43 protein-coding genes (1 of these 43 running past the window's edge) are annotated in these 57671 nt (G+C 69.5%); 28 read left to right on the top strand and 15 right to left on the bottom strand.

All coding sequences use genetic code 11. The features are described 5' to 3' along the window. The 5 genes from J7495_RS05685 to J7495_RS05665 form a co-directional block, all read left to right on the top strand. Positions 1–181: the final stretch of a response regulator gene (locus J7495_RS05685; RefSeq protein WP_294055243.1), read on the top strand. Its footprint begins 188 nt before the window's first position; 181 of the gene's 369 nt are visible here — the last part of the coding sequence; the start codon falls outside the window, past its left edge; the stop codon is at positions 179–181. An 11-nt stretch (positions 182–192) separates the two neighbouring features. Continuing rightward, the gene (locus tag J7495_RS05680; RefSeq protein WP_294055241.1) at positions 193–837 is read left to right on the top strand and encodes a response regulator; all 645 of its coding nucleotides are present in this window, start codon (positions 193–195) and stop codon (positions 835–837) included. Positions 838–1087: 250 nt separating this feature from the next. After that, entirely contained in the window at positions 1088–1708 is a 621-nt protein-coding gene (locus J7495_RS05675) for a response regulator (RefSeq protein ID WP_294055239.1), read from the top strand. A 154-nt stretch (positions 1709–1862) separates the two neighbouring features. Then, a complete protein-coding gene (locus tag J7495_RS05670) occupies positions 1863–2726 on the top strand; it encodes an aldose 1-epimerase family protein (RefSeq protein WP_294055237.1) in 864 nt (287 codons plus the stop codon). 34 nt (positions 2727–2760) lie between these two features. Beyond that, positions 2761–4347 (top strand): peptide chain release factor 3, encoded by a 1587-nt coding sequence (locus J7495_RS05665; RefSeq protein WP_294055235.1) that lies wholly within the window; start codon positions 2761–2763, stop codon positions 4345–4347. An 80-nt stretch (positions 4348–4427) separates the two neighbouring features. On the opposite strand, the gene J7495_RS05660 is transcribed toward J7495_RS05665, so the two are convergent. Beyond that, on the bottom strand, positions 4428–5690 hold the full coding sequence (locus tag J7495_RS05660) for an MFS transporter (RefSeq protein ID WP_294055233.1): 1263 nt from the start codon (positions 5688–5690) through the stop codon (positions 4428–4430). A 144-nt stretch (positions 5691–5834) separates the two neighbouring features. After that, complete coding sequence (locus J7495_RS05655; RefSeq protein ID WP_294055231.1) at positions 5835–8156, bottom strand: TonB-dependent receptor; 2322 nt, start codon at positions 8154–8156, stop codon at positions 5835–5837. 144 nt (positions 8157–8300) lie between these two features. Between J7495_RS05655 and J7495_RS05650 the strand changes: the two genes are divergently transcribed. Next, positions 8301–8966: a TetR/AcrR family transcriptional regulator gene (locus J7495_RS05650; protein ID WP_294055229.1), complete on the top strand. Its 666-nt coding sequence runs from the start codon at positions 8301–8303 to the stop codon at positions 8964–8966. Positions 8967–8985: 19 nt separating this feature from the next. Here J7495_RS05650 and J7495_RS05645 read toward each other — a convergent pair whose 3' ends face one another. Beyond that, positions 8986–9507, bottom strand: a complete 522-nt coding sequence (locus tag J7495_RS05645; RefSeq protein WP_294055228.1) for a YceD family protein — start codon at positions 9505–9507, stop codon at positions 8986–8988. Continuing rightward, positions 9504–10016: a ubiquinol-cytochrome C chaperone family protein gene (locus tag J7495_RS05640; RefSeq protein WP_294055226.1), complete on the bottom strand. Its 513-nt coding sequence runs from the start codon at positions 10014–10016 to the stop codon at positions 9504–9506. The genes J7495_RS05645 and J7495_RS05640 overlap by 4 nt, the downstream gene beginning before the upstream one ends. Before the next feature lie 113 nt (positions 10017–10129). On the opposite strand from J7495_RS05640, the gene bamE reads away from it, so the two are divergent. Then, positions 10130–10606 carry an outer membrane protein assembly factor BamE gene (gene bamE / locus J7495_RS05635; RefSeq protein WP_294055224.1) on the top strand — a complete coding sequence of 159 codons (477 nt, stop codon included), beginning with the start codon at positions 10130–10132 and terminating at the stop codon, positions 10604–10606. A 151-nt stretch (positions 10607–10757) separates the two neighbouring features. Then, positions 10758–11279, top strand: coding sequence for an RcnB family protein (locus J7495_RS05630; RefSeq protein ID WP_294055222.1), 522 nt, complete (start codon positions 10758–10760; stop codon positions 11277–11279). 180 nt (positions 11280–11459) lie between these two features. Here J7495_RS05630 and pbpC read toward each other — a convergent pair whose 3' ends face one another. Together pbpC and J7495_RS05620 are read right to left on the bottom strand one after the other, a co-directional pair. Then, on the bottom strand, positions 11460–13550 hold the full coding sequence (gene pbpC, locus J7495_RS05625) for a penicillin-binding protein 1C (RefSeq protein WP_294055476.1): 2091 nt from the start codon (positions 13548–13550) through the stop codon (positions 11460–11462). A 234-nt stretch (positions 13551–13784) separates the two neighbouring features. Continuing rightward, a complete protein-coding gene (locus J7495_RS05620) occupies positions 13785–19595 on the bottom strand; it encodes an MG2 domain-containing protein (protein ID WP_294055221.1) in 5811 nt (1936 codons plus the stop codon). Positions 19596–19773: 178 nt separating this feature from the next. Between J7495_RS05620 and J7495_RS05615 the strand changes: the two genes are divergently transcribed. The 5 genes from J7495_RS05615 to J7495_RS05595 all read left to right on the top strand — a co-directional run bounded on the left by J7495_RS05615 (position 19774) and on the right by J7495_RS05595 (position 25778). Further along, entirely contained in the window at positions 19774–21168 is a 1395-nt protein-coding gene (locus tag J7495_RS05615; RefSeq protein WP_294055219.1) for a glycosyl transferase family protein, read from the top strand. Next, positions 21165–22160: a hypothetical protein gene (locus tag J7495_RS05610; RefSeq protein ID WP_294055217.1), complete on the top strand. Its 996-nt coding sequence runs from the start codon at positions 21165–21167 to the stop codon at positions 22158–22160. Before J7495_RS05615 ends, J7495_RS05610 begins: the two co-directional genes overlap by 4 nt. Positions 22161–22357: 197 nt before the next feature. Next, positions 22358–23272 carry a sulfite exporter TauE/SafE family protein gene (locus J7495_RS05605; RefSeq protein ID WP_294055215.1) on the top strand — a complete coding sequence of 305 codons (915 nt, stop codon included), beginning with the start codon at positions 22358–22360 and terminating at the stop codon, positions 23270–23272. Continuing rightward, the gene (locus tag J7495_RS05600; RefSeq protein ID WP_294055213.1) at positions 23269–24033 is read left to right on the top strand and encodes a TIGR02186 family protein; all 765 of its coding nucleotides are present in this window, start codon (positions 23269–23271) and stop codon (positions 24031–24033) included. Before J7495_RS05605 ends, J7495_RS05600 begins: the two co-directional genes overlap by 4 nt. A 125-nt stretch (positions 24034–24158) precedes the next feature. Continuing rightward, complete coding sequence (locus J7495_RS05595) at positions 24159–25778, top strand: DUF87 domain-containing protein (RefSeq protein WP_294055474.1); 1620 nt, start codon at positions 24159–24161, stop codon at positions 25776–25778. 255 nt (positions 25779–26033) lie between these two features. Here the strand turns inward: J7495_RS05595 and J7495_RS05590 are convergent, their stop codons facing one another. Continuing rightward, positions 26034–27521, bottom strand: coding sequence for a M23 family metallopeptidase (locus J7495_RS05590; protein ID WP_294055211.1), 1488 nt, complete (start codon positions 27519–27521; stop codon positions 26034–26036). Positions 27522–27746: 225 nt separating this feature from the next. Here J7495_RS05590 and J7495_RS05585 point away from each other — a divergent pair, with 225 nt between their 5' ends. The 4 genes from J7495_RS05585 (at position 27747) to J7495_RS05570 (ending at position 31763) form a co-directional block, all read left to right on the top strand. Then, positions 27747–30227 carry a helicase-related protein gene (locus tag J7495_RS05585; protein WP_294055210.1) on the top strand — a complete coding sequence of 827 codons (2481 nt, stop codon included), beginning with the start codon at positions 27747–27749 and terminating at the stop codon, positions 30225–30227. A gap of 7 nt (positions 30228–30234) precedes the next feature. Continuing rightward, positions 30235–30525, top strand: a complete 291-nt coding sequence (locus J7495_RS05580; RefSeq protein WP_294055472.1) for a S4 domain-containing protein — start codon at positions 30235–30237, stop codon at positions 30523–30525. A 43-nt stretch (positions 30526–30568) separates the two neighbouring features. After that, entirely contained in the window at positions 30569–30907 is a 339-nt protein-coding gene (gene fdxA / locus J7495_RS05575) for a ferredoxin FdxA (RefSeq protein WP_294055208.1), read from the top strand. Positions 30908–31229: 322 nt separating this feature from the next. Beyond that, positions 31230–31763 carry a CarD family transcriptional regulator gene (locus J7495_RS05570; RefSeq protein ID WP_294055206.1) on the top strand — a complete coding sequence of 178 codons (534 nt, stop codon included), beginning with the start codon at positions 31230–31232 and terminating at the stop codon, positions 31761–31763. A gap of 190 nt (positions 31764–31953) precedes the next feature. Here J7495_RS05570 and J7495_RS05565 read toward each other — a convergent pair whose 3' ends face one another. After that, on the bottom strand, positions 31954–34023 hold the full coding sequence (locus tag J7495_RS05565; protein WP_294055204.1) for an AsmA family protein: 2070 nt from the start codon (positions 34021–34023) through the stop codon (positions 31954–31956). A gap of 291 nt (positions 34024–34314) precedes the next feature. Here J7495_RS05565 and rpmI point away from each other — a divergent pair, with 291 nt between their 5' ends. The 7 genes from rpmI to J7495_RS05530 all read left to right on the top strand — a co-directional run bounded on the left by rpmI (position 34315) and on the right by J7495_RS05530 (position 43092). Continuing rightward, positions 34315–34518 carry a 50S ribosomal protein L35 gene (rpmI, locus tag J7495_RS05560; RefSeq protein ID WP_294055202.1) on the top strand — a complete coding sequence of 68 codons (204 nt, stop codon included), beginning with the start codon at positions 34315–34317 and terminating at the stop codon, positions 34516–34518. A 13-nt stretch (positions 34519–34531) separates the two neighbouring features. After that, positions 34532–34897 (top strand): 50S ribosomal protein L20, encoded by a 366-nt coding sequence (gene rplT / locus J7495_RS05555; RefSeq protein WP_294055200.1) that lies wholly within the window; start codon positions 34532–34534, stop codon positions 34895–34897. A 126-nt stretch (positions 34898–35023) separates the two neighbouring features. Then, positions 35024–36868: an acyltransferase family protein gene (locus tag J7495_RS05550; protein WP_294055198.1), complete on the top strand. Its 1845-nt coding sequence runs from the start codon at positions 35024–35026 to the stop codon at positions 36866–36868. A gap of 52 nt (positions 36869–36920) precedes the next feature. Then, a complete protein-coding gene (pheS, locus tag J7495_RS05545; RefSeq protein WP_294055196.1) occupies positions 36921–38003 on the top strand; it encodes a phenylalanine--tRNA ligase subunit alpha in 1083 nt (360 codons plus the stop codon). After that, entirely contained in the window at positions 38000–40381 is a 2382-nt protein-coding gene (gene pheT / locus J7495_RS05540; protein ID WP_294055194.1) for a phenylalanine--tRNA ligase subunit beta, read from the top strand. Before pheS ends, pheT begins: the two co-directional genes overlap by 4 nt. 140 nt (positions 40382–40521) lie before the next feature. Continuing rightward, complete coding sequence (locus J7495_RS05535) at positions 40522–41265, top strand: SDR family NAD(P)-dependent oxidoreductase (RefSeq protein ID WP_294055193.1); 744 nt, start codon at positions 40522–40524, stop codon at positions 41263–41265. Between the two features lie 438 nt (positions 41266–41703). Continuing rightward, positions 41704–43092 (top strand): aminotransferase class V-fold PLP-dependent enzyme, encoded by a 1389-nt coding sequence (locus tag J7495_RS05530; RefSeq protein WP_294055191.1) that lies wholly within the window; start codon positions 41704–41706, stop codon positions 43090–43092. On the opposite strand, the gene J7495_RS05525 is transcribed toward J7495_RS05530, so the two are convergent. From J7495_RS05525 to J7495_RS05510, 4 genes are read right to left on the bottom strand one after another with little or no spacing between them, the layout of a single operon-like run. Next, positions 43089–43922 carry a sulfotransferase domain-containing protein gene (locus J7495_RS05525; RefSeq protein WP_294055189.1) on the bottom strand — a complete coding sequence of 278 codons (834 nt, stop codon included), beginning with the start codon at positions 43920–43922 and terminating at the stop codon, positions 43089–43091. The two genes, J7495_RS05530 and J7495_RS05525, sit on opposite strands and share 4 nt — an antisense overlap. Positions 43923–43933: 11 nt before the next feature. Next, on the bottom strand, positions 43934–44866 hold the full coding sequence (locus J7495_RS05520; RefSeq protein ID WP_294055187.1) for a hypothetical protein: 933 nt from the start codon (positions 44864–44866) through the stop codon (positions 43934–43936). Further along, positions 44859–46742, bottom strand: a complete 1884-nt coding sequence (locus tag J7495_RS05515) for an asparagine synthetase B family protein (protein ID WP_294055186.1) — start codon at positions 46740–46742, stop codon at positions 44859–44861. Before J7495_RS05515 ends, J7495_RS05520 begins: the two co-directional genes overlap by 8 nt. A 27-nt stretch (positions 46743–46769) precedes the next feature. After that, positions 46770–46943, bottom strand: a complete 174-nt coding sequence (locus J7495_RS05510) for a hypothetical protein (protein ID WP_294055184.1) — start codon at positions 46941–46943, stop codon at positions 46770–46772. A gap of 193 nt (positions 46944–47136) precedes the next feature. On the opposite strand from J7495_RS05510, the gene J7495_RS05505 reads away from it, so the two are divergent. The 4 genes from J7495_RS05505 to J7495_RS05490 all read left to right on the top strand — a co-directional run bounded on the left by J7495_RS05505 (position 47137) and on the right by J7495_RS05490 (position 51622). Next, positions 47137–48288 (top strand): acetyl-CoA C-acetyltransferase, encoded by a 1152-nt coding sequence (locus tag J7495_RS05505; protein WP_294055182.1) that lies wholly within the window; start codon positions 47137–47139, stop codon positions 48286–48288. A gap of 170 nt (positions 48289–48458) precedes the next feature. Then, positions 48459–49553, top strand: coding sequence for a CaiB/BaiF CoA-transferase family protein (locus tag J7495_RS05500; RefSeq protein WP_294055181.1), 1095 nt, complete (start codon positions 48459–48461; stop codon positions 49551–49553). An 11-nt stretch (positions 49554–49564) separates the two neighbouring features. Next, positions 49565–50344, top strand: coding sequence for an SDR family NAD(P)-dependent oxidoreductase (locus tag J7495_RS05495; protein ID WP_294055179.1), 780 nt, complete (start codon positions 49565–49567; stop codon positions 50342–50344). A gap of 114 nt (positions 50345–50458) precedes the next feature. Next, positions 50459–51622 (top strand): acyl-CoA dehydrogenase family protein, encoded by a 1164-nt coding sequence (locus J7495_RS05490; RefSeq protein WP_294055177.1) that lies wholly within the window; start codon positions 50459–50461, stop codon positions 51620–51622. A 123-nt stretch (positions 51623–51745) separates the two neighbouring features. Here J7495_RS05490 and J7495_RS05485 read toward each other — a convergent pair whose 3' ends face one another. The 3 genes from J7495_RS05485 to J7495_RS05475 form a co-directional block, all read right to left on the bottom strand. Further along, positions 51746–53329, bottom strand: coding sequence for a peptidase S10 (locus J7495_RS05485; RefSeq protein WP_294055175.1), 1584 nt, complete (start codon positions 53327–53329; stop codon positions 51746–51748). Between the two features lie 131 nt (positions 53330–53460). Next, positions 53461–57027 carry a hypothetical protein gene (locus J7495_RS05480; RefSeq protein WP_294055173.1) on the bottom strand — a complete coding sequence of 1189 codons (3567 nt, stop codon included), beginning with the start codon at positions 57025–57027 and terminating at the stop codon, positions 53461–53463. Between the two features lie 138 nt (positions 57028–57165). Beyond that, positions 57166–57552, bottom strand: a complete 387-nt coding sequence (locus J7495_RS05475; protein ID WP_294055171.1) for a DUF427 domain-containing protein — start codon at positions 57550–57552, stop codon at positions 57166–57168. Positions 57553–57671 lie beyond the last annotated feature (119 nt).

Below are 57671 nucleotides of genomic sequence, written 5' to 3'. Positions count from 1 at the left end.
GCTCGACCTCCAGCGCGAGTTGCGCCGCCAGGGCCGCGCGGTGCCGGTGATCCTGATGACCGCCTTCCCCACCCCCGAGGCGCGCGACGCCGCGGCGCAGCTTGGGATCGCCTGCTTCGTGACCAAGCCGACCGACCCCGAATCGCTGCTCGACCAAGTGACTGCGCTGCTCGACGCCTGAAGGAGCCCGAGATGACCGCTGCCGACACCGCCCTGATCTGCGTCGTCGACGACGATCTCGACGTGCGCGAGTCGCTCGACAATCTGCTGCGCGCCTCGGGCTATCGCGTGCAGACCTTCGCGGGGCCCGACGAGTTCCTCGCCTGTGACGAGGCCGATACGGCCGCCTGCCTGGTGCTCGACGTACGGCTGAAGGACGCCAATGGCCTCGATTTCCAGGATGCGCTCGCCGAAAGCGACAGCCCCGTCTCGGTGATCCTGATGAGCGGCCACGGCGACATCCCGATGACCGTGCGCGGGATGCGCGCGGGCGCGATCACCTTCCTCCCCAAGCCCTTCGAGGAAGAGGCGATGCTGACGGCGATCGGCGAAGCGGTCGAGCGCGATCGCACGCGCCGCGCCGAGCGCCAGGCCGTGGCGACGCTGCGCGCGCGCTTCGAGACGCTCACCCCGCGCGAGCGCGACGTGCTCGGATTGGTCGCGGCGGGGCTGATGAACAAGCAGATCGCCGGCCGGCTGGAGGTCAGCGAGATCACGATCAAGATCCATCGCGGCAACCTCATGCGCAAGATGGAGGCCGAGTCGCTCGCCGATCTCGTCCGCATGGCCGAGACGCTCGGCGTACGCGAACCGATCTCCCGCTACCACCGCGATTGAAAAAGGTCACTTTCCAATCGGGTAGGCGTCGAACTTTCCAAGTCTCGGCGACAGCGCATTGTAAGCATTTTTCCGAATGAACCTGGCATTCAGTCAGGATTAACCATCCGAAACTGAGGTATGATTTCGCATGACCCTAGTTGTGCCCATTCTGTCGGCGCAACTTGGAGTATTGACTCATGCTCAAATCGACTGAGCAGCCCTTGGCATATTCGATCGTCACCGATGCTCATCCTCGTCGAGACGAGTCATGATCCTCTGCGACGCTTATGTCGTCGAGGATGACGCTGCCGTCCGCGCCTCGCTGACCACCTTGCTGTCGCTCCGCGGCGGGCTCGAAGTGCGCAGCTTCACCGACGGCGCCGCCTTCCTTGCCGCGGCCGACGTGCTTCCCGATGGCGTGCTGCTGCTCGACCAGCACCTCCCCGGCATCGGCGGGATCGAGCTGCTCGACGCACTGGGCGAGCGCCGCGCGCGCTTCCCGACGATCCTGCTCACCGGCGACGGCGACCTGGGCCTCGCGATCCGCGCGATGGAGGCGGGCGTGCGCGAGTTCATCGAGAAGCCGCATGATTCGCGCGTGTTGCTCCAGGCGGTCGACGAAGCCTGCGACGACATCCACGGCGACGCCGGCGCGGCCGGGCGACAGGCCGAAATCCGGGCGCGCATCGCCCGGCTGAGCCTGCGCGAGCGCCAGGTGCTCCGCGCACTGGCCCGCGGCCAGTCGACACGCGCGATCGCCGACGAACTCGGGATCAGCCCGCGCGCCTGCGAAGCCGATCGCGCCGGGGCGATCGAGAAGCTCGGCGCGCGCAACCTTGCGCAAGCGGTGATGATCGCACACAGCGCGGGGCTGCTCGCCGCCGATTGAGCCGCGCCGCCAATGCGCGCATACGCTCGACGCCAATTCTATCAGTCGCCATCCCCGCGAAAGCCGGGACCCAGGGCAGCAAACCGCCTCGCCCGTGGCCCTGGGTCCCGGCTTTCGCCGGGATGACGGTTGGTGGATCACGGAGAACGCAACGATGATCGAAATCGCCGGCGAAGGCCTCACCGCGCTGATCAACCCGTTTGGCGCCGAGCTCAGCCACCTGCGCGACGCGGCGGGCAACGAGCTGATGACCGACGCCGATCCCGCTTATTGGACCGGCCGCGCGCCGCTGCTCTTCCCGATCGTCGGCGCGCTGAACGGCGGCGTCTATCGCCACGAGGGCAAGCAATATGCCCTCCCCCAGCACGGCTTCGCGCGGCGCCGCTCCTTCGCGCTCCTTGACCAGGCGCCGAATCGCGCGCGCTTCCGGCTGACCGACGACGAAGCGACGCGTGCCGTCTACCCCTTCGCCTTCGCGCTCGACGCGGACTTTGCAATCGAAGGTGCGACGCTGACGATCGCGATCACCGTCGCCAACCGCGGGGATACCGAGATGCCCGCGAGCTTCGGCTTCCACCCCGCCTTCGCCTGGCCGCTCCCCTATGGCGCGCCGCGCGAGGCGCATGCGATCACGTTCGACGCCGACGAGCCCGATGCGCTGCGCCGCGTCGAAGGCGGCACGATCCTGCCCGAGACCTTCCCGTCGCCGCTCGACGGCCGCACGCTCCACCTCGCCGACGACCTCTTCACCCATGACGCGCTGATCTGGGACCATCTCCGCAGCCGCTCGGTCACTTATGGCGCGGCGCAAGGTCCCCGGCTCGAGATCGCCTTCCCCGACACCCGGCTGCTCGGCATCTGGACCAAGCCCGGCGCGCGCTTCGTCTGCATCGAGCCTTGGCACGGCCTCGCCGACCCACAGGGCTTTACCAGCGAACTCCGCGACAAGCCGTGGATCGAGCATTTCGCCCCGGGCGAGTCCCGCACCTACACCATGATGGTGACGCTACGAGGGTGACGCGCGGCGCATGAGGCGCTAGGGCGCCCGCGCAATGACACAGATCGACAGCCGCCGGACCTTCGCGATCATCTCGCACCCGGACGCCGGCAAGACCACGCTCACCGAAAAGCTCCTCCTGTTCGGCGGCGCGATCCACCTCGCCGGCGAAGTGAAGGCGCGTGGGCAAGCCCGGCGCGCGCGCTCGGACTGGATGAAGATCGAGCAGCAGCGCGGCATCTCGGTCACCAGCTCGGTGATGACCTTCGAGCGGCCCAATGCCGACGGAAGTGTGATCACCTTCAACCTGCTCGACACGCCGGGCCACGAGGATTTCAGCGAGGACACCTATCGCACGCTGACCGCCGTGGACTCCGCGGTGATGGTGATCGACGCCGCCAAGGGCATCGAGCCGCAGACGCGCAAGCTTTTCGAAGTCTGCCGGCTGCGCTCGGTGCCGATCATCACCTTCGTCAACAAGGTCGACCGCGAGGGCCGCGAAGTCTTCGCGACGCTCGACGAGATCGCCGACACGCTCGCGCTCGACGTGGTGCCGATGACCTGGCCGGTCGGCATGGGCGGGCTGTTCGAGGGGATCTACGACCTCGTCTCGAAGCGCCTGCTGCTCCCCGAGGGCGACAGCCGCGAATTCCACGGCAAGGTGGTGCAGACGACCGGGCTCGACGATCCGCAGCTCGACGCGATCCTCTCGCCGCAGGGCCTCGCCAAGCTGCGCGAGGATGTCGAGCTGGCGAGCGTCGGCTATCCCGAGTTCGATGCCGGCGCGTACCGCCACGGCGACCTCACCCCGGTCTATTTCGGCTCGGCGCTCAAGGAGTTCGGCGTCGATTCGCTGATCGAGGCGATCGCCGGCTTCGCGCCGCCGCCGCGCCCCCAGCCCGCCGAGCCTGCAGCGGTGGAGCCGAGCCGCGACGAAGTCACCGGCTTCATCTTCAAGGTCCAGGCCAACATGGACCCCAACCACCGCGACCGCATCGCCTTCATGCGGCTATGCTCGGGCACCTTCAAGCGCGGCATGAAGCTGACGCCGACCGGGCACGGCAAGCCGATCGCGATCCACTCGCCGATCCTCTTCTTCGCGAGGGAGCGCGAGCTCGCCGACGAGGCCTTCCCCGGCGACATCATCGGCATCCCCAACCATGGCGTGCTGCGCGTCGGCGACACGCTGAGCGAGAAGGCCGACGTCCGCTTCACCGGCCTGCCCAATTTCGCGCCCGAGATCCTGCGCCGCGTCCAGCTGAAGGACCCGACCAAGACCAAGCAGCTCCGCAAGGCGCTCGACGACATGGCCGAGGAAGGCGTGACGCAGGTCTTCTATCCCGAGATCGGCTGGAACTGGATCATCGGCGTGGTCGGCCAGCTCCAGTTGGACGTGCTGCTCAGCCGCCTCGACGCCGAATACAAGGTCGCCGCCGCGCTCGAGCCCGCACCGTTCGACACCGCGCGCTGGATCTCGGCCGAGGATCCCGCCGACCTCAAGGCGTTCATGGACCTCAACCGCGGCGCGATGGCCAAGGACCGCGACGGCAACCCGGTGTTCCTCGCCAAATCGGCCTGGGAAGTCGGCTATATCGTCGATCGCTACCCCAAGGTGAAGTTCGCCGCGACGCGCGAGCGGTAGGGTTGTTTGGAAATGCGCCTCCCGGCGCATGGCGGTGCCAGCCTCGAAACTCGCCCTTTCGCGAGTTTCGAAACAGACGCTCAGTCGACCCAGCCCTTGCGCAGCGGCCTGACCGCGAGCAGCGCGAGCAGCCCGGCGAGCAGGTAGAAGCCCAGGCAGAACACCGCGGCGTAGCGCAGCGAATCGGCGCCGTAGCTCGCCTTGAGCACTTCGGAGAGGTAGCCCATCAACAGCGGGCCCAATCCCATGCCGATCAGGTTGTTGATGAACAGGAAGCTGCCCGAGGCCGTCGCACGCATGTGCTGCGGCACGAGATGCTGGACCGCGGTGGTCACGGGGCCGAGCCACAGGATGTTGAGCCCATTCGGGATCACCAGCAGCACCCAGGCAAGCCAGGGATTGGGGGTGAGGAAACCCGCCCCGAACAGGGGCACCGTCACCAGCCAGGCCGCTGCGGGGATGCGCGCGTACCAGCCGCGATCGCCCTTGCCGAGCCGGTCCGCCAGCCAGCCGCCCGCGAACACGCCTGCCGTGCCGCCGACGAGCAGCAGCGAGCCCATGTACTGGCCGGTCGTCACCAGGTCGAAGTCGAAGTTGCCCATCAGCACCAGCGGCGACCATAGCGCGAGCCCGTAGCCGCAGAGCGAACTGAACGAAGCGGCGAACGCCATGATCCAGAAGGCGGGCTTGCCCATGATGATCTCGAACACCGCCCCCACCGGCGCCGCGGCGGTACCCTCCGGCTTCGGCGGTCGCGGCACGTCGCGCACCACCGCGCGGAACACCGGCGCGACAAGCAGCCCCGCCACGCCCATCACGATGAACGCTGCGCGCCAGTTCACGAGTGCCGCGATATAGGCGCCGAGCAGCGTGCCGAGCGCGAGGCCGATCGGGATGCCGAGCGAGTAGATCCCCAGCGCCCGCGCGCGCCGCTCGGGCGGGAAATAGTCGGCGATCACCGCGTAGGAAGGCGCGACGCCCCCCGCCTCGCCGACGCCGACGCCGAGCCGGAACAGGAAGAGCTGCCAATAGCCGGTGGCGACGCCGCAGAGTCCGGTGAACACGCTCCACACCGCGAGCGAGCCCGCAATCACGCCCGAGCGGCTGGTCTTGTCGGCGAGGAAAGCGAGCGGCACGCCGAGCGTCGAATAGAGCGCGGCGAAGGCGAGGCCGCCGATCGCACCGAACTCGGTCTTGGTGAGGCCGAGGTCGGTCATGATCGGCTTGGCGAGGATGCCGAGGATCTGCCGGTCGAGGAAGTTGAAGGTGTAGACGAGCAGCAGCATCGCCAGCACCAGCCCGCGGGCGGGGAGAGGTTTGGCGGGAGGAGCGGTGTCGGTCATCGGCTGCTCGCTTTGATGGGTGTCATGTCTTCATCGTCATCCCGGTGGGAGTTCGATCCAACCGCATCCCGCATCGAAAAGAAAGGGCCGGGCATCGCAGGGACGCCCGGCCCAGTCGGTCGCTGGGAGTAATCCGCCAAACCCTCAGAACTTGATCGTGCCGGTGACGAACAGCTGCCGCGGGTTGCCGTAGAAGGCCGTCGCCACGCCCTCGAGCCCCAGCGTCGAGGTGTAGACCTTGGTCGCCGGATTGTAGGTCAGGTAATTGTAGCCCGAGGTGATGTAGCGCTCGTTGGTGATGTTCTTGGCGTGCAGGCCGATCGAATAGTGATCGCCCGGGAAGTCGTAGGTCAGGTTGGCGTCCCACAGCGCATAGCCGGGCTGGTCGAGCCAGGGGATCGGCGTCTCGAACTGCTGGGTCTTGCTGCGGTACGAGACCGTCGTCGAGAAGTTGAGCGTGCCGCCGCTCACCTCCAGATAGGTGCCGAGCGTGCCCGACAGCGTCCATTCGGGGGTGTTCTGGATGCCGCGCTGGCTGGCGACGTTCACGCCGTTGACGAAGAACTCGTTGTACTTGCCGTCGATCCAGCCGAGCGTGCCGTTCAGCGTCACGGCGGAGCCCGGCCCGGCATAGTCGCGCGCGACGCGGCCGTTCAGCTCGGCCTCGATCCCCTTGAAGGTCGCGCGCGCCGCATTGGTGGTCACGCCGACGAAGCTCTCGAAGATGCCGTCGCCATTTGCGTCGACACCGACCGAGCCCGGGATCTGGACGTTGTTGTATTTCGCGTAGAAGCCATCGATCGCATAGGTCAGGTCGTTGCCGAACAGCGACCCCTTCCAGCCCACCTCATAGCTGTCGACCGACTCGGGCTCGAACGAGATGAAGTCGTAGATCTCCTGGTAATCGCGCACGCCATTGTGGTTGGTGTCGGGCGCCGAGGTGCCGCCGCCGCGCGGATCGAAGCCGCCGCCCTTGAAGCCCTTCGAATAGGACGCATAGACCATCTGGTCGGGCGTGACCTTGAAGCTCACCGAGGCGCGCGGGGTGAACTTCTCGAAGCTCGCTTCGCCGCGGAAGTCGGTCGCGGTCGAGATCACCACCGCGCTGCCGCCGAACTGCGGCGAGGTGCCGCCGATCTTGGTCTGCTTGATCACATGGCTGCGGCGCTTGTCCCAGGTGTAGCGACCGCCGACCGAGACGCTGAGCTGGGGGGTGATGTCCCAGGTGAAGTCGCCGTAGACCGAGGGCGTGTGGGTGCGCACGTCGCCCGCGGTATAGGCGTTGAGCCCCGGCAGGCTGAGCAGCGCGCCCGTGGTCGAGAGCAGCACGTCGAACGAAGTCGAGGCCTGGGCATCGAGATAATAGAAGCCGAGGATGCCGTTCACATTGCTGCTCTTGTAGAGCAGCTGGAATTCCTGGCTGACCTGCTCGTTGCGATAGACCGCGGGCACGTCGACATCGACGCTGGGCAGCGAATCGAAGTCGATCGGCGAGAAGGAGCGGTCCTTGCGCCACGCGCTGATCGAGCGGAGCGTGACATGGTCGGTCACCTCGGCGCTGACGCTCATCGAAAGCCCGCCGCCACGCACGTCCTGCTTCGGATTGTTGAGCCCCGCCTGGGTATCGTAGACGTCCGACAGCACCGGCGTATGGGTGAGCATCGAAGTGAACAGCCGGTGGCCGTTGCGCGGGTTCGACTTGTCCCAGGTGTAGTCGCCGCTGATCCGGATCAGCATGCGCTGGTCGGGCGATTCGAACTCGACGCTGCCGCGCGTCGCCCAGATGTTCTTGTTGTAATTGTCGGCGCCGGTGATGATGTTCTCGCCGAAGCCGTCGCGCGTCAGCCGCGCGACCGAGCCGCCGATGCGAAGGTTGTCGGTGATCGGCGTGCTCGCGGTGAGCACGGCATCGGCCTGGTTGTACGAGCCATAGGTGCCGCGCAGCGAGATGCTCGGCTTGTCCGACAGCCGCTTGGTGACGTACTTCAGCGCGCCGCCGATCGTGTTGCGGCCATAGAGCGTGCCCTGCGGCCCACGCAGCACTTCGACGCGCTCGACGTCGTAGATGTCGAGCACCGCGGCCTGGGGACGGTTGAGATAGACGTCGTCGAGATAGATGCCGACGCCCGCTTCGAAGCCCGGCACCGGATCCTGCTGGCCGACGCCGCGGATGAAGGCCGTGAGCGTCGAATTGGTGCCGCGCGAATTCTCGAAGGTGACGTTGGGGGTGACCGCCGAAATGTCGGTGACGTCGATCGCACCCTGCTTCTCGAGCAGCTCGCCGGAGAAGGCCGTGACCGCGATCGGCACGTCCTGGAGGCGCTCCGCGCGGCGGCGTGCGGTGACGACGATCTCGCCGCCTTCCTCGGGCGCGGACGCCGACTCGTCCTGCGCGGCGGGCTCGTCTTGCGCGAAGGCAGGGGCGGCCGAAAGCGCCATCAGTGCGGCGCCGGCAGCGAGAATCATACGGGCAGACGGAATCGTTCGTGACATTGCAGTCATCCTCCCCAGAATACAGCCCCGCTTTGCGCGGGGGTTGTTCGATGTTGCCGGAAGCTATACTGAAACCTGAACCATGTTTCAACTTGGATCGACGGGGGAGAGCGTGAAATGGCCAGCGGCCGTGGCTTGACGGCAACAAGTGCCGGGCCGGAGAGCGGCCAGACGGGCGGCGAAGCGGCGAGCGCGGGCAAGGAACCGCGCACCGCGCGCGGCCGGCGCACGCTGCGCGCGATCCTCGACGCAGCGGCCGAGGAGTTCGGCGAGAAGGGCTTCCACGAAGGCTCGATCAGCGGGATCACGCGCCGCGCCGGTGTCGCGCTCGGCAGCTTCTACACGTATTTCGACTCGAAGGACGCGGTGTTCCGCGCGCTGGTCCGCGACATGAGCGAGCAGGTGCGCGAGCATGTCGCGCCGGTGCTCAAGGATGCACCCGGCCAGATCGCAGCCGAGCGGGCGGCGCTATTGGCGTTCATCCGCTTCGCCCGCGCGCACAAGGAGATCTACCGGATCATCGACGAAGCCGAGTTCGTCGATCCCGAGAGCTTCCGCCTCCACTATGCCACCACGGCCGATCGCATCGCCGCGCGCCTCAAGGCCGCCGCCGAACGCGGCGAGGTGCGCAAGGACGTCAGCGAGATCCACGCCTGGGCGATCATGGGGATGAACGTGTTCCTCGGCCTGCGCTACTCGGTGTGGGACGAAGGCATGGACCCGGAGCGAATCGCCGAGGTGGTCGAATCGTTGCTGGCCGAGGGGATCGGGACGAAGAAATAGACGCGGAAGCGCCGCCCGCTCACTGTTTCCCGAGCATGTCCCGCAGGCCCGCCAGCGCGCCGAACGGGCCGGCCTCCTCTTCGCTGATCACGCCGGCGTCCTTGAGAGCCTGCGCCGCGCGGGGGCTGCGCGGGAAGGGATCGAGCGCGAGCGCGAGCGTCTCGGCCGCGGCCTCGCCCAGGTCGATCGCGCCGCCGGTGAAGAACGCCGTGTCGCATTCGTCGGCGGAGAGCTCGATCTCGTCGCCGGTCTCGCCGCCTTCGGGGAGGAAGAGGATCTCGAAATCCTCCTCGACCGCCGCCGGCACCGGATCGCCGGTCGCGACGCAGCTCTGCGTCACCTTCGCCGAGAGATGACCGGTCGCGTGCACCCCGGCGCCCTCGCGGCGCAGCGCGTAGTTCGCTTCGAGCGCGTCGATCGCCTGCAGGTCGAAGCGCTCGGCCAGCGCCGCGCGCTCGCCGGGCTCGGCGGTCACCGTCACGCGGCTTTCGCCGACGCCGATCTGGTCGAGCCGATGCGGCCGGGCGAACTCGGGGGTCATTCGGGCAGCCCCGTCGAGAGGATCGCCGCCACCGACGCCGCGTCGAACCGCGCCCTCAGCGCGACCAGCCCGGCCTCGACATGCGCGAGCGCCGCGTCCGCCGGCGCATGGCCGCGATAGACGTTGCGCACCAGTGCGGACTTCAGGTCGCCCGCCGCCAGCCCCGCGCGATAGGCGCCCAGCCGCCCGCCGAGCATCCCCATCATCTTGCCGATGTGCTTGCCGACGACGATGTCGCCGATCCCGATCTGGCGCAGCTGCCCGTCCATGTCCTCGACGAAGCATTCGGCGATCCAGGTGCTGGGCGCCACCGCCCCGGCCTCGCCCTCGAGCCGCAGCAGCACCATCGCGAGCACCGCGGCGATCATGTCGAACCGCCCGTCGACGCTGTCCGCAACCTCGCCTTCGACATACCAGTGCGGCTGGCGCGCGAGCGCGACGATCTGGCGGTAGAGGTGCGGCGCGATGCCGCGATCGGGTTTGCGGAACAGCCGCTGGAAGAAGGTCATTCGCCTGGTGTCTCGATTGCTGCGGGCGCGCGACCTTGTTTGGCCGCAATTCCCGGCATATTGAGGCGATCCGCGCCCGTTGCAATGCGCGCCTTGCTGTTCTGGAGAAGCGAATGCCGCTGTTTCGTGTCCGCACCCTTGCTTGCGTCGCGCTGGTCGCCGCGCTGGGCACCACGGCGTGCACGCCGGTGCGCACGCACCAGGGCTATGTCGTCGATACCGAGCTGGTCAATTCGATCCAGCCGGGCGTCGACAATCGCGAATCGGTGCTGACCACGCTCGGCCAGCCGACCTTCACGAGCCAGTTCAACCAGGGCGAGTGGTACTACGTCTCGCGCAACAGCTCGAACTTCGCGTTCAACAACCCGCGCGCCAGGGACCAGATGACGCTGCGCGTCACCTTCGACGACAAGGGCAATGTCCGCGCGGTCGACAAGATGGGCGCCGACCTGATCGCCTCGGTCGACCCGACCAGCAAGAAGACGCCGACCTTGGGCCGCAAGCGCAGCTTCCTCGAGGATCTGTTCGGCAACATCGGCACCGTCGGCGCGCCCGGCGCCGGCCCGGCGGGCGGCGGCGACGGCCCCTGACGCCTTAACCACCCTTGCTGGACGATGAAGCGCTCATTCGAGCCCGGTTCAGCGGGACTCCTCCAGAACCGTTTCTGCCGACGGGAGGCGTGCCTTTCACGAAAAGGGGCGCACTGCCGGAGGGGGAATTGCGAATGAGGAGGAAGACCCCATGAAGAAGTTCATCACCGCCGCGCTGCTCGCGGCCGTTGCGATGCCCGCGGTCGCGGTGCCGACGGCCGCCAATGCGCAGTCGAACCGCGAGCTCCGCCGCGACCGCGAGGATATCCGCAAGCAGCAGGGCGAGCTTCGCGACGCGCAGCGCCGTGGCGACCGCCGCGATGTCCGCGACGAACGCCGCGACGTGCGCGATGCACGCCAGGAATATCGCGAGGACCTCAACGATCGCAACCGCAGCTGGCGCGACAACGACTGGCGCGACTGGCGCGGCCGCAACCGCGGCACCTTCGCGCGCGGCAACTGGCATGCGCCGTTTCGCTACCAGCAGTTCCGCAGCGGCTCGCGGATCTCGGTGGGCTTCTACGCGCCGGGCTATCGCATCTCGGATCCGTGGCGCTACCACCTGCCGCGCCCGGGCTACAACCAGGCGTGGGTGCGCCACTACAACGACATCCTGCTGGTCGACGTCCGCCGCGGCATCGTGCTTCGCGTGATCCCGGGCTTCTACTGGTAAGGCTGGGCTGAGCCCTGAAGAAATCACCCCCGGGCGGCAAGGCACCGCCCGGGGGTTTTTCGTCGCGCCGGCTGGAAGCCGGGCGGTTTAGGCCCCGAAAGGGGGGAGGGACCCAGGCTGGCAAACGCGGGTCAGGCGATTTGGTTCGATGCCGACATCATTTTTGTGACGAATGGCGCCTCAGCGCACCGTGAAGAGCACTTGGTCGACGACGCGCCCGCCAAGGTCGACCAGCGCCAGCGTGTGCCGGCCGCGCGGCGCGAGCACCAGCGGCCGCGAATCGGCGGCGCCGAGGTCGCGCTTGTCGAGCAGCAGCCGGTGGCCGATCACTTCGCCCGAGACCGTCACCGACAGCCCCTGGCGATCGCGCGGGATATCGGGGTCGAGCGCATAGACGCTGCCCGACACCGGGTTCACGATCCGCGGCCGCCGCGCCGCCATCGGTGCCTGCGCGACCTGGTCCATCGCGGTGCCCTTGAGGAAATATTCCGCGCGCGGCTGTTCGACATGATCTGCGAAGGTGATGCGGCGCTCGTCGATCCCCGCAGGCCGTTCGGGCTGGCGGCCGGGCACCTCGCGGTGGAGCGCCAGCATCACGTCGCGCCACACCGGCGCGGCGCCGCTCGTTCCCGAGACCGCCCGCATCGGATCGCCCTCGAGGTTGCCGACCCACACCGCGACGGTGAACCGGTCAGAGAAGCCGACGCACCAATTGTCGCGCATCGCCTTCGACGTGCCCGTCTTCGCCGCCGCCCAGAAGGGCAGCCGCAGCGACGAATCGAGCCCGAAGGTGCCCGCACGCGCATTGGGATCGGCGAGGATGTCGGCGACGATCCACGCCGCCTGCGGCGTCGTCACCGGCCGGGGCGCGACATGCGCATCATCCTTCGTCAGCCTGAGCGGCCCCCAGCGCCCGCCCAGCGCGAGGCTGCGATAGGCCGCGGCCTGCTCCATCAGCGTCACTTCGGCCGAGCCGAGCGCGAGCGAATAGCCGTAATAGTCGCCGTCCTCGGTGAGCCCGTGATAGCCGGTATCCCACAGCCGGTCGTGGAAGCTGTTCACCCCGACGAGCAGCAACGTGCGCACCGCCGGCACGTTGAGCGACCCCGCCAGCGCATTCCGCGCCGAGACCGGCCCCTTGAACCCCTTGTCGTAGTTCTGCGGCACATAGAGGCCCGAAGCGGTGTCGAGCTGCACCGGCGAATCGTCGAGGATCGACGCGGCGGTGAGATAGCCCTTCTCGATCGCCTGGGCGTAGAGGAAGGGCTTGAGCGTCGAACCCGCCTGGCGATAGGCGGTCGCGCCGTTGACCTGCGGCGCGGTCGAGGCGCCGCCGATCCCGCCGACCATCGCGAGTACGTCGCCGCTCGCATTGTCGACCACCACCACCGCGCCGTCGCGCGCGCGGGTGCCGCCGAGCTCCTGGAGCTGGTGGCGCAGCGCCTGGATCGCGACGCGCTGGATGCGTGCGTCGAGCGTAGTGGTGATGCGCAGCCCGGGCTTGGTGAGCAGCATGTCCGAAAGGTGCGGCGCGAGGCCGGGATCGAGCGCGAGGCTGCGCGCCGGGCCGAGCATCGACGCGGCGAGCCCGGCGAAGCGTCGGCAATCCTGGTCGTGGCTCAGCGCGCAGGCCCGCGCCGCGACCTGCGCCGCATCGGCGCGCGGATCGGGGAGCAGTGCCGCGAGCAGCAGCGCATCGTCGCGGGTGAGCGCGGCGGGGGTCTTGCCGAACAGCCCGAGCGCGGCGGCGCCGATCCCCTGCGCCTCGCCGCGGAAGCCGGCGAGGTTGAGATAGGCTTCGAGGATCTGGTCCTTGCTCCAGCGCTGCTCGAGCGCGGCGCCGGCGCGCATCTGGCGCAGCTTCTCGCGCCAGCCGCGCGAGCCCGGCGCTGCGAGCTCGGGCGAGAGGAATGCCGCGACCTGCATCGAGAGCGTGCTCGCCCCACGCGAGCGCTTGCCCTCGAGACGATCCCTGAGTGCCCCGCCGACCGCGAGCCAGTCGATCCCGCCGTGCGCGCGGAAGCGCCGGTCCTCGGCAGCGACGAGCACCTCGCGCGCGACAGGCGAGACCTTGTCGAGCGGCGTCCAGGCGAGCCGTCGCGCCTGATAGTCGACGCGCGCGCTGTCGATCAGCACACCGCTCCGATCGTAGAGCCAGCTTTCGGACGGCGCCCAGGCGGCGCGGGTCTTGGCATAGTCGGGGAGCAGCGGCGGCAGCGTCGCCCAGTCCGCGGCCGCGAACCCGCCGGCGACGAGGACGACGCTGGCGATGCCGAGCCGCGCCGGGGTGAGAATGCCGCGGACGCCGCGCTCGTCCCATTCGTCGAGGAGCCGGGTGACAACCCGCCGGCCCCAAGCCGCCACCCCCGCGAAAGCGGGGACTCCGCTTCTTGCCTTCTTCGCAATCCAGGCAGCGTATTCGCGGAGAGCACCAAAGCGGGGCTCCCGCTTTCGCGGGGGCGACACGTTTGAATCTACGCCGTCACGCTCATCACTCACATCGACTCACCGCTGCGCGACGCTCATCACGGCATTGGGCGCCTGCGCGCGGATCTCGGGCGAGTACATCGCTTCCACCCGCGTCGCCGGCAGGTTGAACTTGCCGGTGGAGTTGACCCGCATCACGTAGGACACCGTCGCGCTCCCCGCGGGCAGCCAGGCGAAATAGGCGCGCCACGCGTCCTTGCCGCGCTCGACATAGCTCGGCTGCGCGCCGGTGCCGCTGCCCGCCTGGGCGCCCAGCATTTGCGACTGGCCGCCGAGATCGCCGACGATCGTCGCGCCCGCGGGCACCGGATCGTTGATCACCACCCAGTTGCGCTCGGCCGAGGCATCGACCGTGATCGTCACCTTGATCACGTCGCCGCGGCTGAGCACGCCCGGCTTGTACGCCTGGATGACCTCGATCTTCTTGGTCATCTTGTAGCCGGCGAACAACGGCTGGGTGAGCGGCACCGCGGCCTTGACCGTCACGAACGCCCAGGGGCCCGCGCCCGCGGACTGCGTGAACGCGATCGGCGTCTGCGCCGCGGGCAGCGCGAAGCTGAACGCGCGCTGCGGCTCGGCGAGCGGCCAGCTCCGCGCCACCGTCTGGCTGCCGAACAGCGCCGTGGTGCTGCCGGTCACAGCCTGCGCGGGATACATCGCCATGAACTTGCGCGCGGCGATCGTGCCCCAGGCATTGGCGGTGGTCGTGTCCCAATGGCCCTTCATCTGGCGCTTGCCGAGCCCGACGAAGATCTTGCTCGAATCATTGGCCCAGGCCGGTCGGCCAAGCGTGGCGATCGCGAGCTTGGCCACCGCCTCGTCGTCCGACGACATCAGCCACCACGGCATCTTGCCCTTGTCGCCGATGTCGATCCGCGTGCCTTCGTAGACGAGGCGCGTGCGCAGCACCTTCTCGCCGTCGAGCCGCAGCGCATTGGCATTGGCGAGCCCCTGCACATGGCCGAGCGCGTCGAGATAGTCGGCGAGCGTCGCGGTGGGCATCTCGGCCGGCGTGATGCCGAGCTGGCCGAGCATCGAGGCATCGGCCGCGCCCTGTCGCGCCAGCGCCGCGAAGATCGCGACGTTGCGGAAGCGCGCGTCGCCATAATCCTCGTGGCGCAGCTTGCCTGCGAGCACGGTCTTGAGCGCGTCGATCATCCTGGCGCGCGGACCGTCGGGCAGCGGCAGCCCGGCCTCGGCAGTGATCGACAGCACGTACGCCGTCAGCGCTTCCGAGCCCGGCAGGCTGTCGGTGGTGAAGTAGCGCGCGAGCCCGTCGTTATCGAGATAGGCGGGCAGCTCGCTCGCGATCCGCGTCCAGGCGCCGGTGTCACCCAGCGCGATCGCCTTCGAGGTGCGCTGCTCGAGGCAGCCGTACGGATACCAGCTCATGTATTCGCGCACGCCCGAGAGCGGCGGCGCGACCGTGTCGGCGAGCAGCACGTCGACGCTGCCGCGGCCGGGGAGCGCCCCTGCCGGCAGCATGATCGCGAAGCTCGACGCCGGATTGCCCACGGGCCCGGCCTGGACCAGCGACGAGGCCCAGACCTCGACCGGCACCGCGGGAACGACTTCCTGCGTCACCGTCACCTGGTCCTTGGCCTTGCCGTCGGGCGAGCTCGCCTTCACCGTCCAGGTGAGGTTGCCTTCGATTCCCGGCATGGTGAGGTTCCACGTCACCGGCACCGCGCCGCCCGCCGGGATATCGACGGTGAGCGGCTTGCCGGTCGCGACGCGCGGGCTCACGTCCACCGTCGCGGTGATCCGCATCGGCTTGTCCGAGCCGTTGCGCAGCGTGAACATCGCCCCGAAGGTGTCGCCGGTGCGCGCCAGCGGCGGCACGCCCGAGAAGATGCTGAGGTCCTGCGCGGTCCGAATTTTGGTCTCGCCGGTGCCGAACAGCTGCGCGCCGTCGGTCGCGATCGCGACGAGGCGGAACTGCGACAGCGCGTCGGAGAGCGGCACCTTGACCTGGGCATGGCCGTTCGCGTCGAGATCGACCTTGCCCTGCCACAAGAGCACCGGCTGGAAATTCTCGCGGTTGAGCCCCGAGAGATCGCCACCGCCGCCGCCGCCGGCTTCCACCGCCTTCTTGCCGTAATGCCGCTTGCCGACCACCTGGGTCTGCGCGGTCGAGGTGAGCACCGAGAGCGGGCGATCACCCATCATCGCGTCGAGCACGTCCCAGCTCGGATTGGGCGCGAGCTGGAGCAGCGCCTCGTCGACCGCGGCGAAGGCGACGTTGGCGGTCGCCGCGGGCTTGCCGTCGGGCGTCTTCACGTCGAGGTCGACCGTCGCGGTGTCGCGCGCGCCGTATTTCTCCTTGTCGGCCTTCACCGTCACGCCGAGCCGGTGCGCGTCCCAGCCGACCTTCACCTTGGCGACGCCGATGCGGTAGCTCGGCTTGGCGAGGTCGACGGTCGCGGTCTCGCTCGCGCCTTCCTTGCTGAAGAAGGGGATTCCCCAGTCGCGCGCGAGGTCGGCGGTCCATTGCGACCAGCCGGCGACGCGCCCGCGCACCGCCATCACCGAGACATAGCAATCGGGCGCGTAGGCGCCGTCCATCGGCACTTCGATCACCGGATCCTTGCCCGACAGCGTCGTCACGAAGCTCGACAGCACGCCCTCGCGCTCGACCGTGACCAGCGCGGTCGCGGCCTGGAAGGGCATGCGCACCTGGAAGCGGGCGGTCTCGCCCGACTTATACTCCTGCTTCTCGGGGATGACGTCCATGCGGTCGCCATTGTCGCCGCCGAACCACCAGGCGTCGTCGCCGACCAGCCACACCGAGGTGACGGCACGCGACTCATTGCCGTTGGCGTCCTTGGTGGTCGCCACCGCATAGACTTCGCCCGACACGCCCGGGTTGAGCTGGCAGGTCGCCATCCCCTGCGCATCGCTGGTCGCGGCGCAGGAAGCGGAGAGCTTGGTGGTCTTCACCTGGTTGTCATAGGCGTAGAAGCCGCCGATCAGCCGCCGCCGCGCGGTGAGCACCTCGCGGCTGTAGAGGTCGACCGTCACCGACTGGTTGGCCACCGGCTTGCCCGAGGTGTCGAGCGTGACGAGGCGCAGGCGGAGGTCGTCCTGCTTCATCAGCCAGCCGTCGGTCTTGACGCCGAGCCGCACGCCCGAGGCATAGAGCGGGATATAGGAGGACGCGGTCAGCACCTCGCCGTTGGCGTCCTGGTAATCCATCTCGACCTGCATCGTCGTGTCGCCGTCGATCGTCTGCGGCACGTCGACCGTGGTGCGCGCGCTGCCGTCGGCGCCGAGCGTCGAGGGGATGGTCTGGGTCGGCGGCAGGCTGGCCGTGTCCTGGCTGTCGGCGTCGTCGACATCGTCGATATCGACGTTCAGCGCCTTGGTGCCTTCCTCGATCCTGTGGCCGCCGAAGGTGTACGCCTCATAGCCCTCGGGCGAGGAGGAGCTGGCGAAATAGCCGACGCGCAGGTCGACCGGCAGGTTGGACGCGCCGCCGCCCGAGAGATAGCCGACGAACAGGTCGAGCGGCAGCGTCTTGGGCCGGATCGCGGGGTCCTTCGGGCCCGAGACGGTCGCCTTCATCGTCGGCAGGCGATATTCGTCGACCTTGAACGACTGGCCGGTCCAGAGCTGGCGCTCCTCGCTCTTGCCGTCGACCGAGGCATTGTAGAGCACGGTGAGGTTATAGTCGCCCATCGGCGCGCCCTGCGGCACCTGCCAGGTCGAATCGGCATTGCCGCTCGCATCGACGGTCAGCGGCAGGTCGAACTGCGTGTCCGATCCGCCATGCGTCAGCCGCAGCTTGCCGGTGAAGCCCGGCGCGAGCGCGAAGCCGTTGGCGGCCGGGCGGCGCAGGATGTGCTTCATGTGGATCGTCTCGCCCTGGCGGACCAGCGCGCGGTCGAAGACGCTGTGGAACACGTCGTCGGGGGCGCTGTAGCCATAGGGCAGGTCGAAGTCGCTCGGCGTGATGCCGTCGTCCCACAAGGTGCAGTCGAAGCTATAGTCGTCGCCCTTGGTCGCGGAGACCATCAGCGGATGGTTGGTGCTGGTGTCGCCGCAGCCGCCCCAGCTCTCCTGGTCGGGCAGCTCGGCGGGGACCGCGAGCCGGCCCGATTCGTCGGTCTTGCCCTTGGCGATCACCAGCCCGGTGCAGCTGTCCGAGATGCGCACGTCGGCGCCCCCGACGCCCAGCCCGCTATCGAGGGCGGTCACCCACACCAGCGAGCCTTCGCGGCCCCATTTGAAATGGACCGACATGTTGGTGACGAGCGCTGCGGTCGCGACGTAGCGCGGCGCCTGGCGCCCGAGCAGCGCCTCGCCGAGCCTGGGCGAAGCGAGCTCGACGACGTAGAAGCCCGGCTTGGTCAGCGGGATGCCGACGACCTCGAAGTCCTTGCCCTTGCCCGGCAATCCGACGTTGAACTGCGTCGCGCCGCCCTTGCCCTGGAGGATCGACTTGGCGCCGGTCTGGTTGACCGAGACGGTGTCGTCGCCCTTCTTGACCTGGTCGTATTTGGTCTGGCCCGCCTCGTCGACGGTGCGCATCCAGCGCGCGACGTCGCCGTCCGACGAATCGATCCGCAGCGCCTGGCCGGCGACCGTGAGATTCTGCCCCTGGAGCTGCTCCTCGACGTTGCGCACCGTGACCGGCAGCACGCCGCCCTGGTTGAGCTCAAGGATACCGAAGTCGCTCGCGAACTTCACCAGCGGCGGCGCCTCGTCGATCTTGATGTCGAGCGGGAAGCGCTGGGCGTTGGCGAGCTTGCGCGTGCTCTCGTCGGTGATGTCGGCGGGGAGCAGCAGCTTGGCGGTCACCGCGGCGGGGAGCGGCGCCTTGAACTTGATGTCCGAGACGAACTTGGCGCGCTTGTCGCTGTCCGAAAGCGCCGGCGCGATCTGCTGGCCGTCGGGCGTCTGGATGCGGATCGCCTCGGCCTTCTCGCGCGGGATCGGCGCCGAGAAGCGGACATAGCCGTCCTGCACCGGGTTGCAGCCCGCCTGGGCGTTGACCCGCGAGCATTCCCAACGCGCCTCGAAGGGCTTGCGCACGGTATAGTCGAAACGCTGGTCGGCACCGGCGAGCTTGCCGGTGACGCCGCGCACGTCCTTGCTCCAGAACAGCGCCATGTCGCGGCCCGGCGCGAGCGGTCGGCGGCAGCGCAGCGCCACCACGGTCGAGAGTGCCTTCTGCCGGTCCTCCGCGCTCGCCGGCAGCGCCTGCGGCAGGCCCGCGCTCTCGAGGAACTCGCGCACCTCCCAGCGATCGGTGCCCATGTCGGCGAGCAGCTGCGCAGGGATGGCAGGCGACAGCACCTCCACCGGGATGCGCTCGCCGATGCCGTCGACGGTGCAATAGCTGGTCGCCGCCACCGAGGCGGTGTCGACGCCCTGGTTGGCGGCGACGAGGAACACCTGGTCCTCCTCGATCTGGCCGCCGTAGCGCGTCGGCAGCACCGCGCGCACCGTGGGCCCGCCGCTGTCGACGGTGAAGTCGTGCTGCCCCGCGATCGCATAGCCCGACAGGCTCTTGAGCTTGTCCTTGAGCTTGAACGCGCAGCTGATCCCGCCGGGGAGCGGCGATGCGAATTCATGGACGAAGGTCTGCTGGTCGACCCAGCGGCCGGTGCCCGCGACCGGGCAGGTCACGTCGAAGGGCGATTCGGCGCGGGGATCGCCCAGCGCGACCATCGGCGTGCTGAAGCGGACGGTGAATCGCTCGATCGCGCCGTTGCCGATGCCGGGCGTGGCCATCTCGACTTGGGGAGAATTGTCGCCGAACGCGGCGATCGCGCCGATCGGCGCCGCCACGAGAGCCAGGAGTGCAACCCGCAGAACCAGCTTCATGGCAGTACCTTCTCCCCTAAAGGCATGGCGGCAACGATACGCGCGCTTCGTTACGAGTCCAGTGCTCAGTTGACGTCATGCCGTCTCGATCCGGTTCGGATGTGATTCAGGCTGCGCGGCGATTGCGCAGCATAGCTCCATTCCGGATAGTCCCGCCTCCGATTCGGAGGGGAACGCGATGCAGGCCGGGGGGTTCCTGATCGTCTGGGCCGATGCCGCGCTGCGCGAATGCACGCTGTTCGCCGCGGTGGGTTTCCTGCTCGGGGGAGTCGACGACCTGCTCGTCGACCTGATCTGGATCGCCGGTGCGATTCGCCGGCGCTGGGCCGCGCCGCCCGCCTCCGACGAAGGCGCCGAGCGCAAGGGCCCGGTGGCGATCTTCCTGCCCGCCTGGGACGAATCGGCGGTGATCGGCGCGATGCTGCGCAATGCGGTGAAGCAGCTCGGGCGGCAGGACTACTACCTCTACGTCGGCGCCTATCCCAACGACCGCGCGACGATCGACGCGGTCGCCCAGGTCGCCGGCGGCCGTGCGCGAATCCGGCTGGTGATCAACGCCCGGCCCGGCCCGACGACCAAGGCCGATTGCCTCAACCGGCTCTGGCGCGCGCTGTTGCGCCATGAGGCGGCGGGCGGGCGCAAGGCCTGCGCAGTGATGCTCCACGACGCCGAGGATCTCGTCCACGCCGAGGAGATCCGCGTGGTGAAGCGGCACCTGCGCCGTCATGCCGCGGTCCAGCTGCCGGTGATCCCGCTGCGCAAGCCCGACCGGCCGGGCGTGCAGGCGCATTATTGCGACGAATTCGCCGAGGCGCATGGCAAGCAGCTGCCCGTGCGCCAGGCGATCGGCGCGGGGCTGCCGCTCGCCGGGGTCGGCTGCGCGATCCGGCGCGACATGATCGAGCGCATCGCCGAAGCGCGCGGCGGTGAGCCGTTCGACCAGCTGTCGCTGACCGAGGATTATGAGCTCGGGCTCACCATCGCCTCGCTCGGCGGCAGCACCAGCTTCGCGAGCGAGGCGGCAACGGCGTCGAAGGGCCTCGTCGCGGTGCGTGCCTATTTCCCCGAGAGCTTCCAGGCGGCGGTGCGCCAGAAGGCACGCTGGATGACCGGGATCGCGCTCGCCGGCTGGGACCGGACCGGCTGGGGCAGGCTGCGCGCGGTCGGCGACCATTGGATGCGGATGCGCGACCGGCGTGCGATCCTCTCGGTGCTGGTGCTCGCGGTAGGCTATCTCGCGCTGCTGCTCTGGCCCTGCACCGTTCTCATGCATGTGCTGGCCGGCACCGCCGCGCCCGCGCTCCACCCGGGCGTCCGGGCGCTGCTGCTCGCCAATCTGGCGCTGCTCGGCTGGCGCGTGCTGGTACGCAGCTATTTCGTCGCGCGCGCCTATGGCTGGCGCGAGGCGCGCTGGGCGCTGCCGCGGATGATCCTCGCCAACATCATCGCGCTCGCCGCCGCGCGCCGCGCCGCCTGGCTCTATCTCAAGCTGCTCGCCGGCGGCCCGCCGGTGTGGGAGAAGACCGCGCACGACTTCCCCGAGGACCTCGTTGCCGAGGCCCGCGCCGCATGAGCGTGCGCGGGCGGCCGCTGCGCTTCCTGGGTGTGGTCGTCGCCGGCTGGATCGGCGTCCGCGCCACACTGCTCTGGCCGCAGGTCCATTCCTTTCCCGAAGCGATCCGCATGCTCGTGCCCTTCGCCGGCGTCGCGCTCGCCCCGCCAGCCGTCGCCAGCCCGCGCCTCCCGGCGCTCCGCCCGGCGACCTTCCTGCGCGAGACGCACGCGCTCCCCGCCCCCTTCGTCCGCCGCCCGGCCAATCCAGTGCGCGTCCAGGTGTCGCTGCTCGACCTGCTCCAGTTCGGCGACCCCGAGTTCACCGATTCGCCCACCGCCACCGCCGCGCGCGGCCGCGCCGCGCAGGGCTTCCCCGCTGGACCGCGCAACCTTTGGGCGAGCGACAACCGCTGGTCGGCGAGCGCCTGGCTGGTGGTTCGCCCCGGCGGCGGCATCGGCGCGGCGCCGGGGGCGGGCCAGCTCGGCGGCAGCCAGGTCGGCGTGCGGCTCGCCTGGTCGCTCGACCCCGCCGAACGCATCGCGCTCTATGCCCGCTATGCCGCGCCGCTCTCGGGCAAGGGGCGCGAAGCGGCGGTGGGCATCGAATGGCAGCCGACCCGCGCGCCGGCGCGCCTCGTCGCCGAGCAGCGCATCGGGCTCGACGGCCAGCGCGGCGGGCCGGCGCTGGGCGTGGTCGCCGGGCTCGACCGCGCGCTCCCCGCCGGCTTCGCGCTCGAATCCTACGGCCAGGCCGGCGCCGTCGCGCGCGGCCGTCTCGACCCCTATGCCGACGGCGCCGCGCGCGCGACGCACGGTGTCGCCTCGGCGGGGTCGCTGCGCCTGTCGCTCGGCGTCGGCGCCTGGGGCGCGGCGCAGCGCGACGCCCAGCGGCTCGACCTGGGGCCTCCGCCACGCTCGCGGTGCCGCTCGGCGACCGCCCGATCCGCGTCGCGCTCGACTGGCGCCAGCGGGTGGCGGGCAACGTCCGCCCGGGCTCGGGGCTCGCACTGACGGTGGGGCGCGATTTCTAGCCTCGCCCACCACCAAAATCGTCATCCCGGCGAAAGCCGGGACCCAGGGCCGCAAGCGATGTCCTCCGCAACCCTGGGTCCCGGCTTTCGCCGGGATGACGGCGTTGAGTTTTTGATCGGACCGACCCTCCGCAACATCTTTTGCCGCAGCGCAATGCACGGTATCGCCGGTGTGGCATGGATCTCTACCTTCCGATCGCCAACCTCTCGGTGAACGCGCTGGTGATCGTCGGGCTCGGGCTCGGCGTGGGGCTGCTCTCGGGCATGTTCGGCGTGGGCGGCGGCTTCCTGACGACGCCGCTGCTCATCGTCTACGGCATCCCGCCCACCGTCGCCGCCGCCTCGGCCGCGAGCCAGGTGACCGGCGCGAGCGTCTCGGGCGTGTTCGCGCATCTTCGCCGCGACGGCGTCGACATCAAGATGGGCTGCGTGCTCGTCGCCGGCGGCATGCTCGGCAGCTTCGCCGGCGCCGCGATCTTCCGCCTGCTCCAGGCGCGCGGCCAGATCGATACCGTCATCGCGATCCTCTATGTGCTGATGCTCGGCTCGATCGGCGGGCTGATGCTCTACGAATCGGTCAATGCGATGCGCGCGGTGCGCGGCGCGGCGGCGCGGCCGATGAAGCGGCGCCACCATCCGCTGGTCGCCGCGCTCCCCTTCCGCTGGCGCTTCTACCGCTCGGGTCTCTACATTTCCCCGATCGCGCCGCTGCTGCTGGGCTTCTTCACCGGCATCCTCACCATCCTGCTCGGCGTCGGCGGCGGGTTCATCCTTGTGCCGGCGATGCTCTACATTCTCGGCATGGGCACGCAGGTCGTGGTCGGCACCTCGCTGTTCCAGACGCTGTTCACGACGGCAATGGCGACGATGGTGCACGCCACCACCACCAAGGCAGTCGACATCGTGCTGGCGGTGCTGCTGCTGCTCGGCTCGGTGGTCGGCGCCCAGCTCGGCGCGCGCTTCGCGACCAAGGCCAAGCCCGAGCACCTCCGCCTCGCGCTCGCGGTGATCGTGCTGCTCGTCGCGGTGCGCATGCTGCTCGGCCTCGCCTGGCGACCCGACGAGATCTTCTCGATCGAGATCGGGCCATGAGGCGCCTCCTCGCGCTTGCGCTGCTCGCGCCGCTGCTGATGGGCCAGGCAAAGCCTGAGCTGGTGCCCGACGTCTCGCAGCGCGACATCGAGATCGCCTACAGCTTCACCGGCGCCGACCTGCTGCTGTTCGGCGCGATCCTCTATCCCGGCGGCCGCCAGCCCGGCGCGGGCGAGAAGCCCGCCGACATCGTCGTCGTCGTGCGCGGCCCCACCCAGAATGCGCTGGTCCGCGAGAAGGAGAAGGTCGCGGGCATCTGGGTCAATGCCGAGAAGATGCGCTACCGCTCGGCGCCGAGCTTCTACGCCGTCGCGTCGTCGCGGCCGGTAAGCCAGCTCGTCGACGATCGCACCCGCGCGATCTACGAGCTCGGGCTCGACAGCCTGCAACTCTCCCCCGCCTCCAACGCCTCGCCCGACGTCCAGACGCGCTTCGACGAGGGGCTGGTCGAGCTCCGCAAGCGCAGCGGGCTGTTCTACGAGGCCCCCGGCGCCGTCGAGATCACCGGCGGCGTGCTCTATCGCGCGCGGCTCACCATCCCGGCGCGCGTGCCGGTGGGGCGCTTCACCGCCGAGACCTTCCTGATCCGCGACGGCCGCGTGCTCGCCGCCGCGGTGCGCCCGATCGAGATCCGCAAATCGGGCTTCGAGCGCTTCATCGCGCGCTCGGCGGATCGCTATTCCTTCCTCTACGGCCTTGTCGCGGTTGCGCTTTCGGTGTTCTTCGGCTGGGCGGCCGGTGCAATCTGGCGGAGATTCTGAGGGCCGCCACAACCACTTCTTTACCTCCGATCGGCAGATTCACTCGCGGCACAACGGGGAGCAGCCGAATGGACGGCCAGTTTGGCGCGCGCGGGTTCGAAAGCGCAGCGCCGCACAGCGGCGGCATGGTTTCGCCGCCCGCGCACAGCATCGCCGCGATAGGCACCGTGCTCGAGATCGCCGGCTCGTCGAGCCAGGTGATCCTCGACGGCACGGCGCTCGCGCAGCTTTCCGGCAACCCGGACCCGACGCTCGCCAATTCGGGCCAGGTCGGCAGCCAGGTGAAGATGCGCGTCGGCTCGACCTGGCTGATCGCCAACGTCCGCTCGCTCAAGTTGCTCGGCGACGGCAGCGAGCGCATCGCCGCGCTCATCGACTTCCTCGGCGAAGGCGACGAGGAGAAGCTCACCGGCAAGCTCTACAAGTTCCGCCGCGGCGTGACGCGTTATCCCACGCCGGGCTGCGCGGTCTATCCGGTGTCGACGCCCGACCTGAAGCAGATCTACGCCGCCGACGATCGCGCGCACATCCCGATCGGCATGGTCTATCCGACCAAGGACATCCGCGCCGCGCTCTACATCGACGCGATGCTCGGCAAGCATTTCGCGCTGCTCGGCTCGACCGGCACCGGCAAGTCGACCGCCGCGGCGCTGATCCTCCACCGCATCTGCGAGCTCGCCCCGCAGGGTCACATCGTGATGATCGACCCCCACGGCGAATATGCCGCCGCGTTCAAGAACAACGGCGCGCTCTACGACGTCTCGAACCTGCAGATGCCCTACTGGCTGATGAACTTCGAGGAACATTGTGAAGTGTTCCTGACCACCGAAGGCTCGGACCGCCAGGTGGACGCGGACATCCTCGCCAAGTGCATCCTGATGGCCAAGCAGAAGAACCGGCTGGCGCAGGAGATCGGCAAGCTCACCGTCGACGCGCCGATCCCCTATCTGCTGTCGGACCTTACCCAGATCATCCAGCTCGAAATGGGCAAGATGGACAAGGCGACCGACACGGCGCCGTATCTGCGCATCCGCTCGAAGATCGACGAGATCAAGGCCGACCCGCGCTACACCTTCATGTTCTCGGGCATGCTGGTTGCCGACACGATGCAGCAGTTCCTCGCGCGCATCTTCCGCCTGCCCGGCGACGGCAAGCCGATCTCGATCATCGACGTCTCGGGCGTGCCCTCGGAGATCACCTCGGTGGTCGTGGCGGTTCTGTCGCGGATGGTCTTCGACTTCGCGATCTGGTCGCGCAGCGAGGCCAAGCGCCCCGTGCTGCTCGTCTGCGAGGAGGCGCACCGCTACGTGCCCAACGAGCGCAACGCCGACGGCTCGTCGGTGGGCCGCATCCTCAGCCGCATCGCCAAGGAAGGCCGCAAGTACGGCGTGTCGCTGGGGCTGATCACCCAGCGCCCGTCGGACCTCGCCGAGGGTGTGCTCTCGCAGTGCGGCACGATCCTGTCGATGCGCCTCAACAACGAGCGCGACCAGGCCTTCGTCCGCGCGGCGATGCCCGAAGGCGCGCGCGGCTTCCTCGATTCGATCCCGGCGCTCCGCAACCGCGAGTGCATCGCGGTCGGCGAAGGCGTCGCGACGCCGATGCGCCTGCTCTTCGACAGCCTCGAGGACGGCAAGCGCCCCGCCTCCGACGATCCCCTTTTCTCGCAGCTCTGGAAGGAAACCGGCGGCGAGGAGCAGATCCTCGAGCGCACGATCAAGCGCTGGCGCTCGCAGGGGCGCTAGTCTCGGCACCATCCAACAACCGTCATCCCGGCGAAAGCCGGGAGACCCACAGGCGACGTCGCTTGCTGCCCTGGGTCCCGGCTTTCGCCGGGATGACGGTTTGGTGAGTGGCTTACTCCAATAGCCGTCACCATGAACTTGTTTCAGGGTCCAATGCTCCACAGGCGATGTCGCCAAGAGGAAGGTTGGATGCTGAAACAAGTTCAGCATGACGACGGGATTGGTCGAAACCGAGCAATAAGCTCAAATCCGAGCTTACTCGCCCTCGTCCTCATGCTTCGGCGCGGCCGCGACGGGCACCGCCATCAGCTGGCCGAGCTTGGCGCGGAAGTCGCTCAGGTCGTCGCCGCGGAGCTGCTGGACGACGGTGAACGACATCGACGCCGGATTGATCGCCACGCCGTTCTTGTAGAGCTCGTAATGGAGGTGCGGGCCGGTCGAGAGGCCCGAATTGCCCGACGCCGCGATCATCTGCCCCTTGCGTACGCGCTGGCCCGGGCGGACGAAGATGCGGCTGAGATGGCCATAGCCGGTGCCCAGCCCCTCGCCGTGCGAGAGCTTGACGAAATTGCCATAGCCGCTGCTGCGCCCGGCGAACTGCACCACGCCATCCGTCGCGGCATAGACCGGCGAGCCATAGGCCACCGCGATGTCGATGCCCTTGTGCATCCGGGTGAAGCCCAGGATCGGGTGACGGCGCATGCCGAAGCTGGACGAGATGCGGCCGTGCGTGGGCATCGTCATCATCCCGCGGCTCTCGCCCTTGCCCGAAGCGTCGTACCAGGAGTCGCGCCCGTCGGCCTTCCAGCGCACCAGCTGGACCTTGCTCGCGCAGCCGTTGACGCCCGCGAACATGAGGTTGCCGAGCTGGACTTCGCCGGTCTCGGCGCGTGCCTGCTCCATGATCAGGTCGAACTTGCAGCCCGCGCCCATCCGCGACATCGGCACGCGCGTCGCGACCGACTTGATATAGGCCTCGACTGCCTTGGCCGGCGCGCCCGCCGCGCGCGCGGCGCGGTAGAGGCTCGGGCCGAACTCGCCCTGGAGGCGCAGCGGCGTGTGGTCGACCGCGATCGGGATGCTGTGCAGCGCCAGCGCATTGCCGGTGCGCGCGACTTCGAGCTTCAAGTCGAAGCGCGCGCGGAAGGCGAGGTTCTCGAGCGGGCGCGGTTGCGACTTGTCGGCACGGCGGCCGAGCGTCAGGTCGAGCGAGGTGCCCGGCTGGATCTGGCCCAGCTCCATCGCCTTGCCGATCAGCGCGACGACCTGGCCGGCGTCGCTGCCGCCCACGCCCGAGCGCTGGAGCGCGCCGAGCATCGAATTGCCCGAGAGCAGCTTGACCGCGAGGTTGACGATCGGGCGCTCCGGCGTCTCCGACAGCGGCGAGACCAAGGCGGTCTCGGCCATGTGCTTGCCGGTGCCCGCGCCCTTGGCGAGCGGCGCGATCGCCTGCGCCTTGGCCGCATCCCATTCGCCACCCGACAGCGCGGGGGGAACATAGCCGTAGATCGGATTCTCGAAGCCCGGTGACATCAGCAGCGCGAGTCCGCACAGCCCGATGCAGGTCGCGGCGCCGCGATACCAGGTCAGCGTGCCGATCCGCGACCCGAGGTCGGGCGCGATGTCGAAGTTCGGAAAATAGCGCTCGATGACGTTCGGCCGCTCCGGGGCTTCGCGCCCCGCGAACGGTATCCCGAAACTGTCGCGCTCGAATAAGGCGCGCTGCCCCACCACCATGTCCATAATGTCTGCGCCGCAACCCCCGGCCAATGTCCGTTGACTGTGGAATGGTTCGCTTAAAGTCAAACTAACCTCTCCCGCGATTGCTCGACCGTGCGGCGACTCGTGCGCCACCTGGGATGAAGGGATGCTGAAACGATATTCGCTAACCATAACAACATGGTTAACCGATTCGCGCGATCCGGGGGTGTTGCCTAAGGGAAGACTCGGAACGATCTTGGGGCCAGCATGAGTCGGTTCGCGCGTTCCTCTGTCACGGCCGTCCTGGGGCCTACCAACACCGGAAAGACGCATCTCGCGGTCGAGCGGCTGTGCGGCCATGCGAGCGGGATGATGGGCTTTCCGCTGCGCCTGCTCGCGCGCGAGGTCTATGACCGGGTGGTCCGGCTCAAGGGGCCCGGCGAAGTCGCGCTGCTGACGGGCGAGGAGAAGATCCTGCCGCCCGGCGCGCGGTGGCTGCTCTGCACCGCCGAATCGATGCCCGTCGACAGGGACGTCGCCTTCGTCGCGCTCGACGAGGCGCAGCTCGGCGCCGATCCCGAGCGCGGCCATGTCTTCACCGACCGGCTGCTGCGCGCACGCGGCCGCGAGGAGACGATGATCCTCGGCTCGGATTCGCTCAGGCCCATGCTCAAGGCGCTGGTCCCCGAGGCCGAAGTGATCGGCCGCCCGCGCTTCTCGACGCTGTCCTACGCCGGCGCGCGCAAGCTCTCGCGGCTGCCGCGGCGCTCGGCGGTCGTCGCTTTCTCGGCCGAGGAAGTCTACGCCGTCGCCGAGGCGCTACGCCGGCTGCGCGGCGGCGCGGCGGTGGTGATGGGCGCGCTCTCCCCAAGCACGCGCAACGCCCAGGTCGCGATGTTCCAGGCGGGCGAAGTCGATTACCTCGTCGCCACCGATGCGATCGGCATGGGGCTCAACATGGACGTCGCCCATGTCGCCTTCGCTTCGCTCGCCAAGTTCGACGGACGGCGCCAGCGGCGGCTCACCGTCGCCGAGATGGCGCAGATCGCCGGCCGCGCCGGGCGCCACCACAAGGACGGGACCTTCGGCGCGCTTCAGGAGGAGGGACCCAACGCCTTTCGGCCCGAGGAAGTGCTCGCGATCGAAGCGCACCAGGTGCCGCGGCTCGAGCATCTCTACTGGCGCGACGGCGAGCCCGACCTCGGCTCGATCGACGATCTGATCGCCAGCCTCGAGGCGCGGCCACGCGAGCCGGTGCTGCGCGCTGCACCCGAGGCAGTCGACCTGGCGGTGCTCAAGCGGCTCGCCGACGAGGATTGGGTACGCGCGCGGGTGCGCAGCCCGGCGATGGTCGCGCGGCTCTGGGCGGCGTGCGGGCTGCCCGACTTCCGCAAGCTCGGCGCCGATCCGCATGCGCGCTTCGTCGGGCGGCTGTTCGGCCATCTGTCTGAAGGCAACGGCCATGTCCCGCATCAATGGTTCGCCGACGAGATCGCGCGGCTCGACCGCACCGAAGGCGACGTCGAGACGCTCGCCGGGCGGATCGCGGCCGTGCGGAGCTGGGCCTATATCGCGCACCGCGCCGACTGGCTCGAAAGCCCCGCGCATTGGGCCGAGCGCACCCGCGCGATCGAGGAGCGGCTGTCCGACGCGCTCCATGCGAGCCTGACGCAACGCTTCGTCGACCGGCGCACGACGGTGCTGATGCGCCAGATCGGCTCGGGCGCGGGACACCTGCCGGTGACGATCGGGCCCGAGGGCGAAGTCAGCGTCGAGGACCATGAGCTCGGCCGGCTGGAGGGCTTCCGCTTCACCGTGACGCCCAATGCCCAGGCGGCGGACAAGCGGCTGCTGCTCGCGGCGGCGGAGAAACGGCTGGCGAGCGAGTTCCGGCGGCGCGGGTCGGCGCTGGCGGAGGCGGCGGATGAGGAGCTGGGCGTGGAGAGCGATCCGCTCCGGCTGACCTGGAAGGGGATCGCAGTCGCCCGTCTCGAACCCGGCCCCAGTCTCGCTCGCCCGCGGATCGCGCTCGACAAGGCGCTCGACGTGCTCGACGCGCAGCAGCGCGGCGCGATCCGCACACGCCTCGAAGCCTGGTTCGCGGCGAGGCTCGCACGACATCTCCCGGTCCTCGCCAGGCTCGACGCCGCCACGCGCGAGCCCGCCGCCGGCGCCCCGCTGCGCGCGATCGCCGGGGCGCTGCTCGAGGCAGGCGGGCTGATGCCGCGCCGCGCCGCCGGTCAGATGGTCGACGCGCTCGACCCGCCGGCCCGCAAAATGCTGCGCAGCATCGGCGTCACCATCGGCACGCTCGACCTGTTCGCGCCCAGTCTGCTCAAGCCCAACGCCGCGCGCTGGCGGCGCACGCTGATGGCGCTCGGCAACGGCCCGCGCGACGGCGCGACCGTGCTTCCGCGGGGCGCGCCCGGCGCCGACCTCGCGCATGGCTACCGCCCGCTGGGCGCGCAGGCGGTGCGCGTCGACCTCGTGGAGCGGATCGCCCGCACCGCGCATGAGTCGCGAAAGGGCAGGAAGCCCTTCGCGCCCGATCCCGCGCTGGCGACGTCGATCGGCGTGCAGCCCGAGACGCTCGCGCGGCTGATGGCGCAGCTGGGCTTCCGCACCGCGCGCACCCCCGAGGGCGAGCCGCCGCGCTGGATCTGGAAGGGGCTCACGCCCGTCGCCGAGCCCGCCCCGCCGCCGCGCGACAACGCCTTCGCCGTGCTCGGAGCGCTGCGCGGTGGCTGAGCCGGTGATGCGAGTCGACCTGTTCCTCTGGTTCGCGCGGCTCGCCAAGACGCGCGGCGCCGCGCAGGCGCTCGCGACGGCGGGCACGCTGCGCATCGACGGGCGCCGCTGCGAGCGCGCGCATGCGCCCGTCCGCATCGGCTGCATCATTGCCTTCGCCCAGCACGGCAAGGTGCGCGTGCTGCGCGTCGAAGCGCTGCCGAAGCGCCGCGGACCGCCCGCCGAAGCAGCCGAGCTTTACACGCCCCTCGAAATCGCTGTGCCCAAGCCCGTTGACGCGAGTCCGGACGGGGCATAGCAGGAGGCGAACCAGAAGACCCTGCTCAGAGGACCGACCTGCCATGACCTATGTCGTCACCGACGCCTGCATCCGGTGCAAATACATGGACTGTGTCGAGGTCTGTCCGGTCGATTGCTTCTACGAGGGCGAGAACATGCTCGTCATCAACCCCAATGAATGCATCGACTGCGGCGTCTGCGAGCCCGAATGCCCGGCCGAGGCGATCCTGCCCGACACCGAGAACGGCCTCGAGAAGTGGCTCGAGCTCAACAAGACCTATTCCGAGCAATGGCCCAACGTCACCCAGAAGGGCGACGTCCCCGCCGATGCCGACGAGCACAAGAACGAAGACGGCAAGTTCGAGAAATACTTCTCGCCGGAGCCCGGCACGGGCAGCTGATCGCGGCATCCGTGAGGCTCGGGCGCGCCGCCTTTCCTGCGCCCGAGTCGCCATCCCGCTGTTTCGCAAGCGATTCGACCTCCGGGCCCGGCAACGGCTGGTCCGGAAAAAACTGCGTTTATCCGCAGAATTCACACGGGGGTGAGTTACAGCGCTGGTAATTTTGTTGCACGCGTGTTAAATCCCCCCTGACGGAGGTTAGATTCGCCCTCCGCCCGGAGACGCTAAGACAAATGCCCCGATCCGGCTATTCCCGAGGGTCCGCGGGAATAGAAGTCCATCCTCTTGTCGGGGCCGTGATTCACGGAAAGGCTTTACGCAAATGGCTGCCAAGGCGCTGTCCTTCGACGTCGGCGATTATGTCGTTTACCCCAAGCACGGCGTTGGCCGTGTGATCGAACTTCAAAAGCAGGAAATCGCGGGCATGCAGCTCGAGCTGTATGTGCTCCGCTTCGAGAAAGAGAAGATGACGCTGCGCGTTCCGACCAACAAGGCGGAAAGCGTCGGTATGCGCAAGCTCTCGAGCGACAAGACGCTCAAGGAAGCGCTCGATACGCTCAAGGGCAAGCCCAAGGTCAAGCGCACCATGTGGTCGCGCCGCGCGCAGGAATATGAAGCGAAGATCAATTCGGGCGACCTCGTGTCGATCGCCGAAGTGGTCCGCGACCTGTTCCGTGCCGACGACCAGCCCGAGCAGAGCTATTCGGAGCGCCAGATCTTCGAAGCCGCTGCGTCGCGCCTCGCGCGCGAGCTCGCCGCGATGGAGGAGGTCGAGGAGCCCAAGGCGCTCGAGAAGATCCTCGACATCCTGCGCAAGGCCGCGGCGATCTACAACAGGGACAAGGTTCCGGCCTGAAACGCCGGTTCCTCGGACATCGAAGGGGCGGCCCGCAACGGCCGCCCCTTCTCGTTCGGGCCGGGCATTCCCCCCACAGGTCGTCATCCCGGCGAAAGCCGGGCACCCCAGGGCCGCGAGCGATGTCCTCTTCTACCCTGGCTCCCGGCTTTCGCGGGGATGACGGTCATTAGGATAGGGTGAGGACCCCTCAGAAGATCCCCAGGAACTTCTTCCGCTGCTTCTTCGCCTGGTCGCGGCTCTGCTTGCCGCTCTCCGACTTGGCCGTGGTCCCGCGGCCCACGTCGGTGCGCGGGCGGCCCTTGGTGTCGCGCTGGGCGGCGGCGTGCGCGCCCGCCAGCACCGGGCCGCAATCGGCGGCCTTGGCGTCGCCCACGTCGACGAAGGCGATGATCGAGGCGAGCGGGCTCGCCAGCACGCCCAGGCCCAGCCCCGCGCCCGCGCGCGCGACCAGCTCGCCGCTGATCGGGTCGAGCGTGGGCGCCGCGAAATAGCCGCCGATGCCGACGGGGGACTGGCCCGAGAACAGGCTGAACTTCTTGGCGTCGGCCTCGATCGCCAAGTCGACCGCTTCGTTCTTGAAGCTGAACCCGCCGCGGCCCGCCACGACGTTGCCCGCGGTGTCGATCAGGATCGGATCCGCCGCGCCGATGCCGTTCCGTACCGTGAACGCCACCAGCCCGCAGTTGATCTGCACCGGCTCCTTGAGCTTCTTCTCGAACATCTTCTGGAGGAACACGCCGATGTCGAGCTCGGTGAGCTGGACGTTGCGCGTCCACATCGTCCCCTTTGGGATGATCACGGCGATGCGGCCGTTGGCGGTGCTCAGCGAATCATGGACGGTATTGCCGATCCCATGGAGCTGCGCGCGCGCCTTGAGCATCCCGCTCGTCCCCGATTCGGCGACGCCGAAGCCCGCGAGCAGCGTTCCCATCGGGGTGGGCGAGAGGCGGATGTCGTAATCGGTCACCACCGCCGGATCGCGCGCGTTGATCACGATGTCCGAGGAGACGGTGCCGCGCGCCATCGCGAAGTTGAGCGGGCTGAGCTTGAGCAGCCGGTCGTCGAGTGTCAGGCCGAGCGTGATGTTCGAGACGGGGAGGTTCTCGGCGCGCACCGTGGTGACGTGCCAGTTCACCCTCGCGTCGAAGTTCTTGAGCGCTTCCACGCGGAGCGGCGCATCGGGGAGGATGCGCGGCGCGCCATTGACGCGCGTGACGGTGCCCTCGTTGCCCTGCGCGGCGAGCTTGTTGGGGTTGTAGCCGATGAAGGGGCCCGCATCGACGATGTCGAGGATGCGCGTGCCAAGATCGGCCTCGACCATCAGCCGCGGCTGCCTGTTGGTGACGGTGAGCTTGCCCGCGAGGTCGCTGTCGCCGAACCGGCCCTTGAGCCCGGTGAACTGCCATTCGGGCCCACGCTTGGTGAGCACCGACGTGAAGCGGTAGCGGCGCGTGTCCGGCACGGCGATGCCCGCGACCGAGAAGAGGTCGGCGAGGTTGGTGCCGCGCACGTCGATGTGCAGGTCGGCGCCTTCGATCTCGGTCGCGCCGGGGAGCTCGCCCGACACGTCGGCGCTGGTGTCGGCGCCGCGGACGTGGAGCTCGATCCGGTTGCGACCGCCGGTCACCGTATCGTTGGGCGAGAGCAGCGCGCCGGTGACGGTGAAGGGCACGCCGCGCGCCTCGCCCTTGCCATCGAAGCGGATCGCGTTTGCGAAACGCGTGTCGTGCGCCTCGACGGTGTCGATGCCGAGCTGGGCAAGGAGCAGCATCGCCGGGTCGCGGTAGACGATCTCGGTCCCCGCGGCGCGCGCGCGGCGAATCAGCGGCAGGTCGAGTGGCTTGCCGGGCTTGTTCGGGTCGCCGAGCGTCCAGGTGTTGCGCTTGTGCTGCTTGTCCCATTGGAGATCGAGGTGCGCGTCGTCGAGCGACAGCCAGCGGACCTTGCTGGGCCCGAAGATCAGCGACCAGGTCGAGATCGTCGTGTCGATCCGCCTCGCCTCGAAGAGATTGCCCTTCACCCAGGCCGGGTTGGTGATCGTCATCTGCTCCGCGACGAAATGCACGTTCAACGGATTGAAATAGAGCTGGAAATCGCCCGCGACCTTCACCTCGCGCGCGGTCTGGCCGCTGGCGATCCGTTCGAACGGGTGCTTGAGGAACCGGCCCTTGGTGACGAACAGCACCAGCCAGGCGACGAGGATCAGCGCGACGATGCCGCCGAGGATGCGCAGCGCGATGACCAGCGGGCGCGGCATGCGCTTCCGCCACGGCGGGGCCTGCGCAGGCGGTTCGGGGGCGAGTGATTCGGCCGCGGGCGCCGGCGAATCGCTCGGCGCTGGGACGGCCTCGGCCGCATCGGTCGGAGCTTCGCGGTCTGCCATGGGAGGAAAAACCATGCCGTGGCCAAGGGTTCCCCGAAGCGGGACCAGCCGTTGCAATGCCCCGCGGCTTCGGCTATGCGCCCCGCTTTCCGCGATTCAGAGGGACTGCCCGGCTAAATGGGCTGCCGGGGCCGTCCGCCAGCGTCGCGTACCAAGGAGACGAAAATGCCCAAGCTCAAGACCAAGAGCGGTGTGAAGAAACGCTTCAAGTTCACCGCGACCGGCAAGGTGAAGCACGGCGTGGCCGGCAAGCGCCACCGCCTCAGCAGCCACAATGCGAAATATATCCGCACCAACCGCGGCACCAGCGTGCTGTCGGATTCGGATGCCGGTCACGTGCGCCTCTGGGCGCCGTACGGCCTGAAGTAAGGAGGCCTAGACCATGGCACGAGTGAAGCGTGGCACGACCACCAAGGCCAAGCACAAGCGGATTCTGGACCAGGCGAAGGGCTATTACGGCCGTCGCAAGAACACGATCCGCATCGCCCGCCAGGCCGTCGAGAAGGCCGGGCAATATGCCTATCGCGACCGCAAGGTTAAGAAGCGCAGCTTCCGCGCGCTCTGGATCCAGCGCATCAACGCGGGCGTCCGCGCCGAGGGCCTGACCTATTCGCAGTTCATGCACGGGCTGAAGCTCGCCGGCATCGAGCTCGACCGCAAGGTGCTGGCCGATATCGCGATGCACGAGGGCGAGGCGTTCGCCGCCATCGTCGCGCAGGCGAAGGCAGCGCTGCCCCAGGCAGCGTAACCGCGCCCGCCGGATCGGCGTAACGGGGCGGCTGCCGGGGCGACCGGCGGCCGCCCTTTTCGGTTGCGGGGTCCGCTTGCGGGTTGGCGGCCGCGCCAATAGGCTGGCCTTCCGGGGGAGGAGCGGATGCGGTACCGCGCGGATATCGAAGGGCTGCGCGCAGCCGCGATCGCCGCGGTGGTGGGGTTCCACTTCGCCGGCCCATGGCTCCCGAACGGCTATCTCGGCGTCGACGTCTTCTTCGTCCTCTCGGGCTATCTGATCACGTCGATTCTGCAGGGCGCGATCGAGCGCGGCGATTTTCGGCTGGTCGAATTCTATCGCCGCCGCACGGTGCGCATCCTGCCCGCGCTGCTGGTGATGCTGCTCCTGGTCTGCGCGATCGGGCCCTTCCTCCTGCTGCCCGGCGAAGCCGGCGCGCTGGCGAAGAGCGGCGCCGCGGCGGCGGCCTTCTCGGCCAATGTCCATTTCTGGGTGAGCAGCGGCTATTTCGACACCTCGAAGATCAGGCCGCTGCTCCACAGCTGGTCGCTCGGCGTGGAGGAGCAATATTATCTCCTCTATCCGCTGGCGCTCTGGCTGATCCATCGCCGGGCGCCGCGGCGGATCGGCGCGATCCTCTGGGCCGGCGTAGCGGTATCGCTCGTGCTCAACTGGGCGGTGGCGGTCTGGTACAATCACCCCAACGCGGCCTTCTACCTGCTGCCGACGCGCGGCTGGGAACTGGCGCTCGGCGGAGTCGCGGCGCTGGGCGGACTGCCCGCGCTCGAACGACCCGGCCGGCGGCAGGTGGCGGCGTTGGCCGGATTGGCGCTGCTGGTCGGCGCGCTCGTCTCCGGCTCGGTGCGCGTGGCGCTCGGCAGCGCGGTCGCCGCCTGCCTCGGCACGGCGATGCTGCTGGCGTACGGCGAAGCGGCCGTCACCGCGCGGCTGCTCGGCGCTCTGCCGATGCGCTGGCTCGGGCGGCTCTCCTATTCGTTGTATCTCTGGCATCTGCCGGTCCGCGACCTGTATCGCGCGGGCACCGACGACGAGCCGGGTCTCCTCGCCAGCGCGGCGCTGCTCGCCCTGGCGCTGGGGCTCGCGTTCCTGTCGTATCGGCTCGTCGAGGTGCCGATTCGCCGGCACTATCGCAGCGGCGGCGATCCCGGCCGAATCGTGCTCGTCGGCGTTGCCGCTTCCGCTGCGGCTGCGCTCGCCTGCCTCGGGCTCGCCTGGGCGGTGCCGCGGGTGCGGCCGCTGCCGCCCGCAGTGGCGCGAGTCGCGGCCTATGCCGGCTATCAGGGCAGCGCCGCGTGGCGATACCAGGTCGGTCCGCCCGGATGCCGGGGCGGGGCGGATCGTTTCGACGCGGCGAATTGCCTGCGGACCGACCCGGCGCGGCGCAACGTCCTCGTGCTCGGCGACAGCCATGCGATGCACCTCTGGCGCGCGATCGCCGAGCGATTTCCGGATAGCAACGTCCGCCTCGCCGCCGCGACAGGCTGTCGGCCGCTGTTCGGCGAGACGCGCGGGTTCCTGTGCGGCGAGACGGCGAAACGCGTCCGGCAGCAGCTGCTCGGGCCCGGCGGGTTCCGGGCGGTGATCCTGGCGGGCCGCTGGATCGAGGACGATTTCCCGCGCCTCCGGGCGACGATCACGGCGCTGAGGGCGCGCGGAACCCGCGTGCTGGTGCTGGGCCGGTTGCGGGAATATCGCGCCGACGCGCCGCGGCTGATCGCGCATTCGATGCTGCGCGGCTCGGCCGAGGCCGCCCGGCGCCTGGAGTCGCCGCTTCCCGAAGCGATCGAGGCCGAACTCCGCCCGCTCGTGCTGGCCGCGGGCGGCACCTATTACTCGCTGCTCGCGCAGGAATGCCCCGCGGGCCGCTGCCGCCTGCTCACGCGCACCGGCGCGCCGTTCCATTTCGACACCGCGCACCCGACGATGGAGGGCGCCCGCGAGCTCGTCGCCGCGCTGCCCGAGCCGTGACGCGCGATCGACTCGGTTGCGGTCGGCGCGGGCTTCTGCTTGGGGAGCGCGCATGACCAGCGATCTCGATCAACTCCGCTCCGATCTCCTCGCGTCGATCGACGCTGCCGCCGGGCTCGATGCGGTCGAAGCGATCCGCGTATCTGCGCTCGGCAAGGCGGGCAGCGTCACCGGGCTGCTCAAGACGCTCGGTGGGATGAGCCCGGAGGAGCGCCAGACCGCGGGCCCGCGCATCCATGGCTTGCGCGAAGCCGTGACCGAGGCGTTGGCCATCCGCAAGGCGGGGCTCGAGCGTGCGGCGCTCGACGCGCGGCTGGCGAGCGAGACGCTCGACATGTCGCTCCCCGCCGATGGCGTTGCGCCGGGCAGCGTCCACCCGGTGAGTCAGGTGATGGACGAGCTCGCCGAGATCTTCGCCGACCTCGGCTTCGCAGTCGCGAGCGGCCCGGAGATCGAGGACGATTGGCATAATTTCACCGCGCTCAACATCCCCGAGAGCCATCCGGCGCGGGCGATGCACGATACCTTCTATTTCCCGCCGGAGGCCGACGGCACGCAGAAGCATCTGCTGCGCACCCACACCTCGCCGGTACAGATCCGCACGATGGTGAAGGACAAGCCGCCGATCCGGATCATCGCGCCGGGCCGTGTCTATCGGTCGGACAGCGACGCCACGCACACGCCGATGTTCCACCAGATCGAGGGGCTCGTGATCGACAAGGGCATCACGCTCGGCCATCTCAAATGGACGCTCGAGACCTTCCTCAGGGCGTTCTTCGAGCGCGACGACATCGTGCTGCGTCTGCGCCCGAGCTATTTCCCGTTCACCGAACCTTCGGCCGAAGTCGACATCGGCTTCACCTGGAAGGACGGCAAGCGCGTGCTGGGCGGCAGCGAAGGCTGGATGGAAGTGCTCGGCAGCGGGATGGTGCACCCCAAGGTGATCGCCGCCTGTGGGCTCGACCCCGATGAATGGCAGGGATTCGCTTTCGGCACCGGAATCGATCGCCTCGCGATGCTCAAATATGGGATGGATGATTTGCGCGCCTTCTTCGACGGCGACCTGCGCTGGCTCAGGCACTATGGCTTCTCGGCGCTCGACGTGCCCACGCTGAGCGGGGGAGTGGGCGCATGAAGTTCACCCTCGGCTGGCTCAAGGTCCATCTCGAGACCGAGGCGTCGCTCGACGGGATCGTCGAGGCGCTGACGCGCGTCGGCCTCGAAGTCGAGGGCGTCGAGAACCCGGGCGAAAAGCTCGCCGCCTTCCGCGTGGCGAAGGTGCTCACCGCGGCGCCGCACCCGCAGGCGGACAAGCTCCAGGTGCTCACCGTCGACCAGGGCGACGGCGTGCCGCTCCAGGTCGTCTGCGGAGCGCCCAATGCGCGCGCCGGGCTGGTCGGCGTGTTCGGACCGGCGGGCGCGACGGTGCCCGCCAACGGCATGGTGCTGCGCGTCGCCGCGATCCGCGGCGTCGAATCGAACGGCATGATGTGCTCGTCGCGCGAGCTCGAGCTGGGCGACGAGCATGACGGCATCATCGAGCTCCCTGCGGACGCGCCGGTCGGCACCGCCTTCCCCGACTATGCCGGGCTGAACGACCCGGTGATCGACGTCTCGATCACCCCCAATCGCCAGGACTGCATGGGCGTGCGCGGCATCGCGCGCGACCTCGCGGCGGCGGGGCTGGGGACGCTCCGCTCGATCGAGGACATCCTCTCCTACCTCCCGCCCGCCGATGGCGAGGGCCCGGGCCCCGACGTGCGCACCGACGATGCCGAGGGCTGCCCGGCCTTCTACGCCCAGGCGGTCCACGGCGTGACCAACGGCCCGTCGCCCGCCTGGCTGCAGGCGCGGCTGAAGGCGGTGGGGCAGAAGCCGATCTCGGCGCTGGTCGACATCACCAACTTCGTGATGTTCGGGCTCGGCCGGCCGCTGCACGTCTACGACATGGCGAAGCTCCAGGGCGGGCTGGTCGCGCGGCGGGCGAAGGCGGGCGAGGAAGTGCTCGCGCTCAACGGCAAGAGCTACGCGCTCGACGAAGCGATGACCGTGATCGCCGACGAGGCCGCGGTGCACGACATCGGCGGGATCATGGGCGGCGAGCATTCGGGCGTGTCGGAGACCACCACCGACGTGCTGATCGAATGCGCCTATTTCGATCCCGACCATATCGCCCGCACCGGCCAGAAGCTTGGGCTCACCAGCGACGCGCGGTCGCGCTTCGAGCGCGGCGTCGATCCGGCGTTCCTCGACGAGGGGCTGGAGATTGCGACGCGGATGGTGCTCGCGCTGTGCGGCGGCAAGGCGACCGGCGTCACGCGCGCGGGCACGCCGCCGGTCACGCCCCGCAGCTATGCCTATGATCCGGCGCGCGCCGAGACGCTCGGCGGGCTCGCGGTCGACGACCGTCGCCAGCGGGAAATCCTCGAGAGCCTCGGCTTCGACATCGCCCCCGACTGGACGGTGACGGTGCCGAGCTGGCGCCGCGACATCGACGGCTCGGCCGACCTGGTGGAAGAGGTGATCCGCATCGAAGGGATCGACAAGGTCCCCTCGACGCCGCTCGATCGCCTCCCCGGTGTCGCGCGGCCTACCGCCACGCCCGAGCAGAAGCTCGAACGGCGCCTGCGCCGCGCCGCGGCCGCGCGCGGGCTCAACGAAGCGGTGACCTGGAGCTTCATCTCCGAAGCCGAAGCCGGGGTGTTCGGCGGCGGCGCCTGGGCGCTCGCCAATCCGATCAGCGAGGACATGAGGGTGATGCGCCCCTCGCTGCTTCCCGGCCTGCTCGCCGCGGCCGAGCGCAACGCGAAGCGCGGCGCCACGAGCATCCGGCTGTTCGAGATCGGCCGGCGCTACCTCGCCGACGCGGAGCGCCCGACGCTGGCGCTTTTGCTCGCGGGCGATCGCAGCCCGCGCAGCTGGCAGGGCGGCAAGGCGCAGGGCTTCACGGCGTTCGACGCCAAGGCCGAGGCGCTCGCGCTGCTCGAAGCCGCGGGCGCGCCGGTCGCCAACCTGCAGGTGATGGGTGAGGCGGGCGAAGTCTGGCATCCGGGCCAGTCGGCGACGCTCCGGCTCGGGCCCAAGACCGTGCTCGCCGCCTTCGGCATGCTCCACCCGAGCGTGCTCAAGGCGTTCGACCTCGACGGCGACGTCGCGGCGGTGGAACTCTACCCCGATGCGATCCCGGCGAAGCGAAGCACGGGCTTCATGCGCCCGGCCTATGCGCCGCCCGCGCTCCAGCCGGTGACGCGCGACTTCGCCTTCCTCGTCCCCGCGGCGCTGCCCGCGGGCGATCTGGTCCGCGCGGTGAAGGGCGCCGACAAGGCGGCGATCGTCGACGCGCGGCTGTTCGACCTGTTCACCGGCGCCGGCGTACCCGAGGGCCAGAAGAGCCTCGCGGTCGAAGTCACGCTCCAGCCGGGCGAGAAGAGCTTCACCGACGAGGAGATCAAGGCGCTGGCCGACAAGGTCGTCGCCGCGGCGGGGAAGCTCGGCGCGGTGCTGCGGGGCTGACCTCGCCTGCCTGATCGTCACCCCGGCCTTGTGCCGGGGCCCACCGGACGGCAAGGGCTGCCGCTGGAATTCGAGCGGCGTCGCTCGCGGCAAAGTGGACCCCGGCACAAGGCCGGGGTGACGTTTTTTGGAGGATCGAGATGCCCACAGCATTCATCACCGGCGTCACCGCGGGCATCGGCGAGGCGGCGGCGCGCGAGTTCGTGGGGTCGGGCTGGCACGTGGTCGGCACCGGGCGGCGTGTCGAGCGGCTCGACGCGCTCAAGGCCGAGCTGGGCGACGCCCTCCACCCCTGCACCTTCGACGTCCGCGACGAAGCCGCGCGCGACGCGGCGATCGCGGCGCTGCCCGAGGGCTTTCGCGACATCGACCTGCTGATCAACAATGCCGGCCTCGCGCTCGGGCTCGAGCCCGCCCAGGCCGCGTCGATCGACAAGTGGAAGACGATGATCGACACCAACGTGACTGCGCTGGTCTCGATCACAAGAGCGCTGCTGCCCGGGATCGTCGAACGCAAGGGTGCGATCATCAATCTCTCGTCGGTCGCGGCCAGCTATCCCTATCCCGGCGGCAACGTCTACGCCGGCACCAAGGCGTTCGTCCGCCAGTTCAGCCTCGACTTGCGCTGCGACCTGATCGGCACCGGCGTGCGCGTCACGTCGATCGAGCCGGGGATGGTCGAGACCGAGTTCACGCTCGTGCGCACCGGCAGCCAGGAGGTCTCGGACAAGCTCTACGGCGGCGTGAACCCGATGACCGCCGAGGACATCGCCGCGACGATGCTCTGGGTCGCGACGCTGCCGCCGCACCTCAACATCAACGCGCTCGAGCTGATGCCGGTCAACCAGGCATGGCAGGGCTTCGCGGTGCATCGCGAGGGATAGGGCATCCCGACTTCAGCAAAATACGCCGTCACCGCGGCCTTGTGCCGGGGCCGAGTTCGCCAAACGCGCTGGACAAGAGGCTCCATTCCGGCCCTCGCGTCCCGGTGGACCCCGGCACTAGGCCGGGGCGACGATGTATTTTGCTGACTGTCGATCCGACCCAGGCTTCGCATCGGCGTCGGTGCGTCAGGCCACGCAGCTTGCAATGTAGGATCTGGCCTGCTTGGCTGGTGCGGCTGGGCTTGGCGGTTGGCGCTTTGCGTTTCGCGACGGTCAGGCCCCCGAATTCCGGCGACGGGGTGTGACTCTTGTGACTTTTCGCCTCCCGCCGCCCCATCGACTCGGAACCGCGCCCCGAATGTCGGTGCCTCCTGGCGGCCGGGGTTGGAAAGCAAGCCGCGGGAGGCTGCCCGCAGCGCGATGGTCTAGAGGACGGGCATGAACGACGATTTCGAAGCCCTGAGCCGCGCCGCCGCTCATGCCCGCGCCTATCGCGAGCGCATCGCCGAAGCCGAGCAGACGCCGATCGCCGACTATGCCGCGATGCTCGCCGCCTTTGCCGGGCCGCTGCCCGAGACGGGCGGCGACGCGAGCGCGATCATCGACGAGCTCGTCGAGCGCGCCACCCCCGGCATCCGCGCCTCGACCGGCCCGCGCTTCTTCGGCTGGGTGATCGGCAATTCGCACCCCGCGGGCGTCGCGGCGGACTGGCTTGCCTCGGCCTGGGGGCAGAACGCCGGCAACCTCATCGCCGCGCCCGCCGCCGCCGCGGTCGAACAAGTCGCGGCTGACTGGCTGCTCGAGCTGCTGCGCCTGCCGCGCGAGAGCTCGATCGGCTTTGTGACGGGCGCGACCGTGGCGAACTTCGTCTGCCTCGCCGCCGCACGGAGCGAGGTGCTGCGCCGCGCCGGCTGGGACGTCGAGAGCGACGGCATGTTCGGCGCGCCGCCGGTCGAGGTGGTGATCGGCGCCGATGCGCACGCCACCGTCTATTCGGCGCTCAAATATCTCGGGCTCGGCGCCAAGCGCGTCCGCCAGGTCGCGACCGACGATTGCGGGCGGATGCTCGCGGGCGAGTTCGAGCGCGTGCTCGGCGACTGCACCGGCCCGGTGATCGCGATCGCGCAGGCCGGCCAGATCAACACCGGCGCCTGCGACCCCTTTGCCGAGCTGGTCCCGATCGCGCGCGAGAAAGGCGCGTGGCTGCACGTCGACGGCGCCTTCGGGCTCTGGGCTCAGGCCGCGCCGGCGCGTGCGCACCTCACCGTGGGAATCGAAGGCTGCGACAGCTGGGCGACCGACGGGCACAAATGGCTCCAGACGCCCTATGACTGCGGCTTCGCGATCGTCCGCGACGCCGAGGCGCACCGCCGCGCGATGGCGATCTCGGCGAGCTATCTGCCGCCTGCCGAAGGCGCCGAGCGCGACCCTTCGGCCTATGTCCCAGAGCTCTCGCGCCGCGCGCGGGGCTTCGCGACCTGGGCGATGATCCGCCGGCTGGGCCGCGAAGGGGTCGCCGAACTCGTGGAACGCCACTGCCAGATCGCGCGCCACATGGCCGAGCGGCTCGCCGAGGCGCCGGGGATCGCGCTGGTCTGCCAGGTCGATCTCAACCAGTTCATGGTCCGCTTCGGCGCGAGCGACGATGCCACGCTCGACACGGTGCGCCAGGTCCAGGACGATGCGATCGCCTTCGTCGGCGCGGCGCAGTGGCGCGGGGCTTGGGTGATGCGCGTCTCGGTCACCTCGGCGGCGACGACCTTCGAGGCTGCGGACGAGGCCGTCGATGCCGTGCTCGACGCCTGGAAGCGCCTGCGTCCCGGCTAGCGATACCCCAGCCGCGCCATCACCTCGCCATGGTCGCGCTCGATCCGCGCGGCCTGGTCGGCGCTGAGCAGCTCGCGCCAGCCGCCGCTGCGGCCGGTGTGGAAGAAGCGCTCGGTCCGGTCCATCCGCTCGCGGAAGCCGTGGCGGCGCTCCTGCTCGGCGAGCTCCTCGAAGCGCGTCGCCTCGACCGCGCCGGCCACTGCTTGGGGCTCGGCCGCCCAGCCCATGTGCGCCGCCATCCGTGCGATCTCGCGCGCCGGATCCTCGAGCATGTCCTCGTAGCGGATCAGCAGCGGGTCGAAGCCCGATTCGTCGAGCCAGCTCGTCACGTGGCGGCTCCAGCTCTTCAGCCGCTGGCGCAGCTGGAGGCGGGCGGCACGGGCGTTGGACGAGAGCTCGGCACCGGGATCGGCAAGCATCGCGACCGCGCGGTCGATCCCCACGCCGGCGAAGCGGGACCAGGAGACGGCGATGTCGCGCGGGTCGCGCACCAGGTAGATCGCCGCGTGCGTCACGTCGGCGTCGAACAGCGGCCGGCCATCGGGCGCGCGCGTCCAGGCGTCGTGGACCTTGCACGGGCGCGGCTCGGGCCCGGCGAAGAGCTCGCGGTTGAGGTCGGGGCGGAGCGCCTCGATCTCGTCCTCGGTCAGATGGCCGCTCTCGACCTGGAGCAGCCGGTCGAGGTTGGGATTGGTCGCGAGCATCGGCGCGAAGCCGCCCAGTTCGCCGAGGCTCGCGGGCGCGCCGCCGTTCGACAGCGATAGGAGCGCGAGCCGCGCCCAAGTGTTCCCGGACTTGGGATAGGAGGCAAGCCAGATCGCGCCGCCCATGCCCGCCGCCGCTAGCCGTCGCGGCGGATCGTCTCGAGGATCATGTCGACATGCGTGTCGAGATCCTCGAAGCGATGCGGCCGCGTGAGCACGAAATGTTGCGGGATCGCGCCCGCCAGCCGCGCGCTGCGCACCAGCGCTTCGGCGTCGCCGGCGAGCGCGCGGAGCGAGCGCAGGCGGAAGATCTCGTCGCTCGCGCGCCGCACCGCCTGGCGGCCGCGCAGCCGGCGGAAGCTCGCTTCGCCCACGCTCCTCGGCTGGCGTTCGAGATGGACGATCGCGCGCGCCCTGAGCGGTGCTTCGGCGAAGCTGTTCTCGGGCGCGTGGCTGAACTTGCTCATGCCGACCCGGCACGGCTCGAGCGCGGCGACGTCCCAGCCTGCGGCCTGCGCCGAATCCTCCCACAGCCGCACGCGCCGGATGCCGGGAAGGATCAGGGCCTGCTCGCCGTTCACCTGCACCGGCGCGACATCGTCGCCGAGCAGGCGATGCCCGCGGCGCTGGAAGGCGGCGGCCAGCGTCGACTTGCCGACGCCCGAGGCGCCCGTGAAGGCGACCGCCTCGCCATCGACTTCGACGGTGGAGGCATGGAGCGGCACCAGCCCCCGCTGATGGCAGGCGATCCCGAACGGCGTGCCGAACAGGAAGAGCCGCACGTCGGGCGCATCCGGCGCCATGTGCGGATCGATGGTGATCCGCCCCGGCTCCACCAGATAGGTCCCGACCGAGGCGATGCCGAAGCGCGCGCGCCCGCTCGCTTCGATCTGCGCGACCGGCGTGCGCAGCCGTGGCGCGTCGAGCGCGTCGGGCACCGGGCCCAGCACGATCTCGAGGTCCGGCGCCCGGTCGTCGCCGGTCCACGACGCCAGTTCGGGGAGCGCGATCGCGCTGACCACGCGCCAGCCGGCGAGCGTGTAGCCGCGATGAGCCGCCGGATCAGTCATTGCGGCCCTCGTGCCAGCGCAGGAACGCGCCCATCGCGATCCCCCGCTGGAGCGCGCTGCCGTGGCGCGCCTGGCTCGCCGTCTCGCCGTCTCGCGGCCAGGTATCGAGCAGCACGCGCATCCGCGGCACGTCGAGCACGCGACTGGCGAGCGGCGAGCGTGCGATCCGATCGACTGCCTCGGCCATTTCCTCGCGGCGCCCGGACGGCAGCGCGAACCAGTCGCTCGCCTGCCGGCCGCGCCCCTGGCGGGCGAGCGTCTCGGCCGGCACCCGGTCGGCGAGCACGCGGCGCGCGAGCCGGCGGCCCTCGCCGCCCTGCCGGTGCTGCTCGTCGGGAATGCCCAGGCAGAATTCGGCGAGCCGGCGGTCGCGATAGGGATCGAGCAGGTCGAAGCGCCAGCGGCGGCGGACGAACCCCTGCATGTCGGCGGTGCCCTGCGACTGGAGCATACGCAGGCGATAGTCGATGCTGTCGCCCTCCGGCTCGAACGGAATGTCGTGACCGAGCGTGCGGGCATGATCGGCATAGTCGAGCGCGTCGAGGAAGTCGGGCGCGAGCATCGAATGGCGGAGCCAGGCCAGGCGCCCGTCGCGCAGCCGCGTGCGCCAGCGCCGGAGCGAGCGCGGCGCGATCCCCTGGAACAGCGCCGCGGCGGCTGCGCGCGGGAGCGACCGGCCGCCGCGCCGCGCCGCGCCGCCGATCTCGCGACAGGCGTCGCCGATCCGGCCATGGCGCAGCGCGCCGATCGCATCGGCACGCCCCTCGTAGGACAGCGTCATGTTGCCCGTCCCGCCGTTCAGCAGCCGCGTGGCGCCGTGCCGCCCGACCGCGAGGTAGAGCGATTCGAACCAGGGCCCGTTGAGCGCGGCCATCCGCGGCACCAGCCGCGCGCGCGCATCGCGGTCGGGGTCGAACCCCGAGGCAGCGGGGTCGTCGCGGTCGATCACGTGCCAGTCGATGTTCGGGTGGCGCTGGACGAGCAGCGCTGCGAGCCGCGCCTCGTCGCCTTCGATCCGGCAATGCTCGGCATCAGCGAGTCGCGTGAAGACGGGCAAGCGTTCGCCGTTGAGCAGCTGCGCCGCAGTGGCGGTGACGCCGGCCGAATCGAACCCGCCCGAGAGCGTCGTCGCGCAGCCGCCATCCCGCGGCAGCCGCGCCGCGACCGCGGCGTCGAGGAGCGCACGCGCCGCCTCGACATAGTCCTCGTCGCGTCGGAATCGCACCCGCGCGATGCGCTCGCGACCGTACCAGCGCCCGACCTTGCAGCGGCCGCGCTCGAAAGTCACGCTGCCGCCCGGCGGGACGCGGCGGATGTGGCGGTAGATCGTCCGCTCCGGATCGCGCAGCGCCCGGGCAAGCGTGTCGGCGATCACCGTCTCGTCCAGCTCGCGCGGCGTCTCGGGCATGGCGAGCATCGCCTGGAGCGTGGTGGCGAACAGGATCAGCGCGGGCGTCTCAACATAATAGAGCGGCCGGTCGCCAAACGCGTCGCGTGCGAGCGTGAGGCGGCGTGCCCTGCCGTCCCAATGCGCGAGCGCGAGCGCGCCGGGCAATCGGTCTGCGGCGGCCTCCGCCCCCCATGACGCGCAGGCGGCGGTGACGAGGGCACGATCCGCGATCGCCCGGTTCAGCCCCAGCGCGCGCGCGGCGTCGCCCGGCGCTTCGAGCCATACGTCGGCCAGGATAGCCGTGTCGTCGTCAGGCTGACTTGGAAGCGGCTCTCCCTCGACGCGCGCTTCGACGAAGAAACAAGACGGGTCCGGCTGCCAGCGGACCGGCCGCCCGGCACCATGAACCGCGCGAGTCAGGCGATCGATCGAGGCAGGATCGACGCGCAGATCGTCCAGACGAACCAGTCCGGCGAACTCGGTCATGACAATCGGTGCGCTGGAAGGCCAGGCTCAGCTCGGGCCGTAGGAAGTCGACGTGCCGTCATAAGCATCGGTACCCGGCGAAAAATCCGCGTGCGTCACTGCAGTGATATTGTCCGCCACAAGTTTCGGCGTGCGCCAGCGCGGCTTGCGGGGCGCGTCGGAAATGCCGTCGCCCTTCCCGGTGATGAGGTCGTCGCGCATGGTATTCCCCCCTTGCATTCACTCAACTCTGGGTAACATGGCCGCTACGCAGGCGCAACATTAGCCCATCCAAAACGGGATGGATCGCATCCCGCCCGCAATTTGGCGAAGAGTCCCGTTGCCGCTCGCCGAGGTCTCACTTACACTCATGTCAATTGAGCGCCGGTCGAGCGCTCGCGATGGGGAGGAAGCGATGCCGGAAGCCTATATCGTCGCGGCGGTGCGCACCGCCGGCGGGCGGCGGGGCGGCCGGCTGATGGGCTGGCATCCCAGTGACCTGGGCGGCGCGGTGCTTTCGGCGGTGGCCGAGCGGAGCGGCGTCGATCCGGCGCGAATCGACGATGTGATCATGGGCTGCGTCGGCCAGGCCGGCGAGCAGGCGCTGCACATCGGGCGCAATTGCGTGCTCGCCTCGACGCTTCCGCAGAGCGTGCCGGCGGTCTCGATCGACCGGCAGTGCGGCAGTTCGCAACAGGCGATCCAGTTCGCCGCGCAGGCGGTGATGAGCGGCACGCAGGACGTCGTCATCGCCGCAGGCGTCGAGCATATGAGCCGCGTGCCGATGGGCACCTCGGTGGCGGGCGGCAAGCCGTTCAGCCAGAAGGTGCTCGATCGCTTCGGCGTGCGCGGGTTCAGTCAGTTCACCGGCGCCGAGATGATCGCGCGGAAATATGGCTATGACCGCGAGCGGCTCGATGCCTTTGCGCTCGAGAGCCATCGCCGCGGCGCCGCCGCCACCGAACGCGGCGACTTCGCCGAGGAGATCGTCGCGCTGGAGGTCGAGACGCCTGACGGCGTCGAGCGGCATGTGGTGGACGAAGGCATCCGCTTCGATGCGACCGCCGAGGGGCTCGCGGGGTTGAAGACGCTTGCCGAGGGCGGGGTGATCACTGCGGGCAACGCCAGCCAGATCTGCGACGGCGCGTCGGCGGTGATGGTCGTCTCCGAGGCCGCGCTCAAGGAGCATGGCCTGACCCCGCTCGCGCGGATCGTGAACCTCACCGTCACCGCGGGCGATCCGGTGGTGATGCTCGAGGAGCCCCTGTTCGCCACCGATCGCGCGCTCCAGCGCTCGGGGATGAAGCTCGCCGACATCGACCTCTACGAAGTCAACGAAGCGTTCGCGCCGGTGCCGCTCGCCTGGCTCGAACACAGCGGCGGCGATCCGGCGAAGCTCAACGTCAACGGCGGCGCGATCGCGCTCGGCCATCCGCTGGGCGCCTCGGGCACCAAGCTGATGGCGACGCTGGTCCATGGCCTGCGCAAGCGCGGCCTGCGCTACGGGCTGCAGACGATGTGCGAAGGCGGCGGCATCGCCAACGTCACCATCGTCGAGGCGCTGTAGGTCATGCGTTCCCTTCTTCTCAATCCTCCCCTGGAAGGGGAGGGGGACCACGCGAAGCGTGGTGGAGGGGTAGCTCTCCACGGGCTGTGTAGCTCGTGGAGAGCTACCCCTCCGTCAGCCCTTCGGGCCGCCACCTCCCCTTCCAGGGGAGGATTTGAAATGGGAAGCTGATGCCTGCCCTCACCGACATCCGCATCGTCGAGTTCGCGGGGATCGGGCCGGGCCCGTTCGCCGGGATGATGCTCGCCGACCACGGCGCCGAGGTGATCCGCATCGAACGGCCGCGCGAGACCTTCCCGCCGCATTCGCTCAGCCGCAACCGGCGCTCGATCGCGCTCAACTTGAAGGCGAGCGACGGCGTCGACCTCGCGCGGCGGCTGTGCGCGACTGCCGACGGGCTGATCGAAGGCTTTCGTCCCGGCGTGATGGAGCGGCTGGGGCTGGGCCCTGGCGAACTGCTCGAGGATAACCCGAAGCTCGTCTACGGCCGGATGACCGGCTGGGGGCAGGACGGGCCGCTCGCCCAGGCGCCGGGTCACGACATCAATTACATCGCGGTCGCCGGCGTGCTCGACGGGATCGGGCGCCCGGGCGAGCCGCCGGTCGCGCCGGTCAATTATGTCGGCGATTTCGGCGGTGGCGGGATGCTGCTCGCCTTCGGGATGGTGAGCGCCCTGCTCGCGGTGCGGATGGGCGCGCCGGGGCAGGTGGTCGACGCGGCGATGACCGAAGGCGCGGGGCTGCTCGCGGCGATGAGCTGGGGGTTCCGCTCGGCGGGGCTGTGGCGCGACGGACCCGGCGCGAATCTGCTGAGCGGCGCGGCGCCCTTCTACCGCTGCTATGCCTGTGCTGATGGGCGCTCGGTCGCGGTGGGCGCGATCGAGCCGCATTTCTACCGCGCGCTCGCCGAGGGGCTGGGCGTCGATCCCGCCGGGCAGATGGACGTCGGCCGCTGGCCCGATCGCATCGCCCAATTCGCGGCGATCTTCGCCGGCCGGCCGCGCGACGACTGGGTCGCGCATTTCGATCCCGATGCCTGCGTCTCGCCGGTGCTCACCCCGGGCGAGGCGCTCGAGCATCCGCACAACCGGGCGAGGGCTGCCTTCGTCGGCGAGGCGCCGGCGCCGGCGCCGCGCTTCTCGGCGACGCCCGCGGACGAGCCGAGGGCGGCAGTGGCGGGCGAAGCGACCGGCGCGGTGCTCGCCGAGCTCGGAATCGGCGCCGACGAGGTGGAATCGCTGCGTGCGCGCGGCGTGATTGGATAGGAGAGAGGGACATGAAGTTCGAAGGCACCGCCGCGGTGGTCACCGGGGGCGCATCGGGGCTGGGCGCGGCGACCGCGCGGGCGCTTGCGGCGGCAGGGGCGAAGGTCGCGCTGTTCGACTTGAACGCCGACAAGGGCGAGGCGCTTGCGGCCGAGCTCGGCGGGGTGTTCTGCAAGGTCGACGTGCGCTCGGACGCGGAGGTGGATGCGGGCTTCGAGAAGGCGCGCGCCGCGCATGGGCAGGAGCGGATCCTGGTGAACTGCGCCGGCGTTGGCAATGCCTTCAAGACCGCGAGCCGCGACAAGGCGACGGGCGAGATCAAGGCTTTCCCGGCCGCGGCGTTCGACTGGGTGATCCAGGTGAACCTCGTCGGCACCTTCCGCTGCATCGCCAAGGCGGCGGCGGGGATGCTCACGCTCGAGCCGGACGAGGGGGGCGAGCGCGGCGCGATCGTCAACACTGCGAGCGCGGCGGCGGAGGACGGGCAGATCGGCCAGGCGGCCTATTCGGCGTCGAAGGCGGGGATCGTCGGCATGACCCTGCCGATCGCGCGCGACCTCTCGGGCGAGGGGATCCGGATCAACACCATCCTGCCGGGCCTGTTCGACACGCCGCTGCTCGGCGCGCTCCCCGATCACGTCCGCGGCGCGCTCGCTGCCACGGTTCCCTTCCCCAAACGCCTCGGAAACCCCGTCGATTACGCCAGTCTCGCGATGGAGATGCTGCGCAACCCCTATTTCAACGGCGAGGACGTGCGGTTGGATGGCGCCATCAGGATGGCCCCCCGATAATCCGACAATGAGCCGTCATCCCGGCGAAAGCCGGGACCCAGGGCCACGGGTGACACGGCTTGCTGCCCTGGGTCCCGGCTTTCGCCGGGATGACGATTGAGAGTGGAGAGGTTCATGCCTGGTCTCGACGTCCCGCCGCCCGAGTGCATGCTCGATCCCGAGGTCCAGCTGCTGAGCGAAGCTGCGGGCAAGTTCTTCGAGCGCGAGGCGCCGCCCGAGCGGATCGCGAAGTGGCGCGAGGCGGGGCAGGTCGAGCGCGCCTTCTGGCGCCAGGCGGGCGCGGCGGGGCTGCTGGGCGCATCGATCCCGGCGGAGTATGGCGGCGGCGGCGGCGACTTCCGCCACGACGTCGCGCTGGTCGAGCAGGTCGGGCGCCACGGCGTCGACGGCTTTGCGCTGTCGCTGCACAACGTCATCATCCTCCCCTATGTCCTCGCGCACGGCACCGAGGAGCAGAAGCGCCGCTGGCTGCCGCGGCTCTGCTCGGGCGAGCTCGTCTCGGCGATCGCGATGAGCGAGCCGAGCGCGGGATCGGACCTCCAGTCGGTGCGCACCACAGCGCTGCGCGACGGCAACGGCTATCGGATCAACGGCGCCAAGACCTTCATCTCGAACGGCCAGATCGCCGACTTCATCATCGTGGTCGCCAAGACCAACCCGGCCGAGGGCGCCAAGGGCGTCTCGCTGCTCGTCGTCGAAACCGCCGAGGCCGAGGGCTTCCGCCGCGGCAAGGCGCTCGACAAGATCGGGCTCGACGCGCAGGACACCAGCGAGCTGTTCTTCGACGACGTCTGGGTGCCGGCGGAGAACCTGCTCGGGCTCGAGGAAGGCCAGGGCTTCCGCCAGCTGATGGCCGAGCTGCCGCGCGAGCGCCTCGTCATCGCGGTTTCCAGCGTGGTGACGATGGAGAAGGCGATCGACGTCACCTCGGAGTACGTCAAGGAGCGCAAGGCATTCGGCCAGCGCGTGATCGACTTCCAGAACACCCAGTTCAAGCTCGCCGAGTGCAAGGCCAAGGCGACGGTGGCAAAGGTGTTCGTGGGCGACTGCATCGAGCGCCAGGTGGCGGGAAGCCTCGACCTCACCACTGCGGCGATCGCCAAATATTGGGTGACCGACACCGAGTGGCAGGTGCTCGACGAATGCCTGCAGCTCCATGGCGGCTATGGCTATATCAATGACTATCCGATCGCGCGGATGTGGCGCAACGCGCGGGTGCAGCGGATCTACGGCGGGTCGAACGAGATCATGAAGCTGCTGATCGCGCGATCTCTGTAGAATGATCGTTGATTGAATCCGCCGTCATCCCGGCGAAAGCCGGGACTCAGGGTTACAAAGGACGTCGCTCATGGCCCTGGGTCCCGGCTTTCGCCGGGATGACGGTGTAAGTAAAGGATCGCCTCAGGGCAGATTGTCGGTCCGCCGGATGAAGTCGGCGACGTCGGCGCGGAAGGCCTTGAGGACGGCGGGGTTCACATAGACCATGTGGCCCGACTCGTAGTAATGATATTCGACGTTCGCCGCGATCGCGGGCGGCACCGGCAAGTGGCGCATCTCGTAGCGGCCGGCGAAATAGGGCGTCGAGACGTCGAAATAGCCGCCGTTGACCATCACCTTGAGATTGGGATTCTGCTTCATCGCCACGGCGAGATCGGGCAGGACGTTGGGCAGCGCGATCAGCGGCTTGCCCGCGCCCGGCGGCTGGTGCTTATAGTCCCAGCTGCCGTAGATATCGATGCCGGGCTTGAAGCGCATGCCTTCGCCATAGCCGAGCGTGCCGCGCGCATAGGCGTTGAACGCCGCGACATAGGCGCTCTCGAGCGCCGAGCCCTGCGGATCGTAGCTCGCGACCTTGCTCAGCGCGTCGATCGTCCAGCCGGTGAAGCGCGTGTCGAGCGTACCGGTGGTGCGGTCGTCGCCCGCCATCAGCTCCTTCTGGAAGGCGCCATATTCGATGCGGAGGTTGGTCCTGAGCAGATAGGCTTCGGAGAGGCCGGTATAGCCCGCGAGCTTCGCGGCGATCGCCTGGCGGCGCTCGAGGGGCAGCGAATTGCCCTGCATCAGCGCGAGCGCATAATCGCCCGTGGCAAACGCCTCGACTTCGTCGAGGAAGGGCCGGAGCGCGGGCGGCTGGCTGGCGAGCCGATGGTGGTACCAGGCAGTGGCGGCATAGGTGGGCAGCGCCACGACATAGGGCGCGTCGATCGCGGGATTCACTTGCGGATCGTCGGGCACGAGGTCCCAGTTGAGGATGTCCGAGAGCAGGATCACGCCGTTCAGATCGATGCTCGCCTGCTGGAGCGCGAGCGCCAGCCCGGCGCCGCGCATCGTGCCGTAGCTCTCGCCCAGGACATATTTGGGCGAGTTCCAGCGCTGGTATCTGTCGAGGAAGGCGCCGATGAACTCGGCGAAGGCATGGATGTCCTGGTCGACGCCGTAGAAGGCCTCTTCCTTCTTGTCGCCGGCGACGCGGCTGAAGCCGGTGCCGGGCGCATCGATGAAGACGAGGTCCGAGACGTCGAGCAGGCTCTGGTCGTTGTTGACCAGGGCATAGGGCGCGGCGGGGGCGTGGGCGAGGTCGGGGGTCTCGACGCGGACGGGGCCGAAGGCGCCCATGTGGAGCCAGATCGACGAGGAGCCGGGGCCGCCGTTGAAGACGAAGGTGATCGGGCGGTTGGCGGCGGGGGCGCCGGTCCTGAAGTAGGCGGTGTAGAACATCGACGCTTCTGGCTTGGGCTTGGCGTCGTCCTTGTCGGCCTTGCCCTTCTCCGCTTCGATCGCGTCGGTGTCCTGCCAGTCCTTGGCATGGACGACGAGCGTGCCGGCGATCGCCTGGTAAGCGATGCGCGCGCCGCCGATGGTGACGCTGCCGTTCGACCGGGTCTCGCTCGGCTTGAAGAAGGCGTCGGTCGCGTCGTCCTTCTGCGCCTGGGCGGGCACGGCCGCGGCGAGCATCGCGAGGAGCGCGGCGAGGAAGGTCTTCATGGCGGGCTTTCGTTGCGGCGTGGCGAAGGCGCGACGCTGCCGTGGGGGCGGGCGGATGTAAAGCGGGTGGCTTGGTCGAACCTTCAATCCTCCCCTTCCAGGGGAGGATTGAAGGCTCCAGGGCTCTTCCTCTAGTTGAACCCCATCTGCTCGACGAAGGCCTGGCCGATCCGCCGCTTGCCCTCGCGGTCGGCGAAGGCGAGCGCGGCGCCTTCGAAGAAGGCACCGCTCGCGTCGCCGGGGATGATCTCGCAATTCTCGCTGAGCGCGCGGAGGTAGAGCGTCGGCGGCAGGCCGAGGCGCTGGACGCGCGGGGCGAAGTCGATCTGCCAGGCCGTCGCATAGCTGTGGCCCGAGGCGGGCGAGGTCCAGTGGGGAGAGGCGTCGGGGGTCCCGGGATCGAGGATGTTGAGATCGAAGTCCCAATCGTCGCCCGGGCCCAGCCGCGGCTTGAGCGCGAGCCCGCCGTTGCCCTGCGGCTGGTGGCCCTGGACGGGCAAGTAGAGGTTGCCGAAGCCCTGTTTCGGCGGCCGGCCGACCTTGGTGCCGGTGATCCATTGCGGCGTCGACGGGCGCCAGAACAGCGCGAGCGCGAGCGACAGCCCGTCGTCGAGCGTGATGCCCAGCCAGTCGCCGAGGTAGAGCTGCTTCGCCGCGGGCGCCTGGCCCTTGAGCGCGGCAAAGAGCGAGGGTGGGGTGTCGCTCGGCGCGCCGGCGATCAGCTGGCGGTCGAGCCACAGCGTGCCGCCGGCGATGGCGTGCGCGGTGCCGTCGATCGTCAGGCTGCCCCGGCCGATGCGCAGCACCGGCTGGGCGCATTCGTAGGATGCGAGACCGATGTCGTCGTCGGTGAACATCGCCGGGCCGACATAGCCCGAGAGCCCTTCCATCACCATGCCGCGGCGATCGGTGAGCTCGAGGTCGAGCGCGTAGCTGGCCGCGCGCGTGTCGGCGCTGGTCGCGTCGGTGACGAAGCCGCGGCCCTTGACCGCCAGCGCATAGCGCGAGCCCGGCGTGCCGAGCGGGGCGCCCTGCGAGGGGGCGGGGAGATAGTCGAACTTCCAGCCGTCGCTGCCGCCGAAGATCGGGAGGTTCCAGTGGAGGTCACGCTTCAAATCGCTCGACCGGCCGGTGATCTCGATCAGCGGGCGGAGGTGCGCGCTGAACGCCGTGTCGCTCACCGGCGGCACGCGCAGCGCCCCGCCGAAGCCGACGCCCTCGGCGCTCAGGTAGAAGTCGCGGCCCGTGGCGTCGCGCCAGCCGATGCCGGTGATGCCCAGCCCGAGCTGGAGGCTGCCGAGCGAGAAGCGGCTGATCTCGAGCTGGAGGCCGAAGCGCTTGCCGTCGGCGGCGTCGGCGATGCCGACATAATACCACCATTCCTTGGCGTACTGCTTCTGCACGCCGAACAGCCCGGGCAGCGAGACGCGCGGCACGTTCCAGCTCGGCCCCGGATTGCGCGGCGGGAAGGACGCGCCGCCGCCCGCGGGCGCCGGGCCGCTCGCGACGATGCCGCGCGTCGCGTCGGGCACGCCGGCGGCGGCGAGGAGCGACGGCGGCACGTCGGCCTTGCCCAACGGGATCTGGTGGTTGTCTTCGAAGACGAGGTTGGTCGGATAGGAGACGTGCCCCTGCGAATAGGGGCAGATGTCGAAGAAGCCGCCGGGGCCATAGGTGCCGAAGGCGTGGCCGGTGAAGAGGAGGGTGAGCAGTTCCTCGACTGCGTCGGTGAGCGCCTCTTTGACCGGGATCAGCCCGGCCGCCCAGTAATTGCCTTCATAGCGGATGTCGCCATAGGTGACGCAGCCGCCGACGTCGCCGCCATAGGGGACGCCGTTCACGACGCTGGGGGCGGCGTCGTACGGCAATGGATCGCCGGGGCGCGGCTTGGGGCCGAGGTCGATCGCGCCGATCGGATTGTCGAAGGAGGCGTTCCCGGTCACGATGAGGTAGCGGCTGCCGCCGTCATTGTAGAGGATGTTGCCGCCCGCCGCGGGGCGCTTGCGGCAGAGCACATTGCCTTCGATCCGCAGCGCGTCGTCGAAGCCGTTGCCCTGCCAGCCGCAGCAATAGATCGCGCCGCCGTCCCACAATTGCTCGAGGAAGCGCTCGATATGGTTGTGGAGGATGCGGTTGCCGCAATTGACCGTGCGCGACGGCGGCACGCCCCATTGGCCCGATGTCGCGCCGGGGACGCCCGGGAAGCTCCCCGGATCGAGCAGCCCCCAGCCCCAGCCGAGCGCGATGCCCGACCAGGGCGTCTCGGCGATGCTGTTGCTGGCGACGAGGCTGTTGGTGGTGAAGCCGAGGTAGATCGCCGCGGAGTCGCTATAGTCGCGGCCCGTGCGGCGGATGCGGTTGGCGGTGACCTGGTTGTCGCGCGTGTGGTTGGCGGTGCTGGGCTCGAAATAGTCGATCCGGTCGATCCCGCCGATCTGGATCGCGGCCGAGGCAATGTCGTCGAAGTTGCAGCCGTGGATGCGGTTGCCCTGGCTGCCGGTGCCGAAATCGACCGCGACGGCGCCCAGGTGCGCGAAGTCGCAGCGCTCGAAGCGGATATTGCGAGCGTGGCGGAAGCTGAGGTTGCCGGGCGTGCGGATAACATGCTCGAAATGGCCGGTGACGTTCGAGCGATGACCGCTGCCCACCAGGTGGAAGCCGCTCTGGTCGACGACATAGCCGTCGTCGCCGCTCGGCCCGAGCCAGGTCGCGTGGCGGAAGGCGAGGCCTTCGAAGGCGAGGTTGCACACCGGCGCTTCCTCGCTGCCGTGCGCCTCGACCAGCGTCTCGACCACGGGGAGGATGGCTTCAACTGTCGCCAGGTCCTCGCCCGCGCGGGGCATGTAGAAGATCGTGTCCGCGGCGGCGTCGAGCACCCATTCCCCGGGCGTGTCGAGGAAGGCGACGTGGTTCTCGAACCAGGAGACCTGCCAGAACGACCAGATGCCGGGGGCGAGGCTGCCGTCGGGCTGTTTGGTGAAGACGAGGTTGGCGTTGGTCCAGGCGGGCTGGGCCATCTCGATCCGGCCGGGCGCGGGGCCGAGCGGCGGGTGGACCTTGCGCAGCGGCACGCGGATCATCTTCCACTGCGTCTGGATCACGGCCTCGACCTGGTCGGCATTCTTCCAGAGCATCGGGTCGCGCCACGGCGCCGGGTTGAGGTCGGTGGGGACGTAGTCGATCCCGCCGCCGATCGTATAGGCTTCGCCGCCCTTGGCGGGCTGGGGAACGACGGGGGTGGGGCGGAAGCCCGCGGGGAGGCCGCCGTCGGGCATCGTCGTGCGCGCGCGCTGGGCGCGCCGGCCGCCCACGATCAGCTGGCGGCTGTTGAGGCCGCGCGCGCTCGCCTGCCAGATGTTGCGATCGGGATCGTGGAGCGTCCAGCCGGTGATGCGCACGCCGCCCGAGATCACGGGTACGGCATCCCCCGCGCTGGCGAAGCGGACGCGCGGGCCGTCGGGGCCGAACAGCGCGGGGTCGAAGCGGAGCGGCTCGGCGAGGGGATACTCGCCTTCCATCAGCAGGACCTGGATCTCGCTCCCCGGCGGCGCGCTTTCGGCGAATCGGCGGACCTCGGCCTGCGCGCGGTCGAGGCTGCGGAACGGCGCGTAGCGCGTGCCCGCGTCATGGTCGTCGCCGTCGGGCGAGACCCAGCGGGTGACCGGATAGGACGTGCGATCGAACGAGCCGGCCGCCATGGCTAACCTCCCCCCAGCAAGAGCGCTTGCGGCCCCCTTCCGCCCCGGCGGGCCGTCGGCCTTGCTTATTGCCGGAAAGCCGCGGCGCCGGGAGCGACTTTTAGGCCATTACGGCGCCATCGCTCCGGAGGGCGGTGGTCAGGCCTGCTGGGCCGCGGCTTCGGTCAGCTCGACGCGGTTGGGGTAGAAGGCGAGGTGGCCGGCGATGTCGGCGACTGCGTCATAGGGCTGCTCATAGGTCCACACCGCATTGTCGCCCGCCTCGCCGAGCGCGGGGAGGCTGAAATAGCCGGCCCAGCCCTTGTAGGGGCAGTAGGTGGCGTGGTCGCTGGCGCCGAGCTGCACCATGTCGACGTCCTCGCGCGGGATATAGTGGACCGGCGGATAGCTGGCCTCGCGCAGCGTCAGCGAACGGGTCGTGTCGGCGATGACGCGCTCGCCGAGGCGGACGATGATCCGGTTGGCGTTGCGATCGACCGTGATGGGATGGTCGGGGCCGGGCGTGAGGACGGGGCGAGTGGACACGGGGAAGTCTCCTTCGCCCGCCCATATGGGAGCGCGAAGGAGCGTTGGGGAGGGATGCCGCGACTTACTTCTTCGTCATCCCGGCGAAAGCCGGGATGACGATTCAAGTGGGCTGGGTT

Source organism: Sphingomonas sp., assembly GCF_017745215.1.
GTDB lineage: Bacteria > Pseudomonadota > Alphaproteobacteria > Sphingomonadales > Sphingomonadaceae > Sphingomonas.
The sequence above is the reverse complement of the archived record's forward strand: the minus strand, read 5'-3'. Positions and strand labels throughout refer to the sequence as shown.

Bases quoted from the DNA above. Each gene is read 5' to 3' on its own strand.
- J7495_RS05680 (WP_294055241.1), top strand. From the start codon at position 193: ATGACCGCTGCCGACACCGCCCTGATCTGCGTCGTCGACGACGATCTC.
- J7495_RS05675 (WP_294055239.1), top strand. From the start codon at position 1,088: ATGATCCTCTGCGACGCTTATGTCGTCGAGGATGACGCTGCCGTCCGC.
- J7495_RS05670 (WP_294055237.1), top strand. From the start codon at position 1,863: ATGATCGAAATCGCCGGCGAAGGCCTCACCGCGCTGATCAACCCGTTT.
- J7495_RS05665 (WP_294055235.1), top strand. From the start codon at position 2,761: ATGACACAGATCGACAGCCGCCGGACCTTCGCGATCATCTCGCACCCG.
- J7495_RS05660 (WP_294055233.1), bottom strand. From the start codon at position 5,690: ATGACCGACACCGCTCCTCCCGCCAAACCTCTCCCCGCCCGCGGGCTG.
- J7495_RS05655 (WP_294055231.1), bottom strand. From the start codon at position 8,156: ATGATTCTCGCTGCCGGCGCCGCACTGATGGCGCTTTCGGCCGCCCCT.
- J7495_RS05650 (WP_294055229.1), top strand. From the start codon at position 8,301: ATGGCCAGCGGCCGTGGCTTGACGGCAACAAGTGCCGGGCCGGAGAGC.
- J7495_RS05645 (WP_294055228.1), bottom strand. From the start codon at position 9,507: ATGACCCCCGAGTTCGCCCGGCCGCATCGGCTCGACCAGATCGGCGTC.
- J7495_RS05640 (WP_294055226.1), bottom strand. From the start codon at position 10,016: ATGACCTTCTTCCAGCGGCTGTTCCGCAAACCCGATCGCGGCATCGCG.
- bamE (WP_294055224.1), top strand. From the start codon at position 10,130: ATGCCGCTGTTTCGTGTCCGCACCCTTGCTTGCGTCGCGCTGGTCGCC.
- J7495_RS05630 (WP_294055222.1), top strand. From the start codon at position 10,758: ATGAAGAAGTTCATCACCGCCGCGCTGCTCGCGGCCGTTGCGATGCCC.
- J7495_RS05620 (WP_294055221.1), bottom strand. From the start codon at position 19,595: ATGAAGCTGGTTCTGCGGGTTGCACTCCTGGCTCTCGTGGCGGCGCCG.
- J7495_RS05615 (WP_294055219.1), top strand. From the start codon at position 19,774: ATGCAGGCCGGGGGGTTCCTGATCGTCTGGGCCGATGCCGCGCTGCGC.
- J7495_RS05610 (WP_294055217.1), top strand. From the start codon at position 21,165: ATGAGCGTGCGCGGGCGGCCGCTGCGCTTCCTGGGTGTGGTCGTCGCC.
- J7495_RS05605 (WP_294055215.1), top strand. From the start codon at position 22,358: ATGGATCTCTACCTTCCGATCGCCAACCTCTCGGTGAACGCGCTGGTG.
- J7495_RS05600 (WP_294055213.1), top strand. From the start codon at position 23,269: ATGAGGCGCCTCCTCGCGCTTGCGCTGCTCGCGCCGCTGCTGATGGGC.
- J7495_RS05595 (WP_294055474.1), top strand. From the start codon at position 24,159: ATGGTTTCGCCGCCCGCGCACAGCATCGCCGCGATAGGCACCGTGCTC.
- J7495_RS05590 (WP_294055211.1), bottom strand. From the start codon at position 27,521: ATGGACATGGTGGTGGGGCAGCGCGCCTTATTCGAGCGCGACAGTTTC.
- J7495_RS05585 (WP_294055210.1), top strand. From the start codon at position 27,747: ATGAGTCGGTTCGCGCGTTCCTCTGTCACGGCCGTCCTGGGGCCTACC.
- J7495_RS05580 (WP_294055472.1), top strand. From the start codon at position 30,235: ATGCGAGTCGACCTGTTCCTCTGGTTCGCGCGGCTCGCCAAGACGCGC.
- fdxA (WP_294055208.1), top strand. From the start codon at position 30,569: ATGACCTATGTCGTCACCGACGCCTGCATCCGGTGCAAATACATGGAC.
- J7495_RS05570 (WP_294055206.1), top strand. From the start codon at position 31,230: ATGGCTGCCAAGGCGCTGTCCTTCGACGTCGGCGATTATGTCGTTTAC.
- J7495_RS05565 (WP_294055204.1), bottom strand. From the start codon at position 34,023: ATGCCGCGCCCGCTGGTCATCGCGCTGCGCATCCTCGGCGGCATCGTC.
- rpmI (WP_294055202.1), top strand. From the start codon at position 34,315: ATGCCCAAGCTCAAGACCAAGAGCGGTGTGAAGAAACGCTTCAAGTTC.
- rplT (WP_294055200.1), top strand. From the start codon at position 34,532: ATGGCACGAGTGAAGCGTGGCACGACCACCAAGGCCAAGCACAAGCGG.
- J7495_RS05550 (WP_294055198.1), top strand. From the start codon at position 35,024: ATGCGGTACCGCGCGGATATCGAAGGGCTGCGCGCAGCCGCGATCGCC.
- pheS (WP_294055196.1), top strand. From the start codon at position 36,921: ATGACCAGCGATCTCGATCAACTCCGCTCCGATCTCCTCGCGTCGATC.
- pheT (WP_294055194.1), top strand. From the start codon at position 38,000: ATGAAGTTCACCCTCGGCTGGCTCAAGGTCCATCTCGAGACCGAGGCG.
- J7495_RS05535 (WP_294055193.1), top strand. From the start codon at position 40,522: ATGCCCACAGCATTCATCACCGGCGTCACCGCGGGCATCGGCGAGGCG.
- J7495_RS05530 (WP_294055191.1), top strand. From the start codon at position 41,704: ATGAACGACGATTTCGAAGCCCTGAGCCGCGCCGCCGCTCATGCCCGC.
- J7495_RS05525 (WP_294055189.1), bottom strand. From the start codon at position 43,922: ATGGGCGGCGCGATCTGGCTTGCCTCCTATCCCAAGTCCGGGAACACT.
- J7495_RS05520 (WP_294055187.1), bottom strand. From the start codon at position 44,866: ATGACTGATCCGGCGGCTCATCGCGGCTACACGCTCGCCGGCTGGCGC.
- J7495_RS05515 (WP_294055186.1), bottom strand. From the start codon at position 46,742: ATGACCGAGTTCGCCGGACTGGTTCGTCTGGACGATCTGCGCGTCGAT.
- J7495_RS05510 (WP_294055184.1), bottom strand. From the start codon at position 46,943: ATGCGCGACGACCTCATCACCGGGAAGGGCGACGGCATTTCCGACGCG.
- J7495_RS05505 (WP_294055182.1), top strand. From the start codon at position 47,137: ATGCCGGAAGCCTATATCGTCGCGGCGGTGCGCACCGCCGGCGGGCGG.
- J7495_RS05500 (WP_294055181.1), top strand. From the start codon at position 48,459: ATGCCTGCCCTCACCGACATCCGCATCGTCGAGTTCGCGGGGATCGGG.
- J7495_RS05495 (WP_294055179.1), top strand. From the start codon at position 49,565: ATGAAGTTCGAAGGCACCGCCGCGGTGGTCACCGGGGGCGCATCGGGG.
- J7495_RS05490 (WP_294055177.1), top strand. From the start codon at position 50,459: ATGCCTGGTCTCGACGTCCCGCCGCCCGAGTGCATGCTCGATCCCGAG.
- J7495_RS05485 (WP_294055175.1), bottom strand. From the start codon at position 53,329: ATGAAGACCTTCCTCGCCGCGCTCCTCGCGATGCTCGCCGCGGCCGTG.
- J7495_RS05480 (WP_294055173.1), bottom strand. From the start codon at position 57,027: ATGGCGGCCGGCTCGTTCGATCGCACGTCCTATCCGGTCACCCGCTGG.